The 57,671-nt window shown below is 41.8% G+C and carries 51 protein-coding genes, 1 pseudogene and 1 riboswitch (2 of these 53 only partly in view); of the genes and pseudogenes, 17 read left to right on the top strand and 35 right to left on the bottom strand.

The window, feature by feature from the left end; all coding sequences use genetic code 11:
* The 11 genes from PXH68_RS02995 to yaaA all read right to left on the bottom strand — a co-directional run.
* A protein-coding gene (locus PXH68_RS02995) for a glycosyltransferase WbsX family protein (RefSeq protein ID WP_248027495.1) crosses the window boundary here: on the bottom strand, positions 1-801 show its 5' portion. 339 nt of this gene lie to the left of the window's left edge; the window shows 801 of its 1,140 coding nt (coding positions 1-801); the start codon lies at positions 799-801; its stop codon lies off the left edge, out of view.
* Positions 801-1,766: a capsular polysaccharide synthesis protein gene (locus PXH68_RS02990; protein ID WP_248027497.1), complete on the bottom strand. Its 966-nt coding sequence runs from the start codon at positions 1,764-1,766 to the stop codon at positions 801-803. The genes PXH68_RS02995 and PXH68_RS02990 overlap by 1 nt, the downstream gene beginning before the upstream one ends.
* Positions 1,756-2,586 carry a LicD family protein gene (locus PXH68_RS02985; RefSeq protein WP_248027499.1) on the bottom strand — a complete coding sequence of 277 codons (831 nt, stop codon included), beginning with the start codon at positions 2,584-2,586 and terminating at the stop codon, positions 1,756-1,758. Before PXH68_RS02985 ends, PXH68_RS02990 begins: the two co-directional genes overlap by 11 nt.
* Positions 2,587-2,697: 111 nt before the next feature.
* Positions 2,698-3,090, bottom strand: coding sequence for a glycerol-3-phosphate cytidylyltransferase (gene tagD / locus PXH68_RS02980; protein WP_248027500.1), 393 nt, complete (start codon positions 3,088-3,090; stop codon positions 2,698-2,700).
* Between the two features lie 771 nt (positions 3,091-3,861).
* Entirely contained in the window at positions 3,862-5,055 is a 1,194-nt protein-coding gene (cps2T, locus tag PXH68_RS02975; protein ID WP_248027503.1) for a beta 1-4 rhamnosyltransferase Cps2T, read from the bottom strand.
* A gap of 388 nt (positions 5,056-5,443) precedes the next feature.
* Positions 5,444-6,805, bottom strand: a complete 1,362-nt coding sequence (locus PXH68_RS02970) for a sugar transferase (protein WP_248027505.1) — start codon at positions 6,803-6,805, stop codon at positions 5,444-5,446.
* A 21-nt stretch (positions 6,806-6,826) separates the two neighbouring features.
* Positions 6,827-7,519 (bottom strand): tyrosine-protein kinase, encoded by a 693-nt coding sequence (locus PXH68_RS02965; protein ID WP_248027507.1) that lies wholly within the window; start codon positions 7,517-7,519, stop codon positions 6,827-6,829.
* A gap of 9 nt (positions 7,520-7,528) precedes the next feature.
* Positions 7,529-8,218, bottom strand: a complete 690-nt coding sequence (locus PXH68_RS02960; protein ID WP_248027510.1) for a Wzz/FepE/Etk N-terminal domain-containing protein — start codon at positions 8,216-8,218, stop codon at positions 7,529-7,531.
* A gap of 15 nt (positions 8,219-8,233) precedes the next feature.
* The gene (locus PXH68_RS02955) at positions 8,234-8,962 is read right to left on the bottom strand and encodes a CpsB/CapC family capsule biosynthesis tyrosine phosphatase (RefSeq protein WP_248027511.1); all 729 of its coding nucleotides are present in this window, start codon (positions 8,960-8,962) and stop codon (positions 8,234-8,236) included.
* Between the two features lies 1 nt (position 8,963).
* Positions 8,964-10,409 (bottom strand): LCP family glycopolymer transferase CpsA, encoded by a 1,446-nt coding sequence (gene cpsA, locus PXH68_RS02950; RefSeq protein WP_248027513.1) that lies wholly within the window; start codon positions 10,407-10,409, stop codon positions 8,964-8,966.
* A gap of 101 nt (positions 10,410-10,510) precedes the next feature.
* The gene (yaaA, locus tag PXH68_RS02945; RefSeq protein ID WP_248027515.1) at positions 10,511-11,245 is read right to left on the bottom strand and encodes a peroxide stress protein YaaA; all 735 of its coding nucleotides are present in this window, start codon (positions 11,243-11,245) and stop codon (positions 10,511-10,513) included.
* 92 nt (positions 11,246-11,337) lie between these two features.
* Here yaaA and PXH68_RS02940 point away from each other — a divergent pair, with 92 nt between their 5' ends.
* The 3 genes from PXH68_RS02940 to PXH68_RS02930 are packed head-to-tail and all read left to right on the top strand — an operon-like array spanning position 11,338 to position 13,736.
* On the top strand, positions 11,338-11,784 hold the full coding sequence (locus PXH68_RS02940) for a DUF1836 domain-containing protein (protein ID WP_248027516.1): 447 nt from the start codon (positions 11,338-11,340) through the stop codon (positions 11,782-11,784).
* On the top strand, positions 11,768-12,415 hold the full coding sequence (gene trhA / locus PXH68_RS02935; RefSeq protein WP_248027518.1) for a PAQR family membrane homeostasis protein TrhA: 648 nt from the start codon (positions 11,768-11,770) through the stop codon (positions 12,413-12,415). The genes PXH68_RS02940 and trhA overlap by 17 nt, the downstream gene beginning before the upstream one ends.
* 58 nt (positions 12,416-12,473) lie before the next feature.
* Positions 12,474-13,736, top strand: coding sequence for an aminotransferase-like domain-containing protein (locus tag PXH68_RS02930; RefSeq protein ID WP_248027600.1), 1,263 nt, complete (start codon positions 12,474-12,476; stop codon positions 13,734-13,736).
* A 65-nt stretch (positions 13,737-13,801) separates the two neighbouring features.
* Here the strand turns inward: PXH68_RS02930 and PXH68_RS02925 are convergent, their stop codons facing one another.
* Positions 13,802-18,898, bottom strand: a complete 5,097-nt coding sequence (locus PXH68_RS02925; protein ID WP_316715850.1) for a discoidin domain-containing protein — start codon at positions 18,896-18,898, stop codon at positions 13,802-13,804.
* A 202-nt stretch (positions 18,899-19,100) separates the two neighbouring features.
* On the bottom strand, positions 19,101-19,946 hold the full coding sequence (locus PXH68_RS02920; protein WP_248027522.1) for a DegV family protein: 846 nt from the start codon (positions 19,944-19,946) through the stop codon (positions 19,101-19,103).
* A gap of 130 nt (positions 19,947-20,076) precedes the next feature.
* On the opposite strand from PXH68_RS02920, the pseudogene PXH68_RS02915 reads away from it, so the two are divergent.
* Positions 20,077-20,334, top strand: a pseudogene (locus tag PXH68_RS02915) (TetR/AcrR family transcriptional regulator); the annotation flags it as partial.
* Positions 20,335-20,503: 169 nt separating this feature from the next.
* Here the strand turns inward: PXH68_RS02915 and proC are convergent.
* The 4 genes from proC to PXH68_RS02895 form a co-directional block, all read right to left on the bottom strand.
* A complete protein-coding gene (gene proC / locus PXH68_RS02910; RefSeq protein ID WP_248027524.1) occupies positions 20,504-21,289 on the bottom strand; it encodes a pyrroline-5-carboxylate reductase in 786 nt (261 codons plus the stop codon).
* Between the two features lie 9 nt (positions 21,290-21,298).
* The gene (locus PXH68_RS02905) at positions 21,299-22,537 is read right to left on the bottom strand and encodes a glutamate-5-semialdehyde dehydrogenase (protein WP_248027526.1); all 1,239 of its coding nucleotides are present in this window, start codon (positions 22,535-22,537) and stop codon (positions 21,299-21,301) included.
* Positions 22,538-22,603: 66 nt separating this feature from the next.
* Positions 22,604-23,680, bottom strand: coding sequence for a glutamate 5-kinase (gene proB, locus PXH68_RS02900; protein WP_248027528.1), 1,077 nt, complete (start codon positions 23,678-23,680; stop codon positions 22,604-22,606).
* A gap of 215 nt (positions 23,681-23,895) precedes the next feature.
* Positions 23,896-26,358, bottom strand: coding sequence for a bifunctional DnaQ family exonuclease/ATP-dependent helicase (locus PXH68_RS02895; protein WP_248027530.1), 2,463 nt, complete (start codon positions 26,356-26,358; stop codon positions 23,896-23,898).
* A gap of 131 nt (positions 26,359-26,489) precedes the next feature.
* Here PXH68_RS02895 and PXH68_RS02890 point away from each other — a divergent pair, with 131 nt between their 5' ends.
* The gene (locus PXH68_RS02890; RefSeq protein WP_205030500.1) at positions 26,490-27,125 is read left to right on the top strand and encodes an MBL fold metallo-hydrolase; all 636 of its coding nucleotides are present in this window, start codon (positions 26,490-26,492) and stop codon (positions 27,123-27,125) included.
* A 34-nt stretch (positions 27,126-27,159) separates the two neighbouring features.
* Here PXH68_RS02890 and ftsX read toward each other — a convergent pair whose 3' ends face one another.
* The 6 genes from ftsX to PXH68_RS02860 all read right to left on the bottom strand — a co-directional run bounded on the left by ftsX (position 27,160) and on the right by PXH68_RS02860 (position 32,047).
* A complete protein-coding gene (gene ftsX, locus PXH68_RS02885) occupies positions 27,160-28,089 on the bottom strand; it encodes a permease-like cell division protein FtsX (protein WP_248027532.1) in 930 nt (309 codons plus the stop codon).
* Positions 28,082-28,774: a cell division ATP-binding protein FtsE gene (ftsE, locus tag PXH68_RS02880; RefSeq protein ID WP_248027534.1), complete on the bottom strand. Its 693-nt coding sequence runs from the start codon at positions 28,772-28,774 to the stop codon at positions 28,082-28,084. Before ftsE ends, ftsX begins: the two co-directional genes overlap by 8 nt.
* Before the next feature lie 37 nt (positions 28,775-28,811).
* Positions 28,812-29,907, bottom strand: a protein-coding gene (gene prfB / locus PXH68_RS02875) for a peptide chain release factor 2 (protein ID WP_248027536.1) whose coding sequence is annotated in 2 segments (ribosomal slippage) — positions 28,812-29,834 and positions 29,836-29,907 — 1,095 coding nt in all. Because the reading frame shifts where the segments join, the coding sequence is not laid out codon by codon here.
* A 31-nt stretch (positions 29,908-29,938) separates the two neighbouring features.
* Entirely contained in the window at positions 29,939-31,066 is a 1,128-nt protein-coding gene (gene queG, locus PXH68_RS02870) for a tRNA epoxyqueuosine(34) reductase QueG (protein ID WP_208562098.1), read from the bottom strand.
* 5 nt (positions 31,067-31,071) lie between these two features.
* A complete protein-coding gene (locus tag PXH68_RS02865) occupies positions 31,072-31,563 on the bottom strand; it encodes a hypothetical protein (protein ID WP_248027538.1) in 492 nt (163 codons plus the stop codon).
* 127 nt (positions 31,564-31,690) lie between these two features.
* Positions 31,691-32,047 carry a TM2 domain-containing protein gene (locus PXH68_RS02860; protein WP_248027540.1) on the bottom strand — a complete coding sequence of 119 codons (357 nt, stop codon included), beginning with the start codon at positions 32,045-32,047 and terminating at the stop codon, positions 31,691-31,693.
* A gap of 135 nt (positions 32,048-32,182) precedes the next feature.
* On the opposite strand from PXH68_RS02860, the gene PXH68_RS02855 reads away from it, so the two are divergent.
* Entirely contained in the window at positions 32,183-32,569 is a 387-nt protein-coding gene (locus PXH68_RS02855) for a hypothetical protein (protein WP_248027542.1), read from the top strand.
* A gap of 21 nt (positions 32,570-32,590) precedes the next feature.
* Here PXH68_RS02855 and PXH68_RS02850 read toward each other — a convergent pair whose 3' ends face one another.
* The 3 genes from PXH68_RS02850 to PXH68_RS02840 all read right to left on the bottom strand — a co-directional run bounded on the left by PXH68_RS02850 (position 32,591) and on the right by PXH68_RS02840 (position 36,843).
* Positions 32,591-35,275, bottom strand: coding sequence for a cation-translocating P-type ATPase (locus tag PXH68_RS02850; RefSeq protein ID WP_248027544.1), 2,685 nt, complete (start codon positions 35,273-35,275; stop codon positions 32,591-32,593).
* 283 nt (positions 35,276-35,558) lie between these two features.
* Complete coding sequence (locus PXH68_RS02845; RefSeq protein WP_248027546.1) at positions 35,559-35,948, bottom strand: YwiB family protein; 390 nt, start codon at positions 35,946-35,948, stop codon at positions 35,559-35,561.
* A gap of 1 nt (position 35,949) precedes the next feature.
* Positions 35,950-36,843, bottom strand: a complete 894-nt coding sequence (locus PXH68_RS02840; protein WP_248027548.1) for a sulfite exporter TauE/SafE family protein — start codon at positions 36,841-36,843, stop codon at positions 35,950-35,952.
* 96 nt (positions 36,844-36,939) lie between these two features.
* On the opposite strand from PXH68_RS02840, the gene PXH68_RS02835 reads away from it, so the two are divergent.
* The 5 genes from PXH68_RS02835 to PXH68_RS02815 are packed head-to-tail and all read left to right on the top strand — an operon-like array spanning position 36,940 to position 42,756.
* On the top strand, positions 36,940-38,253 hold the full coding sequence (locus PXH68_RS02835) for an HD domain-containing protein (RefSeq protein ID WP_248027550.1): 1,314 nt from the start codon (positions 36,940-36,942) through the stop codon (positions 38,251-38,253).
* The gene (gene yidA, locus PXH68_RS02830) at positions 38,243-39,052 is read left to right on the top strand and encodes a sugar-phosphatase (RefSeq protein ID WP_158454312.1); all 810 of its coding nucleotides are present in this window, start codon (positions 38,243-38,245) and stop codon (positions 39,050-39,052) included. The genes PXH68_RS02835 and yidA overlap by 11 nt, the downstream gene beginning before the upstream one ends.
* A complete protein-coding gene (locus PXH68_RS02825; RefSeq protein WP_248027552.1) occupies positions 39,052-40,269 on the top strand; it encodes an aminoacyltransferase in 1,218 nt (405 codons plus the stop codon). Before yidA ends, PXH68_RS02825 begins: the two co-directional genes overlap by 1 nt.
* Positions 40,269-41,507 carry an aminoacyltransferase gene (locus PXH68_RS02820; RefSeq protein WP_248027554.1) on the top strand — a complete coding sequence of 413 codons (1,239 nt, stop codon included), beginning with the start codon at positions 40,269-40,271 and terminating at the stop codon, positions 41,505-41,507. The genes PXH68_RS02825 and PXH68_RS02820 overlap by 1 nt, the downstream gene beginning before the upstream one ends.
* Before the next feature lie 10 nt (positions 41,508-41,517).
* On the top strand, positions 41,518-42,756 hold the full coding sequence (locus PXH68_RS02815) for an aminoacyltransferase (protein ID WP_248027556.1): 1,239 nt from the start codon (positions 41,518-41,520) through the stop codon (positions 42,754-42,756).
* A gap of 150 nt (positions 42,757-42,906) precedes the next feature.
* On the opposite strand, the gene PXH68_RS02810 is transcribed toward PXH68_RS02815, so the two are convergent.
* The 9 genes from PXH68_RS02810 to PXH68_RS02770 all read right to left on the bottom strand — a co-directional run bounded on the left by PXH68_RS02810 (position 42,907) and on the right by PXH68_RS02770 (position 53,819).
* Entirely contained in the window at positions 42,907-44,532 is a 1,626-nt protein-coding gene (locus tag PXH68_RS02810) for a putative polysaccharide biosynthesis protein (RefSeq protein ID WP_205030487.1), read from the bottom strand.
* A gap of 399 nt (positions 44,533-44,931) precedes the next feature.
* On the bottom strand, positions 44,932-45,684 hold the full coding sequence (tpiA, locus tag PXH68_RS02805; RefSeq protein ID WP_105144738.1) for a triose-phosphate isomerase: 753 nt from the start codon (positions 45,682-45,684) through the stop codon (positions 44,932-44,934).
* 173 nt (positions 45,685-45,857) lie between these two features.
* The gene (tuf, locus tag PXH68_RS02800) at positions 45,858-47,054 is read right to left on the bottom strand and encodes an elongation factor Tu (protein WP_024531546.1); all 1,197 of its coding nucleotides are present in this window, start codon (positions 47,052-47,054) and stop codon (positions 45,858-45,860) included.
* A gap of 276 nt (positions 47,055-47,330) precedes the next feature.
* Positions 47,331-48,305 carry an anti-sigma factor gene (locus tag PXH68_RS02795; RefSeq protein WP_316715828.1) on the bottom strand — a complete coding sequence of 325 codons (975 nt, stop codon included), beginning with the start codon at positions 48,303-48,305 and terminating at the stop codon, positions 47,331-47,333.
* The gene (locus PXH68_RS02790; protein ID WP_248027560.1) at positions 48,286-48,789 is read right to left on the bottom strand and encodes an RNA polymerase sigma factor; all 504 of its coding nucleotides are present in this window, start codon (positions 48,787-48,789) and stop codon (positions 48,286-48,288) included. The genes PXH68_RS02795 and PXH68_RS02790 overlap by 20 nt, the downstream gene beginning before the upstream one ends.
* A gap of 114 nt (positions 48,790-48,903) precedes the next feature.
* The gene (gene ppc / locus PXH68_RS02785; protein ID WP_248027562.1) at positions 48,904-51,600 is read right to left on the bottom strand and encodes a phosphoenolpyruvate carboxylase; all 2,697 of its coding nucleotides are present in this window, start codon (positions 51,598-51,600) and stop codon (positions 48,904-48,906) included.
* A 20-nt stretch (positions 51,601-51,620) separates the two neighbouring features.
* Positions 51,621-52,841, bottom strand: a complete 1,221-nt coding sequence (ftsW, locus tag PXH68_RS02780; protein ID WP_248027564.1) for a cell division peptidoglycan polymerase FtsW — start codon at positions 52,839-52,841, stop codon at positions 51,621-51,623.
* A gap of 109 nt (positions 52,842-52,950) precedes the next feature.
* Positions 52,951-53,325, bottom strand: coding sequence for a DUF4430 domain-containing protein (locus PXH68_RS02775; protein WP_248027567.1), 375 nt, complete (start codon positions 53,323-53,325; stop codon positions 52,951-52,953).
* Entirely contained in the window at positions 53,322-53,819 is a 498-nt protein-coding gene (locus PXH68_RS02770; protein ID WP_248027568.1) for an ECF transporter S component, read from the bottom strand. The genes PXH68_RS02775 and PXH68_RS02770 overlap by 4 nt, the downstream gene beginning before the upstream one ends.
* A 120-nt stretch (positions 53,820-53,939) precedes the next feature.
* Here PXH68_RS02770 and PXH68_RS02765 point away from each other — a divergent pair, with 120 nt between their 5' ends.
* From PXH68_RS02765 to lysS, 6 genes are all read left to right on the top strand, one after another.
* Positions 53,940-54,791 (top strand): glycoside hydrolase family 25 protein, encoded by an 852-nt coding sequence (locus tag PXH68_RS02765; protein ID WP_248027570.1) that lies wholly within the window; start codon positions 53,940-53,942, stop codon positions 54,789-54,791.
* 21 nt (positions 54,792-54,812) lie between these two features.
* Positions 54,813-54,908, top strand: a riboswitch (TPP riboswitch).
* A gap of 42 nt (positions 54,909-54,950) precedes the next feature.
* On the top strand, positions 54,951-55,499 hold the full coding sequence (thiT, locus tag PXH68_RS02760; RefSeq protein WP_248027572.1) for an energy-coupled thiamine transporter ThiT: 549 nt from the start codon (positions 54,951-54,953) through the stop codon (positions 55,497-55,499).
* A gap of 70 nt (positions 55,500-55,569) precedes the next feature.
* A complete protein-coding gene (locus tag PXH68_RS02755) occupies positions 55,570-56,412 on the top strand; it encodes a DUF368 domain-containing protein (RefSeq protein WP_248027574.1) in 843 nt (280 codons plus the stop codon).
* Entirely contained in the window at positions 56,412-56,894 is a 483-nt protein-coding gene (locus PXH68_RS02750; RefSeq protein WP_105107372.1) for an aminoacyl-tRNA deacylase, read from the top strand. The genes PXH68_RS02755 and PXH68_RS02750 overlap by 1 nt, the downstream gene beginning before the upstream one ends.
* 2 nt (positions 56,895-56,896) lie before the next feature.
* Positions 56,897-57,520: a histidine phosphatase family protein gene (locus PXH68_RS02745; protein ID WP_248027576.1), complete on the top strand. Its 624-nt coding sequence runs from the start codon at positions 56,897-56,899 to the stop codon at positions 57,518-57,520.
* An 89-nt stretch (positions 57,521-57,609) separates the two neighbouring features.
* Positions 57,610-57,671, top strand: the start of a protein-coding gene (gene lysS, locus PXH68_RS02740) for a lysine--tRNA ligase (RefSeq protein ID WP_248027577.1). 1,429 nt of this gene lie beyond the right edge of the window; the window shows 62 of its 1,491 coding nt (coding positions 1-62); it begins with the start codon at positions 57,610-57,612; its stop codon lies beyond the right edge, outside the window.

Here is a 57,671-nt window from a genome sequence, read left to right as displayed (position 1 = left end):
ATATTTTCGTCCTACAGCATGAAAAACTTTCTTAAGTGTGCCATTTGCTTTCAACTCTGCATATTTTAATGTATGAGAATTTATACCGTCGTATCCTAAACTTAAAACTTTTTGATATGCGGGCATAAATTGTTCCTCAACATTTTTAATATTTTTGACTCCAAGAGTCCCGAGTGGGTCTACTTTTGCAACAAAATAAATCCCTGGTAGTCCATTTTCTTTTGCTAATCGTTGCCATAAAGAAATAAATTCTCGAGAATCTGGAATTTCTTTAGGATTCCAAATATAAAATAATGGTTTATCATCTACAGTTATATAACGTTCGTCCTTTAAAGCTGGTAAAACATGATAAAAATGTTGTTCGTAATCAAATAATCCTGGATATTTTTGTTCAAATATCATTGAATCCTGAGATTTACTCTTATTTTTATCCCATGTTTTAGTTGTCCAGCTATGATTTGCCCATCCTAAACAAAATGGAAAATCTGGTTTTCCAGATGCCAATACCTCGTTAAAGGGTCTTTCCAAGGTTTGGACACCATTTCCAAACCAATAATGCCAGTAACAAAAACCTTCAATTCCTGCTTCTCTCGCAAGCTCAGCTTGTTGTTCTCTAACTTCAGGCATCCTCAAATCATAAAATCCTAAATCAGCAGGTATACGAGGTTGATTATGCTTTCTAAACAATGGTTTTGCTTTTGCAACATTTGTCCATTCTGTAAATCCTTTCCCCCAAAATTTATCATTTTCGGGGGTTGGATGGAACTGTGGTAAGTAAAACGCAATAACTCTTGCTTTCATTAATATTCCCTAATAATCTTTCTATAAAAAGTGTCAAGTTGTTGTATGTTGTCTTTAGTAAACTTATAAGTTAATTTATGAACTGAAGTTTGAGTTGTTATTCCATTCCAAATATGTTCATTATAATCATCAAATAGCCTTAGCAACAAAGAATGTGGAGCTGAACTTGATGAAGGTATCACTTCATTCCAATCAGCTGGATAATGTTCAGTTGCAATTTGAAAAAACATGTGGAAAATAAAATAATGAATAATTCTATTATTTTTTGACCAATATGAGTACAATAATTCTTTTGTCATCAGAAGTAACGGATGATTTGCTCTTGAAGTAATAAACCAATTAGAAATTACTAGCGGATTCCCATCTAGAGCCGGTTTTAATTTTTGATAGAGAAAAAAATCTGAGTCAAAAATGAAATTTGGGTAGTTATCATCCGAAAAATAAACTGTTGCATCAACCCAGCTTCCACCATAATTTGTCAATAGCTCTAATCTTAACAAGTCGGAAAGGTGAGCACCGGAAATTATACCTTTATCCACTTTTTCTTGAATCTTCTCAGGAAATGTAATATATTTTCTATAATTTTCACAAGAAATAACAATTATTTCTTTGTTATAAACGTGATTTCTGAGACTATCAATACATGATTTTACAATATCCGGAGCATTTTCAATTCCTTGAAACCAACAAACCCATACAACATTGTCCTTACGATAAGAAAATTCTTTAGAATCAAGCATTGATTTTATCTTCAGGGCATCTTTTGAATATTGTCTTCTTAATCGATTTATAATTCTATTGTCAACAGAATTTCTAACAATTTCTAAAGATTTTTTTGAAGTACCTTGAGTTATTATTTGCAATAATGCAAAAAATAGGACACCTGAATTTGCATATTGCTTGATGATAGTAAATCCATTAACTTTTTTAAAAATTTTAGAAAATTTTTTTATTTTACTTACCATTCTTTTCCTCAATATTAATAACTTTAAAATGTGTCTTTCGACAATCCTCAGATGGCAGTTGCATATAGTCACCATAGGTATAAGTTAAGTATTCATCATACATATCTAGTCCAACTATTTTGATATCCTCAAATTGATACTTTGTTCCTTCTCCATACCACTCTTTAGGAACAATTTCTCTTGTTCGATAGGCTCCCATAATATTACCTATTAACTTAGAAGATTCAATATCTTGTTTTGAAAGCAATTTATCGATTTTTTCTTTCTCTTTATAAGGACTTGTGATCTTTTCAATTGGGATTTTTTCTAAAATACCAAGTAAAATTTTTTCTGCAAAACCACGTTTTCTTTTTCGATCAATAGAATCTTTATAGCATAAAGACATCATTGCTCTATGGTAGAGTACTCTTAAATAATAAATTTTTCTTAAAATTATGTTATTAGGTGTACCATCAATAGGAAAAATATCAATTGATGCATGTGTGTACTTACTACTGTTTCCTATCCTTTCTTCAACAACTTGAGTGGTTGTATCCAAAACCCTTGTAATATAGTATTGGTACTCAGGTGTATTCTTATAATTAACAATTTTTAACTCTTCGGATAATCTGATAGGAGCAACTTTCAGAAATTTTTCATAATCCTTGCGTGGCATTCCTAAATCAATATCATCATCCCAAGGAATAAAACCTCTATGTCGAATCGCACCAAGCATAGTCCCACCCAAAGCATAGTAGGATAAATTATATTCTTCACAAATCTTAATAACTTCTTTTACAATTTTTAAATCTACTTGATGTAGAGGATTTGATACAACCATTATTTTTCCTTAATTATAAATTATAAACCAACAAATCCACTTTTTATTTAAAAATGGATAATATCTGCACGACTCTTATATCATTTAATAAAATAGTAACAATCCTAAATATTATTTATTCAGATCTCTTTTTATTTGTGTTGTACTTATTTCAGGGGTCCGCGGAAGATAAACTACTTCAACACCTTCTTCTTTTAAAAAGTCAAATTTTCCATTCCAATCATCCCCCATTACAAAAGTATCAATATGATACTCATGAACATCTGTTATTTTTTGTTCCCAGCTTGTTTCGGGAATTACAAGATCTACATAACGAACTGCCTCAACTAATGCTTTTCTTTGCTCATAGGTAAAATAGCATTTCTTTTGTTTTTCAATCCAGTTGAATTCATCCGAAGAGATTACTACTACAAGATAATCTCCTAATGCTTTAGCACGTTTCAAAAGATTAATATGACCATAATGCAACAAATCAAATGTTCCATAAGTGATTACTCGTTTCATTTCTTAATTCCTCTCATAATTATCGACTTTTAAAAACAAATTTAATTTCTAAAATAATATTATTTTCAGATTCTCATCTCTATCTATCAATTCATAATCAGCTCATGGTGTGCCTTTCTCATTTTTAAAATAGCGTCAACTTTTGAAGTGAGTAGTGTTGACGTTTAAATTTGATATATACTGATAAGTAATTTAAAGTTAATAAAACATTTATACTTTAGACTAACTTCTGAATTTCTTCATTCTAATAAGAACATCCGTAGATTTAACCAAATTTTCTACTCATATAATGTCACAACAATTAAAATTTGTAATCGAGGCAATTAAATCACTCAAACCTAAACATTAAAAAGGTGATTCTAGACAACCATATGCTATTCCAAATTCTTTTGTCAAACTCCTCTAGTTATCTGTGAAGAAATTCTATCATCATCTTATCTGAAACCTTGAGAAATCCCCGTAACTTTTACTATATTTTTAACGAACTACATATCTCTAGAAGATAAAATTACTGTTAGTTCTATCCGAAGAGTATCATTTTTGAAAACAATTAGATCAACTTTTTAGAATATAGATAATCAATAAAATACGAATCTATTAGTAATATCTAAATGACCTCTTTTTATAACTATAAAGTTTAAGATTATGCTACAACTCTGATTTTATCTATTTCTTGTACTTTTTTAGTCGATAAAATGTTATCAATATGATTTAATGCAAATACGGAATACTATGGAAAAGGAACTTTCCTTCATAGCTGAACCAATAACTCTAGATAATTTTGATTTTTTTACTCCTATACTTAAATAACTTCTCATACTCATCAACGATAAATTCCCAAGAAAATCTTTCTTGTACTTGTTTTGTTGATAACAGGTCCATCTGTTCAATGTCTTCTTGAGATAAAATCTCACTTTCTTCAATAATTTTATGAAGGTTGTCTTTAGCCCAATACAGTGCTCCATCTTCACCAACTTCTCTATTAAATCCAACATCAAGAAGTAGATTTAATTTTGTAGAGGAAAGCGCCTCCAATAATGATGGATTTGTGCCGCCAACTTCATGACCGTGAAAGTACGCAAATGCATTTTCACGAATATATTTCAACAGCTCTTGATTATAAACTGTACCTACAAATTTGATACGGTCATCTTTATCAAATCCTGTTTCTTTTTTGAGCCTGTCATAAAAAGCATTTTGCTCTACATTCGTTATCAAAACAAAATCTTTCTTAGAGTTGGATTTCATAAACTCACGAATCATTGACTCATAATTATTTTCTGGTACAAAGCGTCCAACAACTAAATAATAATTGTTTTCAGAAACGTTCTTGTCGTTATACCACTCTCGTACTACATTATCTTCCGAAGATAATTCTGATTTACTTAAATCAGTCCCATAGGCAATGTAAGTAGTTTTCGGTGAATATTTTTGATAATCGTTTTGAATATATTTTTCTATATTTTTACTATCACAAATTAACAAGTCGGCATATTTTACCATTAATGACTCTGATATTTTCCAATACTTACGTACTGGAGCACTCCATTTTTCACGCAACCACTCATGACCATCAGGATTAACAAATAATTGCCCTCCCATTTGGTGAATTTCTTTTTTGTACTTAGAAATAAAAGGTCCAATGCGACACGCTAGAATATAAAAGATAGGTTGCTTGTCTTTGTTCTTTTTAGATAATTCAATAGCCTTTCGTAAGGCTGCGATGTCATAAGCAATCGCCTTAGCAGGACCAATATTAGGAACATCGATATTAAAACACGTTGCCCCATTGTATTCAAAAGTATCGGCGGTGATACTTGATTTAGCCGAATTATCTCTCATACATGCAACAAAATATTTAATGTCTTTATTCTTTTGGTTTTCCGTTAACTTGTCTACAAAAGTTTCAAAACCTCCATATTTTGCAGGAATCCCTTTACTTCCTATGATATAAACTGTTTTCATATCTTATTTCACTTCATTTCTAATATATCACAAACGTTCTCTTATAAAAGAAGCTTGGTGTTTATTGCTGCCTAAATTATCATTATTCTCTGATCTGCAAAACTTATAGCACCAATATATCATTTGTATACAAACCAAAGAATAGGCTGCAACTCTAACAACTCCTATAGATAATAATATTATTAATTTTATTCCAAATTCAAATTGCATGTAATTTCACTTACAATTAGTATTTATTTCACTTTCTGACGAATCTCTATTTTCGTTGCTTAAGCTACAACAAAAGGAACATTCGAAAGGCTATTCATTAAGACCAAGAGTTTGTCATTACTTTAGAAAATAAATAATCAATTGATTTCCTTCAATCAACTTCGATTGCTAGTATATCTTACTTAGCCCCTTCTCTGAATAGGATGACCTTGATGGTCAATAAGATAATTTTAACATCAGACCAGATTGTCCAATTATCGATATAAGCCAAGTCTAACTTCACTACCTCATCAAAATTGGTGATATCGCTTCTTCCACTAACCTGCCAAAGTCCTGTAATCCCAGGTTTAAAGCTGAGGCGGCGTTTTTGACTAGGTGTATAGGCTTCAAACTCATCAACCGTTGGCGGTCTGGTTCCGACCAAGCTCATGTCTCCCTTTAGTACATTGTAAAATTGTGGGAGTTCATCTAAGCTGGTTTTTCGAATAAAATGGCCAATTTTTGTAATGCGGGGATCGTTATCCATCTTAAACATCCCCCCCTGCATTTGATTTTGCTCTAACAATTCTGATTTGCGCGCTTCAGCATCCTGACTCATGGAACGGAACTTATAAAACTTAAAGACACGACCATTTCGACCAACGCGGTCCTGAGCAAAGATAACAGGTCCGCCATCCTTTTTGATGATCGGAGCTAATATAAGATATGCAATTCCAAATAAGACCAGACCAACGAGGGAACCGATGATATCCACAATGCGCTTCAAAATCACATGACTAATCGAATAAAAATTGGAAGAAAAGCTAATGATGTGGAAATTCCCGAAGTGGCGAATTTTTTTGCTGCCAAATGTATCGAGGTCATATAGGTTAACATGCACATTGACTTCGATTCCCATGACTTCAAATTCTGAAATCCAATAAGCCAAATCCAAGTCTGTCTGACTGCTTGGAACATTGATGAAAACCTTGTCGATGGCCTCTGTTTTGGCAAAATGAATCGCATCTTCCACTTGAACCCAATGCAAGTCGCCAACTTGTTTGGGCTCCTTGTCCATTAAGACAATACCTGCGATATTCTCAGGCTTCAATCCGAGTGTTTGTAAGTTGGTCAAGACCTGATCCAAACGTTCTGAAACAGTAAGCACCAATAAGCGATTGGCTGCCGTAGACTGATGCAGACCTTTCAATACGAGGTTAATCAGATAGATCCCCATCGTATTCAAGACAAGGAAATAGATGACTTCCCAACGTGAAATGATAAAATTCTCTTCTAGCATAAACGCTATGAAGGATAAAGAGAGTGAGAAGATAACATTGTAGATGACAACTTTTTCCAGTTCCCGAATAGCGTCCCTGTTCCAAAAATTTTCTTCCATTCTAGAACTGTAATAGGCAAAAAAGTGTATCAATCCTAGAATAATCAAATCAGAACGCGTCATATCTGTGTAGGGAAGTTCTACAATTACCATCCCAACTAAAATCACAACAGCTAATTGAACAAAGAGAAGGTTTGACTGCCTCCTACTACTATTTTCCATCCAAAATCTCCCTATGGAACGCTATTTTTTCCCGTAATTTCCGTAGCTACCGTAGTTTCCGTATGAACCATATTTCTCCAAAGAGGTATCAAATTTATTCAAGATAACACCAAGGAATGGTGTTCCTGTTTGTTCTAACTGTTCTTTGACTTTCAAAACTGCCTTGCGTTTGACTGTGCCTGCTTCTGCTACGATCGCTGTCGCATCACATTTTTGAGCAATGATTGCCGCATCAATGACCAAACCAAGTGGTGGAGCATCGACAATCACGTAATCATAGTAACGTTTCAGGGTAGCAATCAAACTGTCAAAGTTCTTGCTTTGTAAAAGAGCAGTTGGGTTGGGCGAAATATTCCCAGATTCAATGACTGTTAGATTTGGAACATCCGTTTCACACAAGCCTTGTGACAAATCTGTCCGTCCTGAAAGGTAATCCGTCAAGCCAGTAATTTTTGTTTTCGGCTTAAAGAAACCAGACATAACGGAGTTTCGAATGTCTGCATCTACCAAAATAGTTTTGTAGCCTGCACGCGCGAAAGCAATAGCAATACTAGCTGCAGTGGTACTTTTTCCTTCATTTGGTTGAACAGAGGTGATCCCCACTACCTTGATTCCATCACCACTCAATTGGATGTTGGTCCGAATGGCGTTGAAATATTCTTCCGTTTTCTTAACCAATTGTTTCTTATTTCTTGCTAATTCAAGATGTGACATGTTTTACTCCTACTTCAATTTGTTAATATTTGGTACAACACCCAAGAGTGGGAGACCCATTTTTTCTTCAACGTCTTCTGGACGCTTGATTCGGTCATCTAAAACTTCCATAATTAGAATAAAGCTAGCAGCCAAAAATGCACCAACCAAAAATCCCAAAGCTAAATTTCGTTTTGTATTTGGTGAAGATGGTGATTTGGCTGGTGTAGCCTCTTCCAAGGTTGTCACATCACTCACTTTGGTTACTTCGATAATTTTTTCCGCTGCAACGGTGCGGAGACTGTTGGCAATGCGAGCTGCTTCATTTGGATCACTGTCACGAACAGTAATCGACACAATACGGGTATCGACTGGAATTTGAACAGAAACTTTCCCTTTAAGATCATCTGTCAACCCCAAGTCCGCTTCAACTTGAGACAAAACATCTTGAGACATGATGATTTCTTTGTAGTCCTTAACCAAATAGGTACCGGCTTGCAATTCCTGGTTGGTCAAGCCCTGCGCACCTTCAACCGATTGATTGACCACATAGATGCGGGTTGTTGCATCAAACTGTGGTGTCATCAAGAATGCTGAAATGACAAAAGCAATAACAGTTGTCACCAAAGAGGCAACGATGATAAAAAACTTCTTTCTCCACAAAGTTTTTAATAGGTAGAGAACATCAATCTCTAATAGATTTTCTTCCTGATTTTTCATAATATCTCCTTATTCTTACAACTTATTTTTCAATAAATCCAAGGGATTGTTCATAAACAAATCCTTGGCATAGTCTTGGCCATAACGCTGGCTGATTAATTCATAGGCCTCTTGCATATAAGGTGGCCGTGAAGATAGGTTGTGCATATCAGAGGCAACAAAATGGACCAAATCCTGATCTAAAAATTGCTTGGCACGTTTTTTAAAGGCCTTATGACGGTCTCCAAACATTTTGGCTTTCAAGACACTGGAACTATTAATTTGCATATAGGCTCCTTGGTCAATGAGGGATTGAATTTTTTCAAATTCTCCCTCTAAAGCCTCGTATCGTTCGATGTGAGCAAGAACAGGTGTCTTACCCATTGCCAGTAATTCTCGAACTGCTTCTTGAATGACCTTTAAAGGTGTGTTGGTTGAAAATTCAACTAAAACTGCATCTGAGCTGGCATAGCCTGGTATTTCTTTTTTTTCGAGTTTATTTAAGTATTCTCGACTATAATAAATCTCTGCTCCATAGTAGATAAATAGGTCATCTGCTACTTGTTTGGCTAACTCTTGCACCTGGCGGAAGTTTTGCCAGATGGTTTCTTCTGGCGTTTCAAACATTCCTTTTCGCCGGTGCGAAGTCGCAACGATTCCTCTGACACCCTGGCGATAGGCTTCTTGTAATAAAGCCAAACTTTCCTCTGGCGTCTTTGGTCCATCATCCACCCCAAAGATGATGTGAGAATGTATATCTAGCATGTTAATTCCCCGAAATGATTGATTGAATCTTATTAGTTACTTGTGTCAAGCTATCTTGATTGATTTCAAGCATGTAGAGTTGTGAAGTTGGCATAGCATAAGATGGCAAGTCCATGCGACCAGTACCTGTCAAATCTTGCGATTCAACAGAATAAGAAGAACCTGATTCCATCTGTGTATTGACCAGTTGCATCATGGTTTCCAATGGCATATCTGTCTGAACAGAGGATTCAATACCTGAGATAATCTCTTGGTAGTTGGTCAAATTCTCAGGTTTACTTAATTTTTCGATCAAGGCTGCAATCACTTTTTGTTGATTGCGTCCGCGGTCTGCATCCCCATCTGCTAATGAATAACGCTCCCGAACAAAACCTAGAGCTTGCTCTGCATTGAGATGGATAGTCCCTACTGGAAAATCAAAGTTCCCATGAGTGCTAGTGAATGCCTGATCATTATAAACATCTATTCCTCCTACTACATCAATCAAATTCAAGAAGGACGTGAAATTGAGTCGGACATAATAGTGGATATCTATTCCATACAGGTTTTCCAAGGTATGTTCCGAAGCTGTCACACCATAGATACCCGCATGGGTTAATTTATCATATTGATTTTGACCACCGTCAGCAATAGTTACATAGGCATCCCGAGGCGTAGTTGTTAACAAAACCTTATGGGTCTTCATATTGACCGTCATGATGATATTGACATCTGAACGTGACACAGATGAAATCGGTCCATAGGTATCGATACCGCTAATGTAAATGTTGAGCACGTCTCCTGAAACTTCTTCGTTGCTCGCATCGACTTCTTTTGTAATGGTATAGGTAAAGATTTTCTTCACTTTGGAAGCAAAGTCCGGCACTTCAGTTTCAATAATATCTGAGAAAACACCATTCAATACCATGGCTTCTGCTCCACCATTCATCATGGTATTGTAGGCATCTAAATAGGAAGACGATTGGGTCAATGGGAGGTCAAAATTCTCCATCGATTTGACATTAGCTACCAATTCATCAATGTTGCTGGCATCATTGGCAGTCGGCGCTAGGACGCTGGTCAGTTGGCTGACATCGGTAATGGAACTATCAGCAGGAACAATGACACTCATCTCATACTCTGTAAAACTAGACGAAGAGTTTAGATTGGATGACAGATTGACAACGCTTCGCAAACCATAGAGTCCCAACGAGCTAGCAAGTAAGGCTAGCACCAGCAGGATGCATGTGAAAATACGAGCAGCTTTTTTGAAGACTAAAAAAACGCCTAATAAAAAGACTCCAACCATCAATCCTGTCACCACATGGTTGATAGCCCGAAAATCAAGCACTTGGTAGCGGTACATTGTGATAAGAAACAAGCCCGCTAACAAGCCATACACGATGAGTAAGGCACTGTTAACGAGGCCAAGTTTAGAGGAGTTCTTCCGATTTCGCTTGTTATTCATATAGACCTTCCTTTTACTATAACACTCCAATTATATCACATTGGAAATGGCATATCTACAAATATTGTGTAAATGAAAACGTTAAATTGAAATTTTTGCATTTATTTACTGATAATTTTCGTAAATAATATATTAAATTTGTTAGATTGATCAGCTTGATAGCTAAAACCGTCAACTTCCAATCGTAAGACCTCCTTCAAATCCTGGATCTGTTTTTCTGCTAAGAGAGAAACCATTCGCCCTCTTGCTTTTTTGGAAATGGTTGAATGGACTCGTTTTTTTCCATTTAGGATTTCTGCAAACTGGATGCGAACCATCTTTTTCTGAAGGGCTGGACTGAATACTTGTTCAAATTCCGATGATAAGAGGGAAATCACTAAATCTTCTCCTTCTAGTTGGCGGTCATATGCTTGACGCCAAAATTGTTTTAAGGAGCGGGAGCCTATTTTCACACTCCCCTGAAAGTCTAATCGATGGGGAGAAATGAGGTCAAAAGGCGAGATTAACCCATAGAGACCTGTCGCAATCAAGACATGCTTGTCTAGATAGTGCTCTTCTGCAGCCGATAGGTCACGACGCTTCATATAGCGGTACATGAGGCCATCGTACAGTTGAAAAGCTGGATAAGACTTGGCCTGACCATGAAGGATTCGTTGCCACCGATCTGCTTCTAGCTGCGCCCTATCTTCATTGAGTTTGTAAAAATGTGCCAATTCTGCCAGGGACAACTGGGCAAGTTGGGTCGTAACTTGCTTGCTAGCTTCTGACAAAGGTTGAAATGGAAAATTATCAAGGTTTGTATTTAATTCTTTTGCATTAGGTAATAAAATTTTCATGCAACTATTATATCATAGAGACCTTTTTCTTGCATTTTCAATCCTTATAAGTTAAAATCTAGTTATCATAACTAGATGAAAAGGTGATTGAAATGATTAACTTACCTACTTGGGAGCAACTGCCCACGCTCGACCTTTACTTAGACCAAGTCTTGCTCTACGTCAATCAGCAAACCAGCTCTGCTATTTCCCTAAAAGAAAAACCGCTGACTGCTGCCATGATCAATAACTATGTCAAACATGGCTATCTTCCCAAACCTATAAAGAAAAAATACGGACAGCGACAGCTGGCACGGCTCTTGGTTGTGACCATCTGCAAGCCTATCTTCCCAATTGCCAGCATCCATGCGGTGATTGAGCAGCTGGGGAAGGAGATGGATTCACAGGCTCTCTATGATAGTTTTGTTGCCAGTCTGACAGGGAAATCAGCCCCAGTCCATCCCTTAATCGACAAGGTGTGCCAAACCATTCTCGCTTATCAGGAAGCTATCAACTTAGCAGAATCCTACCTTGGAGGCCCTCATGAACCAAAGCTTTAAACTCTCTCTTCCACTCTCTTTTGGTGAGGAAGTCGGCAATGCGGTTACCCACGCAGTTGCTGCCCTAGCCATGCTGATTTTGCTACCGATTTCTGCCATTCACTCTTTTGAAACAGGTGGGCTTTTGGCTGCGACTGGGACCTCCATCTTTATCATCAGTCTCTTTCTCATGTTTCTGTCCTCCGCCATTTACCACTCTATGTCCTACGGTTCGACCCACAAGTATGTCTTGCGTATTATCGATCATTCCATGATTTACATCGCTATTGCCGGCTCCTACACCCCAGTTGTTTTAGATTTGATGAACAACTGGCTGGGCTATACCATTTTAATCATCCAGTGGGGGACGACCATTTTCGGCATCCTCTACAAGATTTTCGCCAAAAAAGTCAATGAAAAATTCAGTCTGGCCCTCTATCTGATCATGGGTTGGCTGGTGATCTTGATTCTGCCACCGATTGTCCAACAGACTGGTCCCAGCTTCTGGATCTTGATGTTGGCTGGTGGACTGTCTTACACCATTGGGGCTGGTTTCTACGCTAAAAAACGCCCCTACTTCCACATGATTTGGCACCTCTTTATCATCTTGGCTAGCATTTTGCAGTACCTAGCTATTGTCTACTTTATGTAGGTCTTGAGGTTTGACCGCATTTTCGCTACAATATAGAAAAACTGTACGGGGACAGATGATGAGTATTTACCAAAAAATTGTCGCAGATATTATTGAAGGAATTGAGACCCACCGGTACAAACGAGGGCAGAAACTGCCCTCTATTCGCCAGTTAAGCAAAGAGTACGGTTGTAGTAAGGACACGGTCCAGAAAGCTATGTTGGAACTTAAGTACCAGCATCGGATTTATGCCGTGGAAAAATCTGGCTACTACATCCTAGAAGATCAGGATTTTCAAGATCGGACTGTGGAGCTGAATCCGGAAGACTTTCAACAATTGCCTTATGAAGACTTCCGCTCTTGTCTGACCGAGAGTTTACTTGGTCGGGAAAACTATCTCTTCAATCACTACCACCAACAGGAGGGATTGGAAGAGTTGCGGATTTCCTTGCAAGGCTTGCTGGCTGATTATGCTGTCTATACAAAAAAAGACCAGCTTGTCATCACAGCTGGTAGCCAACAGGCCCTTTATATCCTCAGCCAGATGAATTTTGGTGAGGGGCGGACGGATATTCTTCTCGAATCTCCTACCTACCATAGGATGCAAGACTTGGTGGAGCGACAGGGTCTACCTTTCCAAACAATTGAACGAACCTTTGAGGGCATTGACTTGCAGGAACTGGAAGCTATTTTTCAAACAGGTAAAATCAAATTTTTCTATACCATTCCTCGTCTCCACAACCCATTAGGGGCAAGCTATGATCTAGCCAGCCTGAAAAAGATTATTGAATTGGCTGAGCGTTATCAGGTCTATTTGGTGGAAGATGATTACTTGGCTGACTTTGATGCGCAAAAGCACTTGCCCCTCCATTACTTGGACACAGCTGGGCGGGTTATCTATATCAAATCTTTCACGCCTACTCTCTTTCCTGCTCTGCGATTGGGAGGCATCGCCCTCCCTCAAGAACTACTATCCCCCTTCTTGCAGTACAAGAGTTTGATTGATTACGACACTAACCTCATCATGCAAAAAGCCTTGTCCCTCTATATCGATAACGGGATGTTTGCCCGTAACACTCGGCACCTTGTGACGATGGGACAAGAAGAGGAGAGTCAGATGAGAAAGCTGCTCACAGCCAGCCACCTAGACCTTGCCGTTCGCTTTACTCCCCATGGCATGATTCTTGAAATCCCTCATCAGCATCCTATCCCAGTCCCGCTTGTAGAGGGAGTCCGTTGCTACAAGGGAAAGCAGTTCAACTACCTTGTCCTGCAGCTCCCCAACAACCATTCGCAAGCTATCCAATCTTTCCTAACCAAGCTAAGCAAAAAAGAAAGTTGATGCAACTTTCTTTTTTTGTTGGTCTGATGAATAAAGGCAAGCACTTGCCAGTTCAAATGGTTTTCTCACCTTATGTGTCTTTTTCTCTTTTGACAAGATAGTCCGATTCCAACAAGGCCACATGCTAGACCCAGAGCAAAGATTGACTGGTCTTTGCTTGCAGTTTCTGGTAGTCTTGCTTGGCTAGCAGTCTCGCCTGAACCAACAGGTTTTCTGCTACTTTGTTTGTGAGCTTCTTGTTCAAAGACTGGTTTTTGTTCATCTCGCAACTGAGGAACACTCACTGCAGTCACTTGTATGTCTGGACTGACTTGCTCATCCTTCTGACTAAGTAGCACTCGACTACCCACAGCCACTATTTCTGGTAAAGGATCCTGCTGGCTAGTTTCCACTAATCTGCTCGCGACAAATTCCCCTTGGACATAGACGTCTTCATAATGCTGGTTCAAGAAACCTTCTTGACCTATTTGAATCACTTTCTTCTCTCCCAATGGAAGGTTTGGATCTTCCTCCATCAAACTAGGATAAGACAGCTTGTTCTCTATTTCTCTCTTTCTATACTCAATAGTAAGACTTGGGAGTATCAGACCTTCTGGCAATTGATTCCTTGCTCCTTTCTCCAGAAGAAGAATAAGCTTTTCAAGCTCTTTTTCAATCTGGTCCAGGTTGACTTCAGGATCTTCCAATTGAGTGCGCAGACTCGCCACCTTCTCTTGGAAAGTTGGCTCATCCCACGGCTTCCAACTAGTTCTGTCCGTTGCCAATAGTGCCTGTAATTGGTCGACTAGCTGACCTTTTCTTGCCAATAGCTGTGCACGACCAGTTCCAACTCGTATGCGCTTGGCTTGGGCAGCTGTTTGGACGGTATCAACCAGGCGACTGGAAACCAGTACATCATCCTCATATCTGTCTTCAAAAATCTTCTGAATGCTTCCAGCTCTGCCTTGGCTTTCAATCACTTCTTCACCCAGGGCCAATTGATCATCAGAAATTTTCTCAACTGGAATGGCGATTTCTTCCAAAACTTCCCGTCTTTCCAGACGAACTTGTGGTTCTTCCTTTTTCAGACTGAGGTTGGCAATCGCTGCTGTCAGCTCTGCTATTTTCTCCGAAACCAACTGACGACTTGCCTGATCTTCTAACAAGGCCTTGGCTGATCTGACTTTTTGTTCTAAGTCTTCGATACTGCTTGGAGAATAGGCTGCCGCTAGAAGAAGGTGGGCATCGGCTTCTAGGATTTTTTCCTTGAGGGCTTGTGAATAGTTGGTGCTAGCGGGTGTCAATTCAGCAGCAGAGCCAAAGCCTCCGTGTCCATCCGTAACAAGCATCTTCAGATACCGCACCGTCCTTGGACTAAAGCGAATCTGCTTTTCTTGGCCTGTGTCTGGCAGGTTACCTTGGCTCAGGAGTTGGTAATCATCTGATTCTTGCAATTTGCCGTACAGTTGATAGGCTGTGATGTGCCCATTGTTCCCTGTTTGCCGTGGCAGATAGTTCAAGTGGTCCAGGTCCTGCGCTTCTTTCATGTCTATCAAGATAGTAGCAGGCAAGTTCTTTTTGGCTGGCTGCCACTGGGTATGCCAGATTGTTGTACTATCACCGTCAAATGCCATCGAAATTGGTCCGTCAGCATTTTCATTGTCACTACTTACAAGCCAATTTTGCCGAGCGGGACGAAGACTAGATAACCCTTTGTCTTGCCATACAAGCAACTGATCAATCAAGCCTGTCATGGCATGCTCTTTACTGCCAATATAGGCAGTCGGCAAGGTCAAACTCACCTGCTTGCCACCGGTTTCTTGACGAGAAAGGGTATCTACTAGTTCCCCATTGACATACAGCTGGCTCATACCAATTGAACCTTTAAAGGTTAGATGAACCCATTGGTCCCTCGGCAAGGTATAGTTAAAGGAATGGTCATAGCCTTCAAGGGACAAACCGACTTTTCCAGTTTCTTTTTGAACCAGTTTTATGGCATCTCGACCTGACTCCATCAAAATCTGTTCGCCCTGAGCTGAAGCATCCAATTTTACCCAGACAGAAAGGCTGTTCTGAGGACCAACTTTCTCAAGCGGTGTCTTGAAATAAGAAGAACCGCCAGCTAAACGCAAGGCACGACCTGCTTGACCATCCGCAAATGAGATGGCATGTTCTTGGCTCCCATCAAAATTATTACCTGAAAAATCTTCTAAATTGTCCAAATCAAACTTGTAATGCAGCAAAGTCTCCCCAAGACTGTTGATCTGGTGATGGGGATTGTAATTGGCAGGCTTGCCAATGGCTTCCACTGCAGCCAAGTATTGTCGATAGCTACCTCCATCTCGGTTGCCCCACATCTTGGCCGTCAAGGCTGGTAGTACTGCCTCAAAACGCTTGTAGATATCTTGTTCTAAGATACCGTTGGCACGGCGGTCAATCATATCATTCCAAATGGCAAAGGCAGCACCTTTCATCTGCTCAGAACCAGCAGGGATGATGGTATTGCCCATCTTATTGACTTCCCATTGATTGTAGAGCCGCTCAGCATTGAGGTAGTCGGCATAGTAACCAGCTGCAGGCACGATATACAGATCCCCATCCAAGGTATTGATCAAGGAGTAGCCTAGCTGGTACATATCCGCTGGCCTTGCCCAACCTGTTGACCAGATATTCATCTCCGTACCTTCCACACGGACTGGTGTTATTCCTGGTTTTGCAGTCAAGCTCCCCCAAAAGCGCGGTGTTTTCCCTCGGTCAATAGCAAAGCGTAAGAGTTGATCTGTGAAGGCACGAAAGGCTTCGTTGTTGCCTTCGAATTCATCCACGCCGATGTGAATGGTGTCGGTTTCCTCAAATACAGGATCCTCACCTGTCAGGTATTCATCCCAAACACTCTTAATAAAGGCTAGACTTTCTGGATTGGAAACCTCCAGATGATCCGCCCATCGATTGACTGTTCGATCCGTCATGGTCAAATCTGGACGAACCTTGGTAAAGGCTAGAGCATGGGCTGGCGCATCAAATTCTGGCACAATTCGAATACCCCGATTCTTAGCAAAGGCAATCAGCTCCTTAAATTCTGCCTTAGAGTAAAAGACATCCTTTGCTGTCAGGTCTGCCTTGTTGAGACCGCCATTGCCTCCTTCTTTAATGTCTGATTCCAATCGAAAAGCTGAATAAGCACCGTAAGGATTGCCTTCGCGTTGGTATTCTTCAACCCAGATGTAATTATCATTGAGGTGGAGCTGGAAGTCATTGAACTTATACCAAGAGAGAGCTTTGATCATGTCCTTCAAAACGGAGAGCTGGATCGGTTTTCTCCCTACATCCAACATAAACCCACGGGTTTCATATTTAGGATAATCTCTGGCAATCCCTTTGGCAATCTGGTCTGGATTTTGGTTTAACAATTGCAAGAGGGTCTGGGTGGACCAAAATGCACCTGTAACTTGATTGGCCTCCACCTTAATATGGTCTCCGATGGTTAGGAGATAGCCTTCTTTTTTCAAGCCAGGATCACGATCATTGAGTTCAAAGTAGAAATCGCCAGCCTGTGGCGCCTCACCGTAAACAAGTGCAATGCTTCTTCCTGTGATAGCTTCATAGTCTTCCTTAAAACTTTGGACAGCGTAGGCTAAGGCCTCTCGGTCGTCCTCACTAACAACAATCCTGCTAGTTGCTAGCGCTTGAAAATGGCCAGTATGCCCCTTCCATTCGGCTAGACCTGGTGCGACTGTCAGCTTTGCATTATCCGACTCTTCTACTCGGTAGAGTCCCTCCACCAGGACTGTTCTGGCAGGTGTCTCATAAACCTGATCCCCTCGTCGAAGACGGTAATTGTAGCTAACTGTCGTATCCACAAGTGGCCGGTAAATAGTTAAATCTCTATCCAGGATTTGCTCCAAATCTGCCCCGATAAATTCAATTTCGACACCTTGAGGAACCTGTGGTAGACTCCAACGGGTCAAGTCCCTAGTCAGGATTGGAATTTCCAATCGTGCAGCAATGTCCCTCAGACTTTCTTCCTGACGTGCGACAACTGCTTCCTTAAAGACTTCTATCTCATAAACAGAAACGGTGTCCCAGGTAACCTGCCGACCATCTTTGGTTTCCCCGCTCGCATCAAACTGGTCAATCACTAGCTTGATATAGCGACCAGTTTGGCTAGTTGACAGTGAAAAAATCTCCTTGAAGTCACTTGGTTTTTGAGTACGTATCAGGACATCTCTCCATTGTTGCCCATCATCTGATACTTGGAAGCGATAGTTGGAAGCATTTTTACGTTCCCAATCTACCGTGATTGTGGAAAAGGTCTCTCTTTGTCCTAAATCAATCTGGATAAATTTTGGACTATGGCCACGGTCACTCGCCCATCGTGTTGTCCCATTGCCATCTGTTACCTTGTCAGCTGATAAATTGGCTACTTCCTGACCATTTGCTTGGACTGATTTACCTTTGGCTAAATTGGTCAAGACTGCCTGCCCCAGCAACTCGATTTCATAGAGTGAAACGGACGGCCAGTTGAGTTGACCTCCGTCATACTGGTCAATCAAGAGCTTAAAGTAGCGGGCTTCAACTGCTTCTTCTAGCTGAAAACGAGTATCGAGTGCCACATGTTCTGTGCCAGCTTTACGGTAAACCGTTCGATAGGTCTGATTATCATCCGAAGCCTGCAGTTGGAATCCTGTGACATTATCCCTTTCCCAGTAGATGGCTACTTCTTCCACCCTCTTGGGACTTCCTAGGTCCAGTTTAAGTTGATGGTCATCTGTGCCCATCTCTGTTCCCCAACGCGACTGGTCCAGATTGGCTGCTGAACGATTGATAATCCCATCGACAGCTCGACTAGCTGGAAATTCATTCTCCTGGTTATCCGCAACTACCTGGGCACCTTGGGCATGATTAACCCAATGACGCTCACCAGCGCTTGCTTGGGAAAAGTTGGGCTCGGTTGGATCTGCTAGCTTCTCTTCCTGGTCTGGAGAAGAAGATCCTGACTCATCCTGTAAAACCACCGAATCTACTGCTACAGCTTCCTCTTGCTCTCCTTGGACAGGATGAGCTAGCTCATGGTCTGTTTCAAGTGCCAGAGCAGGCGTTAAGGCTTCGCCAGCACTTTCTAGTTGCTCTGCATGCACCAACTGCCCACCTTGGAGACTGGCTAATAGGCTACTACAAATCAATACCGAACCGACTCCTAGACAAGTTTTCCGAATAGAAAATGTCTCTACTAACCTTTTCGAAAAATGCTTCACCATATGTTTCCTTTCTGCTTTTTGTTCACGACTCTTTTATTTATATATTAACATATTTAAAATTGTCGTTCAAGAAAAAGGACAAAACATGGCATAGAAAAAAGCAGGTCCTCTGCCTGCTTACCTTTTTTTAGATTTCATAGCCCATCAAGAGACCACCTTCTTCTGCATAGAAAGAGCATAATCCCGAAGTTGCCACTTCTTCAACGATGGCATTTGGATAGTTTTCTTTGACCAAATCAGAAAATTGTTGAAAGAACTTGTCATTATTGCGGTGAGCCATGATGATGCGTCCACCCTTATAGCCTGCTTTTTTCATTTCTTCAAAGGCTGCTGTCACAGATTTCTTATGACCACGCGCCTTTTGGAGCAATTCCAACTTGCCTTCGCTGCTGGCTTCACCGACCATACGGATGTTCAGTAAACCAACTACAGTTCCCACTAGCTTGCTCAGGCGACCGTTTTTGACTAGATTATCAACCTTGGCAAGGACAAAGAGTAGTTTGCTATTTTCTTGGTAGGTGGTGATGGCTGAAACGACCTCCTCAAACTCCAATCCTGAGGCAATTAAACGATTAATCTCCGTAACCAGCAAATCCATCTCCCCTCCGGCTGAAAGGCTATCAATCAAATGAATCTTGGCATCTGGATGCTCTTCCAAATACATGTCGCGTGCTACTCTGGCACTATTAAAACTGCCAGACAAGGTCCCTGTCAAGGTCACCACGATAATCTGATCTGCCCCTTCAAAGGCTGCTTGGTAGGCTTGAGGACTCGGACAAGCTGAACTAGCTGCCTCAGACGAAGCGTACATAACCTCCATCATCTTGTCGATATCCAAGTCTGCCTGGTCAACGAAGGTCTCTGCCCCAATTTGGACGGTCAAGGGAACACTAATAAATTCTGCGTTTGGCGCCAACTGATCCAGTTGACGGTAATCACAACCAGAGTCTGCAACAATTTTCCATTTTTTCATGATTTTTCCTTACATTCTTACTTTCTTCAACGATTTTTATTTGACAAGCAAAGTATCTTTCCTTACAATTATATCATGAATGGAGACCATCTGAAAGCATTTACTTTCAGATGTCACAAGGAGGATCCCTATGTCAGAGCGCAAGATTTCGCCCCAGTCATTAAAAAACTTGACCAAGGCCAACCAGGAGATGAACCAACTGACCCGAGAGTCGATTGAGACTGCCCTGCTCTTTTTGATGGAAAAAAAGGACTTAAAGCAGATTTCCATATCTGAATTAGTAAAAAAAGCTGGCGTGTCACGCAATGCTTTCTACCGTAATTACAAGTCCAAGGAAGAAATCCTTGAGGACTACTACGAGCGGACTTCCAGCAACCTTAAAAAGAAATGGCATGATTTGCAGGACAAGGTCCAAAAGGATGGCGTCAAGCAAAGCTTTGCAGATTTTGTCCAAGAACAAAAACGCAAGGCAGAGCAAAGCAAAACCCTGTCCAACGTCAGTCAATGGATCAAAGAAAAAACAAAACGGGATTAAAAGTCCCGTTTTTTGCTGTCTTCTATTTTTGACCTAATTTTCTAGTCTTTTTGAGGGCAGCAGCGACTGCCTTGATGATGGCGTAACGGAAGCCTTCTTTTTCAAGGGCTACCACGCCTGCGATAGTCGATCCACCTGGCGAGGTCACTTCCTGTCTCAGCTGGGCCGGATGCTTGTCGCTGTCCAAGACCATCTGAGCGGTGCCTGCCAGAGTTTGAGCCGCCAAAACCTTGGCATCTTGAGCCGTCAGCCCGTTCTGCACACCGGCATCAGTCAGGGCCTCAATCATCTGATAGACGAAGGCAGGGCCGCAGCCTGCGATAGCTGTTGCTGCGTCGATCAGGCTCTCTGGCACCTGTTGGACCTTGCCTGATTTTTCTAATATTTGTTCCAATAGCGGAGCGAGCTCTGGATTGACCAAGCTATAGGTTGTCATGCCTTGGCCGATAGCAACAGGTGTATTGGGCATGATACGGATGAGTTTGTCTGCCGACACATATTCTGACAGGCTTTCAAGGGTCACGCCCGCTGCCATGGAAATCCAAATGGCTGACGGATTCTGGCTAATCTGGTCCTGTAAGCCTGACAAGACTGACTGAATCAGGTGAGGCTTGACCCCAAGGAAAATGACCTCGGCCTGCTCTGCTATTTCCCCATTAGAAAAAAGCTGACCGCCTACCTTCTCTTGAAGAGCCTGGGCTTTTGCTGGGTTATGGTTGCTGAGGAGGAGCTGGGTTTCTGGCAGCTGGCTGACTGCATGAGCCAATGCCGCCCCCATATTGCCCAGTCCGATAAATCCAATCTTCATCTTGTCCTCCTAACGAATGTGGCCGTCGCCTGTGATGATATACTTGTAGGTGGTCATCTCACGCAGACCCATAGGACCTCGGGCGTGCATCTTCTGGGTGGAAATGCCCAACTCGCAGCCCAGACCGAACTCGCCACCGTCTGTGAAGCGGGTCGAGGCATTGACATAGACTGCTGCCGAGTCCACATGGAGTGTGAAGAGGTCAGCCGTCTGGCTGTTTTCCGTCACGATGGCCTCGCTGTGCCCTGTCGAGTGTAGAGCAATGTGGCTGATAGCCTCTTCTACGTTTGAAACGACCTTGACAGCCATGATATAGTCTAAAAATTCCGTGTCAAAATCTTGGTTGCCTGCCGGTGTGGATTGGTTGAGAATAGCTTGAGCCTGACTGTCTGCACGTAATTCCACCTGACCAGCCAGAGCTTCTTCCAAGCGAGGTAGGAATTGGTTGGCAATTTCTTCATGGACCAACAAGACTTCCGCCGCATTGCAGACTGAGGGACGACTGGTTTTAGCGTTGACCACAATCTGAAGGGCCTTATCCAAATCCGCATCCTTGTCCACATAGACATGGCAGATGCCTGTGCCTGTTTCGATAACTGGCACAGTTGCATTTTCAACGACGGCTTGAATCAAACCTGCACCGCCACGTGGCACCAAGAGGTCAATCTTGCCTTTGGCAGTCATCAACTCTGTCGCAGAGGCACGGCTGGTGTCTTGGACCAGCTCGATGACCTTTGGAGAAAGACCAGCCTGTTCCAAACCAGCCTTGAGGGCTGTGACAATGGCCTGAGCCGAATGAAAGGCTTCCTTGCCTCCACGCAAAATGACTGCGTTTCCGCTCTTGATTGCAAGGGCAGCAGCATCCGAGGTCACATTTGGACGGCTTTCGTAAATCATTCCCACCAAACCAAAAGGAATGGACTTCTTGCGAATCTGCAAACCGTCTACCCGAGTGGATTCTTCCAAGACTAGTCCAACAGGATCTGGTAAGTCAATCAAGGCCCGAATGCCATCTGCCATGGCTTCAATCCGCTCCGCTGTCAAAAGCAATCTATCCTGCATGACCTGGCTAATCTTGCCTTGGGCATTTTCCATGTCGATGGCATTTCCTGCTAAAATTGCCTCCGTCTGAGCAACCAACTGGTCTGCCATAGCTGACAGGGCCTGGTTTTTCTGGTCTGTTGTCGCAAGGTTGATAGAAGCCTTATGGGCCAATAAACTATCTAATAATGCTTGAGTTGTTGTCATAAATTTCTCCTATGTTAGTCTTTCAGTTTGCTCGTTCGTTACAATAATAAAAGAAAAACTGAATGACTATAAGCTCACCCAATCGTTGCGGTGAATAAGCACGCCCTCTGCTCTGCCATTTGCTAACTGGTCCTGCAAGTCTTTGGAGGACAGTTTGACCCGCCCTTTACCAATCAAACGGTGGTCTGCCTGACTGTAAACTTCCACGACCTGCCCCACTTCAAAATCGCCTTCAAGAGCTTTGATACCCGCAGCTAACAAACTGCGGCCTTGGTGCAACATGGCATCTACGGCTCCTGCATCCACTTCAACCGCTGCATCTGTTCGGGCGTAGAAGGCCATCCACTGCTTGCGTTGGTTCATAGCATGGTCATCTGCTAAAAAGAGGGTGCCACGATTGGCCTGCGTGACTGCCTGTAAGAGGGCAGTGTCCTCTTTTGAAGAGCAGATAAAGACTGGCACGCCTGACTTGGTCGCAATCTGTGCTGCCTGCAATTTGGTGGTCATGCCACCAGTTCCGTTGGACGATCCTGCTCCTGCTGCCATGGCAAACAAATCTTCCGTAATCTCCTTGATTTGAGGCAAGTGCTGGGCAGTCGGATCGCTGTTGGGATTGGCCGTGTAAAGTCCATCCACATCCGTCAAAAGCACCAAGAGGTCTGCTTTCAAGAGAGAAGCCACCTGGGCAGACAGGGTGTCGTTGTCCCCTACCTTGATCTCCTCAATGGCAATAGTATCATTTTCATTGATAATGGGAATGGCCCGTTGCTTGAGCAAGACCTGCAAGGCCTGAGAAGCATTCTGATAACGTCTAGCATCCGCAAAATCATCCTGGGTCAGCAAAATCTGAGCCGATACGATGCCGTCTTTCATTAGATTTTGCGTGTATTCCTCAATCAGCAAACCCTGACCAACAGCCGCAGAAGCTTGCTTTTCCGCAATCTTGGTCGGTCGCTTGTCAAATCCCAATCTCCGAAAACCAGCAGCAATCGAGCCTGACGTCACCAGCACAATCTGGTAGCCCTTCTGATGCAACTGAGCTAGCTGATTGGTAATCCGAGCAATCTTAATGCGGTCCAGACTGCCATTTTCTTGGGTCAGAGAACTCGTCCCCACTTTAAATACAATCGTTTCTTCTGTCATAGTGATCTCTTTCAAAACTAATATTTGGAAAATTATACCATATTTTCACCCTAAAGAAAATGAATGGCAACTGATGGCACTTCTTCTTGCGACAGGCTTAGCCATTCTTTCCCAAACTGATGGAAAAAACTGGGCAAGCCCAGTTCTTCTTAACATCTATCCATTAGCACGAGTCCTTACTCTAACCAGTCCTAAAAACCTTACCATTCATTTCACTACTCATCAAAGAACTGATGGATAACAGAGGGAATCTGATCCAGCGAAGCCTCGGTTACCAAATAATCATGAGCCAAGAATCGCGCCACCTGTTTGCCATATCGTTTGGTTTGCAGGCGGTTATCTAAAACAAAGACCTGGGACAGTTGACTCGGACGACGATTGGTCCGTCCAATAGCCTGCCTGAGCTTCATCATCATCATAGGTAAGCTAAAATCATAAAAGGGATGCTTGCCTTCCTGACGCAAATGCTGATTGATTTTCATGACAAAACGGTCGCGAGGATTTTCAAAGGGAAGCCGACTGATGACCAAGACAAGCTGGTCTAGGTTAGCAAAGTCAACTCCTTCCCAGAAAAGGCCGCTCCCTAAAAGCAGAGCAGACTCCCCTTTTTCAAATCGCCGCTTGAGATGGTCTGCCTGCCCATGTTTGTATTGGGCAAGGTGGGGAATCTCTTCTAACTCCAAAAGATCAGAAACAGCCAACAAGAGGGCTCGAGAGGTAAAGAGCACTAAAATTGGTTGCTGACCTGCCAATAATTTCTCCAATTGCTGCACCAAGAAACAGGCATGCTCCTCCAGACACAAACCAATCACATCCGGCAAATCCTTGATGAAGACCAGTTCTTGATTGTCTTGAAAAGCAGATTCCAAATAGTCGCTAGTCGCATGTTGAAAGCCCAGCAAATCCGCCAAACTCACCTGCTTGCTAATCTCTAAAGTCGCACTGATACAGAAAATCTTTGGACTCGGAATCAAACGTGCCAACTGCAACAATTCCTCTCGACTCGCCCGCAAATGAGCAATACGTTTCTCGTTCTGGAAATGATCTTCCAACCAAAAATAGGAATAAAATGCCAGCATTCTTTCCAAATCCAGCAGATCTACATCTGCCAGTTCCAAACAATTTTGATGCAATTGTTCTAACTTATCTCTGGTAACTTCCCGCTGTCCAGTCGAGCGAAAATCCGTCAAGAGACTATTCAGTTCAAATAAAGTACTTTCATACAAACGCCGTCTCAATAGAGAATCGGATCGGTCCTTCTTACTCTGCAAGGATTGAATCAAACTGGTCAAATCAATGGTTTGACTTGCCAACTCTTCTGCTGCTAGCAAGATTTTTTGCGCTTCATCGATGACTAGGATATCTGCCTGCATCAAGGGATCCTGGTCCTTCAAATGACTCAAATAGTAGGCATGGTTGGTTAACAAGAGACGACTGGCAGCCGCTTCTTCTTGAACTGCTTGCCAGAAATCCCAGCCCTGAAACAGGCTCTCTTTGTCCAACTTACCATCATGTTTGATTTCATCAAAGTAAGCCTGATAGCGGTATTTTTGCTTTAACTCATCCAGATCCCCTGTTTCTGTCTCACACAGCCACACCAAAATTTGCATCTTAAAGCGATTGAGTAGACGATTTTCATCTTCTCGCTGAAGGGTCTTCCAATAGGAGTCCAATTTCAAAAAATGACCTGGTGCTTTGAGCGAAGCAATAGACAGATGAAACACCTCTCGCAACAGGCGGCCTTCTTTGGCCAAGATCTGTTCTTGTAAGATTTTTGTTGGAACAGTCACTAAAATCTTTTGCTTGCCCTGACTGAGCAAAGGCAATAAGTAACCCAGGGTTTTACCAATACCTGCCTTTGCCTGGATAAAATGCACCCCTTGATTATCGGTCAAATGCTGCTCAATTTTTTCTGCAAAGCGAACTTGAGCCTGTCTTGGTTCCATATCCAAGAGACCAATATTAGTCGTAAAGTCCTGAGAAAAACATTTTTCAGCTTGATGCTGCTTTCTTTTTTTCAATACCAAGCCGTGTACCAACTCTAAGTTAGCTGCCAGCCCATCTTCCACCTGCTCAAAGAGGTCATCAAGGACCAAACGGGATTCGTAGAGCAGATGATCCGCCAAAGGCAGTAACTGAACCAAGACCGGACGAGGCAAACTGAGAATCTTCTCCTGGATTCGTATGAGAAGCTGCGCCGTTGCCTGGGCATCCGAAATGGCTGTATGGGCCTGGTCCAAGGGCAATTTCAAGGCTTCAGCCAGATAGGTCAAGTTGTATTTTTCAAATTGCGGGAAAAAAAGTTGGCTCAACTCGACCGTGTCCACTCGTGGAATATAGAGGTCATACCCTTCAAAGAACAAGGCTTCGGTCAGCAAGTTGGCATCAAATTGCACATTGTGGGCTACAAATACAGCATCTTCCAACATAGAATAAATCTGCCCAGCTACCTGACCAAATTCTGGTGCCAGAGCTAGCTGCTCATCGCTAATACCTGTTAAATCCTTGATATGATCATCCAAGGGCTCATGTGGGTTGATGTCACTAGCAAACTGGTCAACGATGAGACCATTCTCAACAATGACAATTCCAATTTGAATGATTTTTGCCAGGGAACTACTCGAGGTTGCTTCCAAGTCCACAATGGCATATTTTCTTGTACGAATCCTGTTTTTCATATTCCCCATTATAGCAAAATTTTGAAAAGCTTACAAAAGCATACTAAACAAATAGAGAAATCTAGAAGATAAGGACCTCACTTGTGCCAATTCATACATTTTTTGATACACTTACAGAGACAGGAGGTTTTATGAAACTACATACCATTACCAATTTTATTGCTAGAGAAAACACCTATATTTTAGAAGGAGAGCGAGATTTACTTGTGATCGATCCTGGGAGTGACTGGTCACGTATCCATCAACAACTGCTCCAGCTAACAAAACCTGTGGCAGCTGTACTCTTGACCCATACCCATTACGACCACATCATGAGCCTGGAAGCCTTACGAGCAGCATGTAAGCAACCACCAGTATACGTTGCAGAGAGCGAAGCTGCTTGGCTCTATCAACCAATCGATAACCTATCCGGTCTCGATCGTCATGCCGATTTGGAAGATGTCATCTGCCAACCTGCAGAAGAGACCTTTCAGTATGACCAACCTTACCAGATTGGGGAGTTTACTTTTTCCGTAGTACCAACACCTGGCCACTCGATTGGCGGTGTGTCCTTTGTCTTTCCTGAAGCTGCTTGGGTATTCTCAGGTGACGCCCTCTTTCGCGAAACCATTGGTAGAACAGATTTACCGACAGGTGATTTTGACCAATTGATCCAAGGGGTGCGCCAACAGATTTTCACCTTGCCCAACCATTACCAGGTCTATCCGGGCCACGGCTTTCCAACAACCGTTGCCCACGAGAAAAATTTCAACCCATTTTTTAGATAAAAAAGAAAAAGCCCTTAGGCTTTTTTTCTTTTTATTAAATCTTCAAGAAACGACGCATTGAAATCACCGAACCAAGTGAACCGATGACAATACCAACCAAGAAAAGGCTGCCGATCATACCCGGTATGAAGATGGATTTATCAATCAAGGATAGGTTTTGAGATGCCAAAGTTGAATTCACTTGAGCATAGACCATTTCATAGACAAAATAAACCAGAGTTGCTGGTGCAATGGCTCCTAACAAGCCAACCCATGCACCTTCCAAAAGGAACGGACCACGGATGTAACTGTTTTTAGCACCCACCAAACGCATGATTTGAATTTCACGACTACGTGAAATGATGGTGATACGAATGGTGTTGGAAATCAAGAAGATGGCTGTGAAGAGTAAGAGAGCAGTCGCTGCAAAGCCCCATGTCCGGACCATATCTGCCAGTTTGAAAATGCGCTCTGTTTCAACTTCTCCATCACGGACTTCTGTCACTCCATCAATTTGTGCTACCTTTTCTGCAACTGTTTTCACGTATTGAGGATCAGTGGTATCGATGATGTAGGCATCATATAGTGGATTGGCATCCCCTGCAAAGAGATTCCACGTATCTCCCAATTTCTCAGTCAATTGTTGCAGTTGCTCATCCTTACTAGAAAAAGTTACGCTTTCCACATTGTCCAAGGCCATAATCTGGTTGTAGATGGATTTGTAGTTTGGATTGGCTACTGTCTCCCCCTGATCGTTGACAATGGTCTCATCGTTGTCTGTCGAGTTGGCACGCAAATAAACATTAATTCGAACGTTGTGTTCCAAATCAGATGCCAATTTTGCTGTATTCAAAATCACTGAAGCAAAAATTCCGACCAAGGTTAGGGTAATAGTCACAGAAGAAATAGCAGCGATGGTCATCCAACCATTTCGCTTCAAGCTCTTTAGTGACTCAATAAAGTGTCTAAAAAATCGTCTAATCATCGTATCCGTATTCTCCTTCCGCTTCATCACGCACCACACGACCGTCTTCGATCGCAATTACGCGGTGGCGAAGTGTGTTTACGATTTGGCTATTGTGGGTTGCCATCAGGACAGTTGTACCCTGCAGATTGATGCGCTCCAACAGATGCATGATTTCCCAAGAGTTCTCTGGGTCCAAGTTTCCTGTTGGTTCGTCGGCAATCAAGACTTTCGGATTGTTTACAATCGCACGCGCAATAGCAATCCGCTGCTGCTCACCACCTGAAAGTTCATTTGGGAAAGAACGGATTTTATGCTTGAGACCAACAAGGTCCAAGACTTCCATGACACGCTTTTTGATATTGCGTGGCTTCTCTCCGATAACCTCCATGGCATAAGCAATATTTTCAAAGACCGTTTTCTTTGGCAAGAGCTTGTAGTCCTGGAAGACAACACCGACTGAACGGCGTAGTAAGGGAACATCTTTCTTTTTGATCTTTGATAGGTCAAACTTTCCAACTTTTAACTGCCCTTTATCGATTTTTTCCTCACGATAAAGCAATTTAATAAAGGTCGATTTACCGGCACCTGAAGGTCCTACGATATAGGCAAATTCACCCGGTTCTACATTTATGGACACACCGCGAAGGGCTGTTGTCCCGTTTCCATATTTCTTGGAAACATCTTTCATTTCAATAATTGGCATAGGTCTAACTTGTCCTCTGACAATCCTTTCTATAGTTTTAGCTGATTCGCCATTTTAGGTAAGCATCGATAAATCCTTCGATGTCTCCATCCATCACCTTGTCTACCTGAGCAACTTCATGTCCAGTCCTGTGGTCTTTGACCATGGTGTAAGGTGTGAAGACATAGGAACGAATCTGACTTCCCCAGGTAATCTCTTTTTTATCTCCTTTAAGAGAATCGACTTCCGCAGCCTTCTTCTCCTGTTCAAGCTGGTAAAGCTTGGCTTGGAGCAATTTCATGGCACGGTCACGGTTACCGTATTGGGTACGGTCAACCGTTGACTGGGTCACAATACCAGTTGGAAGGTGGGTCAAACGCACACCGGTTGAAACCTTGTTGACATTTTGTCCACCCGCTCCTCCACTGCGGAAGGTATCCATCTTGACTTCATCATCACGAATTTCAATCTCAATGGTATCATCCAACTCTGGCATGACTTCCACCGAAGTAAAGGATGTGTGGCGTCGCTTGGCAGAGTCGAATGGTGAGATACGTACCAAACGGTGCACACCCATTTCCGACTTTAGAAGTCCATAGGCATTTGGACCTGTGAAGCTAAGCGTCACAGACTTAATTCCTGCTTCATCCCCTGCTTGGTAATCAAGCGTTTCAACAGTGAAACCTTTGGCATTTCCAAAGCGTGTGTACATACGTAGGAGCATCTCACCCCAATCCTGTGCCTCTGTTCCACCAGATCCTGGATGAATTTCCAAAATCGCATTGTTATGGTCATAAGGCTCCGATAAGAGGAGGGTCATCTCGTAGCTTGCCATCAACTTATCAAGCTCAGCCAACTTGTCAACCAATTCTTCTCGAACGCTTTCGTCTTCTGACAAAAAATCCAATAAGATTTCTGTTTCATCAAACAGATCAATCATTTGGTGGAAATTACCATAGGTTGCTTTTAATTCGTTCAAGTCCTGTGATGTTTTTTGGGCTGCCAGGTTGTCATTCCAAAAATCTGGCTCGGTCATCTTATTTTCTAAGATGGCAATCTCTTCTTCAAGACCTTCTAAGTCAAAGAGACCCCCTAAATGATGTTAATTTACCACCAAGTTGTTCGATTTTCTGGCGAATTTCTGCTGTATCCATAGCTACCTCGTTTCTAATTCTTAACATTCTATCATACTTGAAGGTTTTTGGCGACCTTTAAGAAGGCCTCCTTTTCCGTCAAAACATCTGGATTGTCTGACGAAATCCCTTCAATAAAATCAATCATCTCCTGATTGGGACGTTTGACCAACTGTCCAAGAGCCCAGATAGCTGTTGCCATGTGGACTGGATTCTGTTTTTTATCAATAATTTCTAATAGTTTGGGAATGGCAGAGCGGTCATTACTATTGGCCAATGCGATGATGGCATTGCGTTGTAAAATATTCTTGCCACGCCAGGATCCTGCTATCAAGCCAAACTTTTCTTTAAACTGCCCATTTGATAGGTCTAAAAAGGGCAGCAATTCTGGATGTGCTAGGTCGGGATCAATGTCCACTAGTGGTGGACTGGAAATCCCCTTGTTGTAAGGACAACAAATCTGACAGATGTCACAACCATAAATGACGGTTTTAATTTTCTTGCGAAATTCCACATCCATCATGCCCTTATCCTGAGTCTGAAACGAAAGACAGCGCTGGGCATTCATAGTCGTATCTCCCAAGAGGCAAGAGGTCGGACAAGCATCCACACAGCGATTGCAGTCTCCGCAACCATAGTCGACAGGCTGATCAGGCTGGATATCCAAATTGGTAATCAACTCACCAAGAAACATGTAGGAGCCAAACTCTTTTGAAATTACTAGTCCACTTTTCCCGATAAAGCCAATTCCAGCACGCTGAGCAACTGCCGTGTCAACCAAGGCACCTGTATCTACCATGGCCTTGTACTCTAGCCCTTGAGTCAATTGCTCGATACCTCTCGCCAAGCGTTCCATCTTGTCCTGCAGGATATAATGGTAATCCAACCCCCATGAACTCGGAGAAATTTTTCCCCGCTTAAAAGCTGTTTTCTGAGGCTGCTGAGGCAAGTGTCGCGGATAAGCTACGGCAATTGAAATGATAGTCCTTGCTGACTTTAAGCTCAAGCGAGGCCTAATCCGCTCTTCAATATTTTTATGTTCAAATCCAGACGACCGACCTTCTTCAATTGAAGCCCGCAAGGATTTCTCCAAGTAAGCAAAGTCATCTGCTGTTGTGAAGCCAATCTTGGAAATCCCAATTTCCTTTGACAAGGCTATTATTTCTTCTTTGAGATTCATCTCTTTCATTCTAGCAAAAATCCTATTTCTTGCCAATATTCCTTTAGTAAAATTGTACCAAAAATCACTAAAAAACCAAGCAAAAAGACAAGATGTAGTCGAGAATAGGCTTTTTCTCTCCACACACTAGTAGCAACATAGGCTACATTTATCCCTATGGCAGCTCCAAAACCTTGGAATAAGAGAAAATCAAGCCCCACCAGTTGGCCTTTGCAAAGATAGGTCACACAAGCCAAGAAGCTAGCTACAAGTCCTGTCAGGACTAAATTGTGCAACCAACTAGCGGTCCGAAAAACTAGTTCCAGAAGAATGCCCATAGGAAGATAGAGTAGGAAACCCGTCAGCAATTGCGGCAGAGAATGTGACCAAACTTGTATGATGTCCAGGCTCAGTATTCGACCAGTTTCTACTTGAAAGAGGTCAAACAAACCTGCATTCCAAGCCAAAACAAGAAGATAGGTCAGTAAGAATCCCCATGAAAAAGAGCGACTGCCCATAGTTTCCTCCATTTTAGAACATTTTTCTATTATAGCAGATTTTTTTACGTTTTTGGTTACAATCAGGTAACGAATCACCTCTGCTATTACAATTAAATGACAAAACATACCCTGAAAACAGAGTATGTTACGGCATGTAATAAGCCTCCAACAACTGCTGGTGAAGACGTTCTAGATTTTTTTCCTTTGTCGATTTGACAATCAAAAACCAATCAACTACGATCCATAGCCCCAAGCTTGCCCACCACAAAAACAATTTTGCCAAGGCCAAGCCAAATTGTCCCAGATAAAAACGATCAACTGCCAAGTGACCAAAAAAGAAGGAAAAGACCCAAGCCAAAACGGGATCCTTGAGTTTCACGCTGAATACATGTTCTTGTTGTCTAGGTGTTAGTTCTTCCAATCGTGCTTGTAAAAATGCAAGCGACTCAGCTGGCAGATAGCGACTATTACGGGCTAAAAATAATTCTGTAAGTGCAGACATAGCAAACCTCCATTTCTAGTCTAGCCTATGCAGGCTATTTTGTAAAGAATAAAGCTATTTTAAGAGAGTAAATCTTGAAAATAATATGTATTCTTATACCAATATGTGCTATACTAATGAAAAAGGAGGTCTGCAATGTCTATTACCATTAAACGAGATACAGGAGCAGTCGGGGCGGCCGGAAAACTTCACTTTTTAGTCAACGGTCAAACGGCTGGAAGTATCGGAAACAAGGAAACGATTACCCTTAAGCTCACAGGTAAAACAGCCCAATTTGCTATCCGAGAAGATAAGAAATCAACCATCGAAGTGCAGAATGGCGATCATATCATCATACAACCAAATAAACTTTACTTCAGCATCTACATTATCAGCCTGCTAGCTATTATTGCCCTAGCCTTTCTAACCTTTGCCCCCATTGTCGAGACGGTTATTGCAGGAATAGCGCTGACAGTCTTCCTAGTCAGTAACTTCCTTCTCCCCCGCTACCACTTATCAAAAGATACAAAAAACTCAGGCTAAGCCTGAGTTTTTTATGTATTCTTAGATCGCTTTTTCATCCAAGCCCATTTTACGTTGTACAAATTTGACAATTTCAACAACGACAACCATGAGGCCTGAACCAATAATTGCTACCAACCATTGAGTTGGTGTCAAGATTGAAACCTTGAAGAAGGTATTAAATCCTGGAATTACCAAGGTTGCCATCAAGAGCAAGAAGGCAGCTACGATAGACCAGTTAAAGAGTTTATTCTTAAATGGACCAACGGTAAAGATTGATTGGTAAACAGACTTAACGTTGAAAGCATGCACCAACTGGATCAAACCAAGCGTCAAATAAGACATAGTAAGAGCATCTGCGTGGATTTCAGCATAGGTACTATGCTCTGGATAGAGAAGAGCATAGCCGTAAACCCCCAAGACAATAGCTGTTTGAAGAATACCTTGGTAGACGATAGAGCTCAAGACACCACCTGAGAAGAAGCTTGAGTTACGACCACGAGGTTTGTGCTGCATGACACCTGGCTCAGCAGGTTCAACACCAAGGGCGATAGCTGGAAGTGTATCTGTTACCAAGTTAATCCAAAGAAGATGAACTGGTTCCAATACATCCCAACCAAAGAGGGTTGCAAGGAAGATACACAATACCTCAGCTGTGTTAGCTGACAAGAGATACTGAATCGTTTTTTGGATGTTTGAGAAGACTTTACGCCCTTCTTCAACCGCCACGATGATAGTTGCAAAGTTGTCATCTGCAAGGACCATATCAGAGGCACCTTTCGAAACTTCCGTACCTGTGATACCCATACCGATACCGATGTCGGCTGTCTTCAGCGATGGTGCATCGTTTACACCGTCACCTGTCATGGCAACAACCTTACCGTCATTCTGCCAAGCCTTAACGATACGAACCTTGTGTTCCGGAGATACACGCGCATATACAGAATATTGTTTGAAGACTTTTTGGAATTCTTCATCTGTCAATTCATTAAGTTCTGCACCAGTGAATACATGGTCTTCTGTGTCATTTTCATCGATAATGCCAAGACGTTTCGCGATTGCTTCTGCTGTATCTTGGTGGTCACCTGTAATCATGATTGGACGAATACCTGCCTCTTTAGCAACACGAACTGCTTCTGCTGCTTCCGGACGCTCAGGGTCAATCATACCAACCAAACCTGAGAAGACAAGTTCATTTTCAACGATGTCAGATTCCAATTCAGGAATAGCATCCACATACTTGTAAGCCATCATCAATACGCGAAGAGCTTGCTTGGCCAAGGACTTGTTGGTTGTCAAGATTGCTTCTTTATCTGCATCTGTGATTGGGCGAACAGTACCATTTTCTTCGATTTGTGTCACACGTTTGAGCAACTGATCTGGTGCACCTTTTACAGCGACCAAGAATTGGCCATTTGCTTGCTGGTGAATGGTTGACATCAATTTACGTGTTGAGTCAAAAGGCAATTCTGCCAAACGTGGTTCAGAAACCAAGACTTCACGAACATCAAAGTTTTGATCCAAACCAAATTGAACAAGCGCTGTTTCAGTTGGGTCACCAATCAATTTACCTGTTGGGTCAACTTTTGTATCGTTGGCAAAGTTCATGATACGAAGGGTTGAGTTTGATGCATCAAACTTTTCTTTAGCATCAACCAATTGACCGTTTGTATAAACTTTCTCCACCGTCATTTGGTTCATGGTCAAAGTACCAGTCTTATCGGATGCGATAATTTCAGTTGAGCCAAGTGTTTCAACAGCTGGCAACTTACGAATGATTGAGTTACGCTTAGCCAATACTTGAGTACCAAGTGAAAGAACAACTGTTACGATTGCTGGCAAGCCTTCTGGAATAGCTGCAACCGCGAGGGCAACAGAGGTCATAAGAGCTGGCAAGATTCCTTCGCCACGTACAAAGACTGAAACAGCCATTGTAATCACAGCGATGACCAATACTGCATAGGTCAAAACTTTAGACAACTGGTGCAAGTTCTGTTTCAATGGAGTATCAGTTTCATCTGCATTGGCAAGCATGCCTGCGATGTGCCCAACTTCCGTGTACATACCTGTGTTTGTAACCACACCAAGACCTCGTCCGTAAGTAACGTTTGAGTTTTGGTAAGCCATGTTAACACGGTCACCGATTGGTGCATCCGCTTCAAGAACCTTGGAAAGATCCTTATCAACTGGAACTGACTCACCAGTAAGAGCAGCTTCCTCAATCTTCAGTGAGTTAGCTTCTAACAAACGCATATCCGCAGGTACAACATCTCCAGCTTCAAGCAAAACGATATCGCCAGGAACCAAATCTTTTGAATCCACTTCGACAACATGGCCATCACGGAGAGCACGCGCAACAGGACTAGACATGTTCTTAAGAGCTTCGATTGCCGCTTCTGCCTGACCTTCTTGATAAACACCGAAGGCCGCATTCAAGATAACAACCGCTAAGATGATAATAGCATCCGTCAAACCGTGTGAACCCTCTGTAATCACTGTTAGGATTGCAGCCGCAATCAAAATAATGATCATTAAGTCCTTAAATTGATCCAAGAATTTTGCCAAGAGCGTTCTTTTTTCGCCCTCGTCCAACTCATTGCGACCATACTCAGCCAACCGCTTGCTGGCTTCCTGGCTTGTCAAACCTTCTGCAGAAGATTCGAGACTAGACAATACTTGTTCTTCGTTTTGAGTGTAAAACAAATCACGTTTTTGTTCTTTTGACAATTTCCTTCTCCTTTTGGTCTCTTTCAATAAAAAAGAGACCTGTTTTTATTAAAACAAGTCTCGCTATTTAATATATTGCCGGAAACAAGTCGGATTGACGACAATATCACGGATGACCTCTTCTCTCACCTTTTTCACAATTCCTGACTTTTCATCACTGATAAACAGGTTGCTCTATAAAGATGATGGAAAAAGCGAAATCCGCTAGCTACTCCCTCGATTTGTCACCTATCATAACAAAATTAGAGCAAAATTTCAAGAATTTTTCCTTTTTGGAAACGTTTTAATCTCCCCAAGAAATCTCCATCTGATAGCGGGCAAAGACTTGATCCCTCTCTAAAGGTCGCAATTCATAGGACAAAGCCAATTTTCCAGCCTCTGGCTCAAATTGATAGCGGTCTGTTTTTGTGACAAAGTGCTGAATTCCCATCGGCGTCGGAATGGTTACGATAGCTTCTTGCTGAACCAAAAAACGCATGATTGATTTTGGATTTGAAAATCGCGTCATGGTCAGCTCATCCCTTGTCATTTTCAAAACAACCTTTTCTTCCTCTTCATTTCGATAATGAAGATAAAGAGAGCCATTTTTTTCTGTCAATTCGACTGGAAAAACTTGATGTACCACCTCTGTCTGGTCATCCAATTGAATCTGATTCAGTAACCGGATCTGCATCTTATACCTCTTTCTTTGCGTGTTGAATAAAAGATGAACGTAGCAAGGTCATACCCGTATAGATTGCAATAAAGACCACTAATATTTTCAAATTATTAATATCCAGGCTTGAAAGGAAAAAGGCCGCTGTCAGAACCCCCAAGACCCCTCCGACAATAATCCCCGGAACACCTGGCCAAGAAACCCGACCCGATTGAATGAATTGCTTGGTCCCAGCAGACAACATCATGGCAGCATTCAACATCATAACCGGAAGAGCAACTGCTGGACTAATCCCCATTAGGGAGAAGAAAATCAATTCTGGAGCATAATTTCCCAAGCCCATGCTGAGCAACATACCAATTAAGAAATCAAATCCAATTCCAACTAGCAACTTCCAACCTGTTAATCCACGAACATCTGTCCCCAAATCTGCACCAGGATTCGTTACCATTCGATAAACCATGATTCCCGCCGCAACAATGAGTAAGACCCCCAAGACCCGCTGAACCTTCTTGGTATCCCAGTTTCGGGTCACACGCGCACCAACAGAAGCTCCCAAAAAGGAAGAGATGGCAAGAGGGACAAGGGTGGTCATCTCCACCTCTACAATGGTAATGAACAACAGAGCTTCCAACAAGATTGGGATGATATGGGCCGTTGTCATTGTGGCTGGGATACGTCGATCTTCCTCTACCAGTTTGGTTGCCTTAAAGAGACTGGTTGTCGTCGCAAAGGTGCCAATCCCCAAGGTATCAAGCAAGTCTGTCAAAAAACCGATTCCAAAGCCTGTCCAAAATCGGTCCGTCATCGAAATCTTATGCTGGCGCATATATGAAACAATCAAGTACAAAATCCAAACAATCATCGCTATCAAAATCATTTGGATGAGGGTTAAAATCATATTTTCAGTCATTCCTCTATTATAATCTAAACTAAGAAAAAGGTAAATACCCGCCCCAAAAAAGGTTTATAGAAGAAGAATGAAGCAGATTTTGATATAATGGAAGGTATGATTGAAAAAGTTTTTCGAGATCCAGTACATAACTACATTCATGTTGATCACGAATTGATCTACAATCTGATCAACACACGCGAATTTCAACGATTACGTCGTATCAAGCAACTTGGAACAACCTCCTATACCTTCCATGGAGGAGAACATAGTCGTTTTTCTCATTGCTTGGGTGTCTATGAAATTGCTAGGAGAATAACGCAAAAATTCGAGGATAACTATGCCCATATTTGGGATGCAGGAGAGTCCCTCTTAACCATGACAGCTGCCCTCTTACATGATTTGGGGCACGGGGCTTATTCGCATACATTTGAACGATTATTTGACACCGACCATGAGGAAATGACCTGTCAAATCATCCTGTCACCTGATACGGAAATCAATGCACTCCTATTGCAGATTTCGCCAGATTTTCCAGAAAAAGTAGCAAGCGTCATCCGACATACCTACCCTAACAAACAGGTAGTCCAGCTGATTTCCAGCCAGATTGATGTCGATCGTATGGACTATCTCTTACGTGATTCCTACTTTACAGGCACCAACTATGGGGAGTTTGATTTGACTCGCATTCTCCGCGTCATCTGCCCAACTCCGCAAGGAATCGCCTTCAAGGAATCTGGTATGCACGCTGTGGAAGACTATGTCCTTAGTCGCTACCAGATGTACATGCAGGTCTATTTCCACCCAGCCAGTCGCTCGATGGAAGTGCTGCTGCAAAACCTTTTAAAACGAGCAAAAATTCTCTACCCCGTTGAAAAACAGTTTTTCCAATTAACATCTCCGCGACTTATTCCCTTTTTCGAACATCAGTTTGATTTAGAGGACTACTTGGGCTTGGATGATGGGGTTATGAACAGCTATTTCCAATCCTGGATCAATGGACCTGACCGAACACTTTCAGACCTAGCTCAACGCTATATTAATCGTAAAGTCTTTAAGTCCATTACCTTTAAGGCAGAGCAGGAAGAGGAACTCGATACTCTCCGACACCTGGTCGCAGATGTAGGATTTGATCCCGAATACTACTCGGCTATCCACCATAATTTTGACCTGCCTTACGATATTTATCGGCCAAATGACCAGAAAAAACGGACCCAGATTGAAATCATGCGAAAAGACGGTAGCCTTGTCGAGCTTTCGCAATTGTCTCCAATCGTCGCCTCACTGTCTGGCACGGTTCACGGTGACAGCCGCTTTTATTTCCCTAAGGAAATGTTGAATGAAGCAGGGATTTTTTCCCACTACAACCAAGACTTCCTCAGTCATATTCACAACGACCAATTTATCAAAGGAAACGATTATGAGCATTAAACTCGTTGCTGTCGATATCGATGGCACTTTACTCAATAGCCAACACCAAATCACACCTGATGTCAAGCAAGCCATTCAAGAAGCAAAGGAAGCCGGCGTCAAGATTGTCATTGCAACAGGACGCCCTATTTCTGGCGTACACCATATTTTAGAAGAATTGCAGCTCAACCAAGCTGGCGACTTCGTCATTACCTTTAACGGTAGCTTAGTACAAGATGCCCATACTGGTGAGGACTTTGTTAAAAACACCCTGTCCTACCAAGACTACCTAGACCTGGTTCACCTCTCCAACACCCTCTCCCTTCCAATGCATGCCAGCACCAAAGAAGGCCTGTTCACAGCCAACCGTAATATCGGGAAGTACACGGTCTATGAGTCAACCTTGGTCAATGCACCGATTTTCTATCGGACTCCTGAAGAAATGACGGACAAGGAAATTATTAAGGTCATGATGGTGGACGAACCTGAGCGTCTCGACAAAGCTCTTGAAACCATTCCAGCAGCCTTCTTTGATCGCTTTACGATTGCCAAATCCGCGCCATTTTATCTAGAATTCACACCAAAACAAGCCAATAAAGGACTTGCTATTATAGCTCTGGCTCAAAAATTAGGCTTAACCATGGACCAAACAATGGCCATTGGTGATCAGGAAAATGACCGACCAATGTTAGAAGTTGTTGGCCATCCAGTTGTCATGGAAAACGGAAGCGATTCTGTCAAAGCAATCGCCAAAACTATCACCAAATCAAACGATGAACATGGTGTTGCACACGCCATTAGAGAGTGGGTATTAAACTAATGTACACCTATAAAATTGGCATTTCTGCCCAAGAACACGATGAATTTGCAAAACAATCGTCCCAAGTCAACCTCTTGCAAAGCAGCAACTGGGCTGCGATTAAAGACAGTTGGGGCAATGAGCGCTTGGGATTCTACCAAGATGGCAGTTTAGTGGCCGTTGCTTCTGTCCTCATCCGCCCACTACCTGCTGGCTTTAGCATGCTCTATATTCCACGTGGTCCGATTATGGACTACTCAAACCAAGACTTGGTTCAATTTGTCCTTGCTTCTCTAAAAAAATTCGGCAAAACAAAGCGAGCCCTCTTCATTAAATTTGACCCAGCCCTCCTACTCAAACAGTACAAAATTGGGCAAGAAGTTGAAGAAAACCCTACAACCCTTGCACAACTGGCCATTCTCCAAAAGGCAGGTGCTGAATGGACAGGACGAACTCAGGATATGGCAGAGAACATTCAACCCCGTTTCCAAGCCAATATCCATAGGGAATACTTTTCTGACGAAACTCTATCAAAAAGCACACGCCAAACCATTCGCACATCCTTGAATAAAGGGCTTATAGTTCAAGTTGGGAGCTTCGAATGGTTGGATGATTTTGCTTCACTCATGAAAAAAACTGAGAAACGCAAATCAATCTCTCTGAGAGATAAAGCTTATTATGAAAAAATACTGACAACCTATCCAGAACATTCCTATATAACCATTACGCAACTGGATTTAGACAAACGCCACAACACCCTCCTTACTCAAAAGGAAAAATTAGCACAGGAAGCACTCAAATTTACAGAAAAAACAAAGCCAGGTAAACGAGCCCAACATCGGGAAGATACAGAGAAGACACTAGAAGAACTTGCTTTCCTAGAAAAGAAATTAGCTGAGGGTCATCATATTGTCTCTCTTGCTGCAACACTTTCAGTTGATTTTGGTCCAACTTCTGACAATCTCTATGCTGGAATGGATGAAGAATTCCGCCGTTACCAACCTGCTATTCTGACTTGGTATGAAACAGCAAGACAGGCTTTTAATCGCGGTGCCTCATGGCAAAATATGGGAGGTATTGAAAACCAACTAGATGGTGGGCTCTTTAGTTATAAATCAAAATTCAACCCTCTCATCGAAGAATATCTGGGGGAATTTACCGTCCCAGTAAATCGCTTCCTCTACAAATTAACAACCACCGCCTATACAATCCGAAAAAAATTAAGGAGTAAACACTAATGACATTTAGGACTATTAGCAAAGAGGAATTTCTGGAACATTGTCAGCTGGCAACCAGTAAATCATTTTTGCAGTCACCTGAAATGGCTACTCTATTGGAGAAAAGAGGCTTTACAGTCTCCTTTCTTGGCCTTTGGAATCCTCAACAAGAGTTAGTTATCTCCGCCCTCATCTATACAAAAAAAATGTTTGGGGGCATTTACATGGAGCTAAATGCTGGTCCTGTATCAACCGACGATAACTATTTGCCTGATTTTTATAAGCATTTAAAAGAGTATGCAACCACAAACGGTGTCTTAGAGCTAGTTGTAAAACCAGCTCAAGATTATCAGCAATTTGATAGCGATGGACAGCCAACTAGTCCAGAAAATCAGGAAGAAATTACTTATTTAACCAATCTAGGCTATCAACATGACGGTCTTAAAACAGGCTATCCTGGTGGCGAACCTGACTGGCATTATGTAAAAGATTTGACTGGTATCCAGTCCGAGAACTTGATTGCTTCCTTCAGTAAAAAGGGCCGTCCAATCATGAAAAAAGTCCACAGCTTTAACATGAAAATACGCCCCCTAAAACGTGATGAACTACATATTTTCAAGGAAATTACTAGCTCCACATCTGAACGTCGTGAGTATGCTGATAAAGGGCTTTCTTATTATCAAGACTTTTATGATAGTTTTGCTTCATCTGCTGAATTTATGGTTGCTACCCTTAACTTTCAGGAATACCTACAACTTCTGCTGCAGGAACAAGCAACAATCCAGGCTGAAATGGAGGAAATCTTCGCTGTACACGGTCCTCAGCCTGATAGCGTCAAACCAAAAACTAAGCTGAAAAATCTCAATAAACAACTAGATGCTCTTCAACAACGGATTGAAGAAACCAATGGTTTCCTTCAAAAGTATGGTCCTAAGGATGTTGTTCTTGCTGGAAGTCTATTCATCTATACACCACAAGAAGCGGTTTATCTCTTCAGTGGCTCCTATACAGAATTCAATAAATTCTATGCCCCTTTTCTCCTACAAGAACATGTAATGCTTGAAGCTATCAAACGCCAGATTACCTTCTATAATTTCTTGGGTATTACGGGAGAATTTGACGGTAGCGATGGCGTGCTACGATTTAAACAGAATTTCAATGGGTACGTTGTTCGGAAAATGGGAACTTTCCGTTATTATCCACAGCCACTAAAATACAAGACGATTCAAATCCTAAAAAAATTATTGAGACGTTCATAAAGGGAAACTTATGACTTTTACATTATTAACCGAAAATGAATTTGAAACCTTTGTCCATTCTCAGCCAAAGACAAGTTTCGAACAGTCACTTGAAATGGCAAAATTACGACAAAGTCGCGGATACAAGATCCAGTTTCTTGGATTCAAAAATGGGACTGGAGAAGTGACCGTTGCCGCACTTGCCTATTCACAAAAACTCTTTGGCGGAACCAAGATGGAAATTTATTGGGGACCAGTCTACACTGCCACATCCTTTCTGACCAGCTTCCTAAGAGAGTTAAAACATTATGCAAAACAGCAAAATGTTTTGGAACTAGCCATTATTCCGAATGAAGTTTACCAACTATTTGATAACAACGGTGAGGCTACTAGCCAAAAAAACGATGAGCTCATGTCACTCTATCAAACATGCGGATATACTCATCAGGGTTTCCAGACAGGATATGATGGTAGCCAATTATTTTGGCAATATGCCAAAGACCTTTCTCATTTAACTCCTGAAAACTTACGAAAATCTTACACAAAAAAAGGAATCCCCTTAGCCAATAAAACAGCCAGCTTTGGTATAAAGCTAAAAAAATTAGAAAAAAGCGAACTGCACCTTTTTAAGGACATTACCTCTGCTACCTCTCAGCGTCGTAACTATGCTGATAAGAGTTTAGAATATTACCAACTCTTCTTTGATGCATTTGGAGATTGTGCCGAGTTTATGTTGGCAACAATCAATTTTGTAGATTATTACTCCAATTTGGACAAAGAGCAGCAAAAATTAGCACAGAAAATTGAACGATTAAAAGCAGATTTAGATGTTAATCCCGCCTCTGTCAAAAAACAAAACCAACTCCGAGAATTTACCGATCAATTCAATACATTTACCACACGTAAAGAGGAAGCACAAGAATTGATCAACCAATATGGGGAACAGGACACCCCTCTTGCTGCCAGTCTCTTTATATATACTCCACAAGAAGCTGTCTATCTCTACAGCGGATCTTATACTGAATTTAACCGCTTCTATGCGCCAGTCGCCTTGCAGGAACATGTGATGCAAACAGCAATTTCAAAAGAAATTCCTTTCTATAATCTCCTTGGTATCACTGGTCAGTTTGATGGTAGTGATGGTGTTTTACGCTTCAAACAAAACTTTAACGGCTATATCATCCGCAAGATGGGGACCTTCCTTTACCACCCATTCCCCATTAAATACCGTCTGATACAAGTAATGAAAAAGATACTTGGTCGTAGATAAAAAGTAATCAACAATAAAAATTACATCAATAGTCGTACTTTTGCTCCTAATTATTCATTGATGTTTTCATACTTTCAGACAAAAAATAAGCTTGAACTAACCGTTCAAGCTTATTTTTATAAGTTAGTGTCTCCATATCATGAAACAATCTTAAAGATGAAGTTTCTGTCTAAGAGTCTGGGCACGTTCTCCAATCAATAAATCAAGCTGGCGAGTTTTCAATCCCAAAACAATGAAAATCAATCCCCCAACACTACCTGAAATCATAATATGTACAAAGCTAGAAAAATAGCCTGTTACTGGAAGAATTCCTTTAAGGAAAAATTCCACTACCCACACGCACACGCCCATCAAGAGACTAATCCATATAATACTACTGTTGTTTTCTTTCAGAGATTCTATATCAAACGGAACCGCCTGATGAATACATCTATAAAATAATACCAGGGTGACTGCTAGACCAATCGCTGTTGAAATCAAGGAACCATATACTTGGAACAAGTAGATACTAGGAATTTGTAGAAGTAATTTGACACCGAATCCAATTCCAAAATAGATTAGTCCTTTTTTCTTTTGGAAAACTGCTTGAATGGCAATCCCAAATACTGCGTAGAGTCCTTGCAGGAAAATCAACAAAAGATTGGCAACAAAGAGATGGATAGCTACATCTTCTGATTGACCATAAAAAATGGTATAGAGAGGTTCTGCCAAGAGAACCGAGCCAAGAATTACTGGAGTCACAAAGATAAACATCATCTGTAAATTGCTAGAGATGAGACGAGCAGTTTCTTTAAAATCCTTCTGAATGTAACTCTCTGTAATCAATAAAAATGCAACACCACTAATCGAATTAGCAATTCCAATAATCAACATCGTAATCTTGCTTGGATTTGCCACTAGATAAGAGTAAAGAGTCAGCAACCTTTCTCCCGTAAGATCGGTAAACTGCTTCATGGTATTGATAAAAGTCAGTTGGTCAACAAATTGATACAACTGAATAATCATCCCAAGTATGATAATCGGAACAGCTTCCTTCAAGGTTTCAATAATCAAGACTTTGATATTTACTTCAACAGAAGATGGCTTTTTTTGTAAGATTTTCTGCAAATGCCCCGATTTTTGAAGCTCAATCACTAAAACAATAACACTCGCAATCATACCAACGAATGCTGCAAAGGTTGATTGAGTGACAGCATCTAGATAGTTTCCTGAACCCATCTTCATAATCGCATAAGTTGTAGAAAGAATCCATACAACACGCACAATTTGTTCTACAATCATACTGATTGCAAATGGACGCATATCATGATAGCCTTGGAAAAAACCTCGAATGATACTCATGGCTGGAAAGATAAATAAGGGAGGAACCAAGCTATACATAATAGGGATAAGATTCGTAGGTTCACCTGAAGCAGCCGCTAAAAATGGAGATGAAACAAACATGAGGACCGCCGAAAGAGCGCCCATCACCAGCATAAATTTTAAAAATTCTCTTACTAGATAGTAAGAAATATCCTGTCTCCCCTTTGCATTATACTGTGTAATCTGCTTTGCTACCGCTGTTGGGATACCAATTGTTGAAAAAGATAGGAAATTCGCATAGACTTGATACCCCATACTGAACAGGGCGTTAGCTTCTGATTTGTATTCTCCCATCCAAATGAGCCAAGGGATAATATAGATAATTCCTAATAACCGACTGATGATATTTCCTGCCGTAATCCAAATGGCACCATGTACCATCTTCTCTTGACGTTGATTATTTATTTCTGACATTATTCAATTTCCTCACATTTATAACTCCTACATTATAAACTTTTTCAACTAACTTGTAAATTAGCAACATAATAATCCAGATAAGTGAGCTTTACTAATAACTGTTCGTATTTTATATATCAATTGCGAAATCCATATCTATCTATTTATTTCCATCTGCACTCTTATTTTGTTGCCGACTCGATTTTGCAAACACTACTTTACTTTTTCAATAACTTTAGACAAATATATGCTAGGTAACAAAAAACTATCAAATAAAATGAAATGAAATGGATTTTTTGGAACGAATCAAAAAATAACTATGAAAAAGGGTTTAGTTCTGAACAATTCAGAACTAAACCCAGACAATAATTAATCAGCTAGCTATAGTAGAAACAGCTCACTCATGATTATTATTAATTAGAAGTTCAAAAGTGCCAAGAAGCTTTCTGCTTCAAGTGAAGCACCACCAACAAGCGCACCGTCAACGTCTGGACAAGCCATGTATTCAGCAACGTTTGACGGGTTTACAGAACCGCCATATTGAACGCGAACTTTGTCTGCAACTTCTTGACCGAAGTCAGCTGCAACAACGTCACGGACTGCTTTACACATGTTTTGTGCGTCGTCTTTAGTAGCTGATTTACCAGTACCAATTGCCCAGATTGGCTCATAAGCGATAACAAGTGATGCTACTTGTTCAGCAGTCAAGTCTTTCAAAGCTGCAGAAACTTGCGCACCTACGAATTCAACTGCTTTACCAGCTTCATAGGTTTCAAGTGACTCACCACAGCAGATGATTGGAGTCAAACCGTTGCGGAAGATTGCGTGTGCTTTTTTGTTGATGTCTTCGTCAGTTTCGTGGAAGTAATCACGACGCTCTGAATGACCGATAACAACGTAGTTCACACCCATTTCAGCCAATACTTTTGGAGAAGTTTCACCTGTATAGGCACCAGCATCTTCAAAGTAGCAGTTTTGAGCAGCAACCTTCAATTCTGAATCTTTAGCGAACCACAAGAGAGCGTTCAAATCTACAGCTGGAGCTGCGATAGCTGCTTCAATTTTGTCGCCAGCAGGCAATTTTCCTGCAATTGCCTCAACGAAAGCTTGCGCTTCTTGAGGGTTTTTATTCATTTTCCAGTTACCGGCAATGATTGGTTTACGTGACATTTCACATACCTCTTCTTTTTTATTTTACAAGGTCCATTATAGCATAAAATCAGGTAAGGTTAAAGCATTTCTGTGCATTTTATGAATGCTTACAGAAAAACTCCCTGTCCAAGGACAGAGAGTTCCAATTAAGTTGTCTGACTATAATTGTTATATCTGGGAACGTAATCGAATTAAGCTTCGATTTCTGTAACCATACCTGAACCAACAGTACGTCCACCTTCACGGATAGAGAAAGTAGTACCTTGTTCAACGGCGATTGGGTGGATCAATTCAACGTCGATAGTTACGTTATCACCAGGCATTACCATTTCAGTACCTTCTGGCAATTTGATTGAACCAGTTACGTCAGTTGTACGGAAGTAGAACTGTGGACGGTAGTTATCGAAGAATGGAGTGTGACGTCCACCTTCTTCTTTAGTAAGGATGTAAACTTCACCTTTGAATTTAGTGTGTGGGTTGATAGAACCTGGTTTAGAGATAACTTGACCACGTTCGATTTCGTCACGTTGTACACCACGAAGAAGCACACCAACGTTATCGCCGGCAAGACCTTCGTCAAGTTGTTTACGGAACATTTCAACACCAGTAACAACTGCTTTAGATTTTTCTTCTTGAAGACCAACGATTTCGATTTCGTCGTTGACACGAACAGTACCACGGTCGATACGTCCTGAAGCTACAGTACCACGACCAGTGATTGAGAATACGTCCTCGACTGGAAGCAACAATGGTTTGTCAGTGTCGCGTTCTGGTTCTGGAATGTACTCATCAACAGTGTTCATCAATTCCATAACGATGTCTTCGTACTTAGCGTCACCTTCAAGGGCTTTAAGAGCTGAACCTTGGATAACTGGAAGATCATCACCTGGGAAATCGTATTCTGAAAGAAGGTCACGGATTTCCATTTCAACCAACTCAAGCAATTCTTCATCGTCAACCAAGTCAACTTTGTTCATGAAGACGATAAGGTGTTTAACACCAACCTGACGTGAAAGAAGGATGTGCTCACGAGTTTGTGGCATTGGACCGTCAGTTGAAGCTACTACAAGGATCGCACCGTCCATTTGGGCAGCACCAGTGATCATGTTTTTAACGTAGTCCGCGTGTCCTGGAGCGTCGATGTGAGCGTAGTGGCGTTTTTCAGTTTCGTACTCAACGTGTGCAGTGTTGATAGTGATACCGCGCTCGCGCTCTTCTGGAGCAGCATCGATAGACGCATAATCTTTAGGTTGGTTAACTGATGAAGGCAAGCGACGTGCCAATACAGTTGTGATAGCTGCAGTCAAAGTAGTTTTACCGTGGTCAACGTGTCCAATTGTACCAATGTTAACGTGGGGTTTACTACGATCGTATTTTTCTTTTGCCATTTTGGTAAAAGCCTCCAATAAAATATATTTTATAGATAGACAGTAGGCAATACGGTCTAACTTTACCTTACTATTCTATCAAATTGTAGCAGAAATGCAAGCATTTTCTATCGTTTTTTAATTTATTGCCGTTTCCTGCTGGCTTTCCTCCCTCTTTCAAGCTGAACAGTCTGCTTTTCTTTTCTAGCCTTCAGGTGAGAAATGTCACAGAAGATAGAAAAAAATGACCTGCTTTGCTTTTTCCAAAAGCACCTCCTGATCAATCAGGCATCCTTGCTACTTCTCCCACAGCCGATAATATGGTTGGTTTTGGACAGAGGCTCCGATACTAGAAGCATAGATCCAGTCCTTTCCTTCCAATTGAGCAAAGTCTTCTGCTTTGCCTGTTAGGATGATGCCTGCGAACTCCAACTGGTCAATCTCTTCTTGTTTGGTGAAGTCGGTATCACCAAATTTGTCGACAAAGGCCTGCAAGTCATCCACTGGTATGTCCAAATACTGCGCTCGTTTCTGATCTCCCGATTCTAAGAAGTCTTTCATAAAGTCCATACCTGTCATATAGTCTTCAGGCATGGCCGAAAAGACCAGTTGAATATCCTCTGGTTCTAATCCCAACAACTGCTCTGGACGATAGTGATAGGTATTTTGTTTCCCTTCTGTCCCTATCCAATACCAATTTTGCTTGAGATTGCTAGGAATCATCTCCTTGATTTTTGCCAAGCTGTACTTCTTATCAAAGGAAATTGCCACTTCTACTAGTTGACCGCTCATTTCTCTTAGATAGGGCAATTCATTAGCAATCTCTGACTCACTCCACACAATCTGATTCTTATTGTAAAAAACAGGTACCTTGGTATTGGTTGTATGGTCATATAGGTATTTGAAGGTGTTCCCAGGTATATGCTGGGCAAAGTCATAATGACTATCAAACAGGGCATAGTAAATTTCGTGCTGACCAAAAGCCATAGGAACACCGTCTAAATCCTTGTACAAATTGAAGTAGAGTTTTCCAGATACATAACTTGTGCTTTGGATTTTAATGCCATCATGATTTATATTTGGATAGGCGATTTCCATTAGCATCGTTTGTTCCCACACCTCACGACCTTCTCGTGCACCGACGATGATTTTTACGGTTTGAACGCCAATAAGCATTAAGATGAAACCGATGAGCGATGATAGCCCTATTGTCTTCCATAAATTCTTCCGCTTACTCTTTTTTGTCACTTCTTCAAAAGTCTTCATAGTCATATCCTCTCTCTTCTAGTGTTTTCCTCAACTGCTTGCGTCCGCGGTAAAGGGTAATCTTGACCCAACTTTGACTCCTCCCCAAGACAGTAGCCACTTCCTTGACCGTCATACCCTGAAAATAATAGAGGTCAATCACTTGCTGGTATTTTTCTGGCAAGTCTGCAACAGCTTGATAGAGTTCCTCATAATATTCTTGGTCATAGACCAAAAAATTTTCAGGTATAAAAAACTCCTTTTGTAAAATTTCATAGTAGCGCTTGTCTCTCCTGTATTTATCAATGTAAGCCCGAACTGCTGAACGGTAAAGCCAGGCTCTTAGTTTTTCGAAAGGAAGGACAAGCTCTGCTTCTAAAATTTTCACCAGTATATCCTGTGCGATGTCCTGACTATCTGCATAGCTGGCGCCAGATTTTTGTAGATAATAGGAAATCTCCTCAGCAATACCAATGACTTCTTTCTCATATTGATCCAGTTTGATACTCATCTCCTCCTTTCACTAATAAAACGAATAAGGGATAATTTGGTTACGCTTTTTTATGATTATTATATATTTTTATCAGCAAAAAAAACAACCTCCGAAGAAGCTGTTTTATGCCTATTAACCTGAGTTACGCAAACCTGTTGCTACACCGTTGATGGTGATGTGGATCAAGCTTTCTTGCTCCTTGCTTAATTCGCCTCGACGGAGACGGTTGATGAGTTCAATCTGAATATAGTTGAGCACATTGAAGTATGGCATGCGGTAGTCCAGACTGGCTTTGAGGAAAGGTAATTCTGCCAAAAGTTCATCATTTTGTTCAATGGCCAAAATCATATCCTTGGTCAGTTGCCATTCATCCAAGATTGTGTGGAAGATTGCCTGTACTTCTTCTGTCTCACACATTTTGGCATACTCAAATGCAATGTTCATGTTGGATTTAGACAAAACCATATCTACATTTGACAAGAGGGAACGGAAGAATGGCCAGTTTTGGTACATCTTCTGTAATTTACCTAGGTTTGCAGGGTCTTTGTCAATGAAACGCTTGAAGCTAGAACCAACCCCATACCATCCTGGCAACATCACGCGGTTTTGAGACCAAGAGAAGACCCAAGGAATGGCACGGAGACCACCGATTTCTGTGATGGTCTTGCGAGCTGCAGGACGTGAACCGATATTGAGGCTCGAAACTTCACGAATAGGACTTGCAGCAAAGAAATAATCATAGAAATGCGGATTGTTAAAGACTAGATCACGGTAAATTTGGTAGCTATCTTCAACGATTTCATCCATTGATTCACGGTAGCCGTCAATCTCGTTCGGATTGGTAATCATCTGGGTCACCATACGGTCCAGAGTTGCGGAAACCAGCATTTCTAAGTTAAAGTAGGCTGCATCTTTGTTTCCGTACTTGTTACCGATGACCTCGCCTTGTTCGGTCAAACGAATACGGTCTTTGATGGAGCCAAATGGTTGCGAAGTGATAGCATCATAAGATGGGCCACCTCCACGACCAACTGTTCCTCCACGACCGTGGAAGAAGGTAATCTTAATGCCTTCTTCTTCACCGATTTGGGTCAATTCATTTTGCGCCTTATAAAGTGTCCAACCAGAAGACAGATAACCTCCATCCTTGTTGGAGTCGGAATAGCCAAGCATGATCTCTTGGTAGCCATTGTTCCCAGCAATCCAGCCTTTGGCCAAGTCAAGCTGCAGGTACTGACGCATTGTCTCAGAAGCATTATCCAAGTCTTCAATGGTTTCAAAAAGAGGAACAATCTGCACACGGGCTTGTTGAGCATCTACTAGTCCAACTTCTTTTAGGAGAACAGCCAATTCTAAGAGGTCTGAAACACTTTCAGAGTGGGAAATAATGTGTTGCTTGATGACTTCTTCTCCTAGCTTGTCTTTGAGCTCACGGGCTGCTGCAAAGATGGCCAACTCTTTCTGCAATTGTTCTGACTTAGGTGCATTTGTCGCAGACAGAATCCGAGGATCTTCTTCCAACTCTTTGAGAAGGACCTGACACTTATCACTTTCTGACAGGCTTGAATAATCCTCCACAATTCTTGCTGAGGCTAAGAGCTCTGCCACACTTGCTTCATGGATAGACGAATCTTGGCGCATGTCAATGCTAGCTAGATAGAATCCAAAGGCTTCTACGGCTTCCAATAATTCTGTCAAATCCCCCTTAATCAGCGCTGCTGTGCGATTTTCCTCTAAGGAAGCCTTGATAGCTTGAAGGTCTGCCTTAAATTCTGTGACGTTGGCATAGCGAACTCCTTGCTCCTTATCAGCTACTAGATAAGCTCGGGTGTTTGCTAGCTTCATCTGGATGTAGTGGAAGGCACGACGATAGGGCTCGTGTTCGCGGTAAACAGACTGGTCCTGTGACAAGTCTGCCAAGGCCTGAACAGCTGGACTGACTTTCACAATAGTGGTCGATAGGGAGAAGGTGCGGTAGAGTTTGTACAACTGCTCATCATAGTAATTCATGATGACATCGCACTGGGTTAGGGCGGACAATTTGAGGGTTTCCGCTGTAACGAATGGGTTGCCATCGCGGTCTCCACCAATCCACATGCCCATGGTAATAGGACGAGGATTGGTCAGTTGAATGCCTTTTTCAGCTGCTAAGCGCTTGTACTCCCGTTGGAGCTTAGTCACAGCCTTGATAAAGGAGCTGTTATAATACTCCATCACGTTCGTGATTTCGTTTGTAACCTTTAGCTTCTTCTCACGAATCATCTCCGTCTGCATGATGATTTCGATGTAGAGGCGGAGTTCATCTTCCCACTTGGTACGGTTCATCAAACCGAGTTTTACATCCCGATAACGACGAAGTAACTCATGAATATGCTTGGTTAAATCAAGCATAGACTGGCGTTGAACCTGAGTAGGATGGGCTGTTAAAACTGGAACAACATTTAATTTTTCAAGGATTTCTGCTGCATTTTCATGCTGGGCTACCATGTCGATCGTGGTTGAAATTTTCCCCAGATAATCCTGACCAATATTGTTTTGGTGGTTGATTTCATAAGCCAAATCAACGTCTTCTGAGATATTGATCAAAAGGGGAAGAACCGCGAAATAGCGGGAAATCACTTCCAATTCTTGGTTGGACAGTTGTCCGATAATCGCAATCAAATCATGGTAATTGTCCTCTGTAGACAGCTGCCCCAATTCGATAATCTTATTGAAGGTTTCTTCTGAAATCATCTGACGGGCAACGTCTTGAAGGATGGAGGTAAGAATGATAACCTCCTCCCGAATAGCTTCTTTGTTATTGTAGTTTTCTAATTTTTGTATTGTCATCTTTCTTCCCTCACTTACTCCTAGGCAAGAGTTCGTTCGATTTCTTCCTGGAGAAGCACTCTCTTTTCATTGGCATCAATGTTTAGCACAAAGGCAATTCCGATGGAAATGGTCAACAAGCTATTTCCCCCCTGAGAGATGAATGGGAAGGTCACACCTGTCGCTGGAATCACACCAGAAATACCGCCGACATTGATAAAAATCTGAATCAATAGCATGGCTGCCACACCAAAGGCCATCATCGAATTAAAAGGATTACGGGCTCGAATTCCTACAACGATGATTCGAAGAATAAGGAAGACCAGAAGTCCCAAAATCAAACTTCCTCCTAAAAAACCTAGCTCTTCAATCACGATAGAAAAGGCGAAATCCGTATGGGCTTCTGGTAGGTAGCCATTTTTTTCGATTGAATTCCCCAAACCAAGACCAAACCAGCCACCATTACTCATGGCATAGTAGGAATTAGCCAACTGTAAACCTGATTCCGTCGCATCCACAAAGGGATTAAAATAAGCTGCAAAGCGACGAGCAATATAGCCAAAAACTGGAATTTTAGCTACTAATTCTACCCCCAATATCCGAATGGTCGATAGAAGAACAAAGGCTCCTAATACGATTCCTGCAATAATAGTGGAAAACCAACGGTAACCAATCCCGCTTGCAGAAATCATCACCACCATAATCAAGCCAATGATGGTCGCATTTCCCAAGTCTGGCAAAGAACCAACTAGAGCCAGGAAAGCGAGACTCACCACGCGCCAATCATTGAAAGCTTTCGGAATCCAGCTCCCCTTTATCAAGGCCTGGTAATCATAGACGCGAATATCGTCCTGCATCTGTGAAAATTTGTCTGCCAAATACCAGATGATAATCAACTTTAAGTATTCCGCAGGTTGCAGACCGATGATTCCTCCTGGTCCCAGACGAATCCATCCATGGGCACCGTTAACAGGATCAAAGAAACGAGATGCCACCAACATGGCAACTTCTGCCAACAAGACAACTACAATGAGTTTCTTTTGACGCAGAAAACTTAATTTCATCCGGTAAATCATATAAATAAATCCGAGACTTAGTACCCAGAAAGCAGCTTGGGTAATCACCATCGAAAAGGGATTGCCACCTTTTTGGATCTGCAAGGCACTCGTCGTCGAATACACCATCACCAGACCAATAATCGATAAAATCATATAGGGGATGAGGATGGAGTAATTGAGTAGGTGTTTTTTATCAATCTTCATGTAAACTCCTTAAAGTCTGAGACTATCATTTCTATTATATCACAGAAATGATGCTTTCCTGTTTTTTTCCATGAAAGTAACAAAAAAAGAGCCGGATTTGGCTCTCTTCTTATTCAAAAGTTTCCAAGTAAAAACGAATTTCATCATTTTCTTGGACTAACTGTTCCTGGGCCCCTTTTGGCGCCAATTCCCCATTGAAATCATACATCCAGTAGGTGTTGGTTGATGGATCTTGACTAACACCATCAATCACCGTAATCAAGCCGGCATCTTCTTCGATTTCATAAGCATCTTCCAAGACGTCCATAACGGAATCTCCAGGCTCCACTGTCACCTGTTTTTGATTGGTCCGATCTCCAAATTCAACCGTCAATTGCGCTGTATAAGTTTGTGTGACAAGATCTTCTGGATCTTCTGTCTGGCATGCCAGCAATACTGGCGCAAATACAAAAGCAACAAAGGCTAAAAGCCATTTATTTTTCATAAAATCCTCCTAAAAATGGTAACAATAATGGGATAAAATAGGGCAGTAGATAGAGCATGAGCCAGATCAAACGATAGTCCAGCTAGCCAGTAAACAAAAAAAGGCATGCTGTATTGCCAAGCAATTAAAAAACTGATGACAAAACCATAAAGAAAGACAAGGGCACCCGCAAAAACCGCTTCTAGCTTGCCAAAGTTAGTATGGAATTTGAATATTGGTACTAGCAACTTAGACCATACAGCGAGCACCAGCCCATAGGCGATGATTTGCCAAAACACAACCATCCCAAAACCTAGATAGATTCCCGACACCAACATGGACAAGGCCATGACCAACAAGGCATCTACCAACCCCCAGGAATAGGCGACCCACAAAAAGATAGCGGTCACTGGTTTGATATTGGGAAAGGCAACAAAGACAAAACGTAAGGCAACGGTTAAGGCACTTAGCATGACGATACGACTGATAAACTGACTCTTGCTAACCTCTCTCACATCTCTCTCCTCCCTACTTCGATACTAGACTAGCCTAAATCCGCTTACATGTCAAGAAAATCCAGTTATTTCAAACCTATTTTTTTGATTTTTTTCTATAAATAGTGTAAACTATTCTGGATGAGAAAGAAAATAAAACCAATATTTGTTGCCATTTTTTTCCTCTTATTTACTGGTCTTCTCCTTTTAACTAGGGGAATCTCCCAACAAGAGCAAGCAAGCAGTTCAACTGAAGCTCAGGCATCAACAAGTAGCAGTTCTACAAGTTCCTCTTCTTCTGTTGAATTTATCGAGGTAAACATCACAAACGCCTTAGAAATGAAGCCCATCATCGATGTCTCAGGTTGGCAACGGCCTTCTGAGATTGACTACGATGTCCTATCGGCCAATATTTCTGGCGCAATTGTCCGGGTGCAGAGCGGTTCACATACCACCAAGGACAACAATGCCTCTGATGAAAATGGCTTAGACAAATCCTATCAAACCCACATTACAGAATTTCAATCACGAGGCATTCCTGTTGCAGTCTATGCCTACGTAACAGGAAACAGCATCGATTCCATGAAAAAAGAAGCCCAGACCTTTTACGAAGCTTCTTACAAATACAACCCTACCTTCTACTGGTTAGACGTAGAAGAAAAAACTATGGAAGATATGGATGCTGGTGTCGAAGCCTTTCGTCAAGAACTGATTAATCTCGGTGCTAAAAATATCGGTATCTACATCGGAACCTATTTCATGGAAGAACATAGTATCTCTGTTGACAAGTTTGATGCCATCTGGATTCCAACCTATGGAACCGATTCGGGCTACTACAATGCTGCCCCTAATACTGATTTGGACTACGACTTGCACCAATATACCTCCCGAGGTTATGTGAACGGCTTTGCTAACCATCTAGACCTCAACCTCATTACAACCCTCAAGGATCCAAACGAAGTATATCAAAAACTCTTTACAGTCCCTGAGTAATTTAGTATAATCATTTTAAATACATACACAAAGGAGTGCTTCGGCTGAGATCGCTTTTGCGAAATCCTCGAACCTGATCTAGTTAAGACTAGCGTAGGGATTGTGGTGTTGATCTACGATTGACTTGCCAGGACTCCTTTGTAATACAAAGGAGTTTTTATGTTGTCACATCGGCTTTCCCTCTTGGCAGAAATCGCTATTTTCTCAGCCCTTGGCTTGATTTTAGACAAGCTTGTTCTCTTTACCATGCCGCAAGGTGGCTCAGTCTCACTTGTTATGCTTCCAATTCTCTTAGTCGCCCTTCGACATGGCCTATCGGCTGGTTTGCTGACAGGAGGAATTGTGGGCACCATTCAACTCTTCTATGGCGGTTATTTTCTGAATGTCTTTCAAGTCTTCCTTGACTATGCCCTCTCCTATGCAGGCATTGGATTAGCAGGGTTATTATCCCCTCTTCTAACCAAACAAAAAGACTTGAAGCAAGCGGCCTTCACCATCAGCTTGGCTGGATTTCTTGGTGGAAGTGTTCGACTGCTTGCCACCTTCCTATCTGGCATTATCTTCTATGCTGACTATGCCCCTGCTGATAAACCGGTCTGGATCTATTCCTTTACCTATAATATCAGCTATATCCTCCCTTCCACACTACTTGCTTGCTTGCTGTTGACCTTGCTGTATAAGGCTCAACCAAATTTCTTCAATAAATAAGCCCTATTTTCAAGAGGCTTTTTTTACTTTTGTGTTATAATGAAGCGTTAAAAAAATTTTTGGAGGTCTTATGTCATCTTGGATTTCTCGTATCATCAAAGGGATGATTATTGCACTCGGTTTTATCTTACCTGGTGTCTCTGGGGGAGTACTCGCTGCTATCCTCGGAATTTATGAGCGACTAATTGGATTTTTAGCAAATATTCGAAAAGATTTCAAGGAAAACTTTCTTTTCTTCGTACCAGTTGGAATCGGTGGTATTTTAGGAATAGCACTCTTTTCATTTCCAGTTGAATATCTCTTGCAACATTTCCAAGTCCCAGTTTTGTGGGCCTTTGCGGGGGCAATCGTGGGAACTATTCCTAGCCTGCTTAAAGAATCAACTCAAAAAAGCAAACGCGATAGCATTGACTGGGCTTGGTTAATTGGGACATTCATCATTTCAGGATTCTTGCTCTACAATTTGAGTGATCTTGTCGGAACACTTCCAGCAAACTTTGCAAGTTTTGTCTTGGCGGGTGCCTTGATAGCTTTAGGTATACTTGTTCCTGGACTCAGCCCTTCAAATCTCTTGCTGATTTTGGGTATCTACACGCCAATGCTCAATGGATTCAAATCACTTGATTTATTCGGTACCTTCCTACCAATCGCAATCGGTGGCGTTCTTGCAATGGTGGCCTTTTCAAAAGCAATGGACCATGCCCTGAAAGTATACCATTCACGCGTTTATCACTTTATTATTGGTATCGTCTCATCCTCTACTCTCCTAATTTTGATTCCACAAGCAAGCAACAAAGAGGCAATTTCCTATGCTGGAACAAACTTTGTTACATGGATTGCTGCTCTTATTCTTTTTGTCTTAGGAGCATGGCTAGGCCTTTGGATGAGTAAACTTGAGGAAAAATATAAATAATGGCAAAAAAGGTTAAGATTAAGAAAACCTTGGTGGACCAAATTTTAGACAAGGCTAAGATCGATCATGATAGCCTTGTTTTAAATGCCCTTGAAGGCCAACTACCACCAGGAATTGAAGAACACGAAATTTACAAAACACTGGCACTAACAGGAGATAAAACAGGCCCTGTCATCGGAATCGTCCCAATCACAGAACACCTGTCTGAGAAAAAATTAGCCAAAATCTCAGGCAATAAAAAGGTCAGCATGATTCCGCAAAAGGACTTGGAAAAGACAACTGGCTATGTTCACGGTGCCAACAATCCCGTGGGTATTCGTCAGAAGCATAATTTCCCAATCTACATTGATCAGTCTGCCCTTGAACTCGGCCACTTGATTGTCTCTGCTGGTGAAATTGGTCGGTCGATAAAAATTGATAGCCAGGTTTTAGCTGATTTTGTAAAAGCTGACTTTGCCGATTTGATCGAGGGGAGGGACTAGACTTGAAAATCTACTTTGTCCGTCACGGTAAGACCGAATGGAATTTGGAGGGACGCTTTCAAGGCGCTTCTGGAGATTCGGCTCTCTTGCCCGAATCTTATCAGGATTTAGAAAAACTGGGCAAATACCTTGCTGAAATCCCCTTTGATGCTATTTATTCTAGTGATTTGCAGCGCGCACATAGCACTGCCGTAGAAATTGCCAAAGCCAATCACCATTGCCAAACCGTTCTAACCACGCCACAACTACGTGAATGGAATTTTGGGACGCTAGAAGGAAGCAAGATGGCAATTTTTCGTGCCATCTACCCCAAACAAGCCTGGGCACTCAAACATAATCTAGCACGATTTAAACACGATGTCTTTGATGCCGAATCTGTCCATCAGGTCACACAGAGAATGGTCGATTTTATCCAGTCTCTTCAAGAAGAAAACCTGGAAACAGTCCTCATCGTCAGCCATGGTGCCTTTCTAACCGCTTCTATCCATCGCCTGCTTGGTTTTCCACCAGCCCAACTGCGTCACCGAGGTGGTTTGGATAATGCCTCTATTTCCATTTTGGAAACGAGAGACTTTGAACACTTTACCGAACTGGCTTGGAATGATACCAGCTACAAATCTCACTAAGAAAGCAGTTTCTTGCTTTCTTTTTTGCTGATTTTTTACCTATTCTATGATAGAATAGAAGGAACAGACTTTGGAGGAATGAAATTTTTATGTCAACTGAACATTTTGAAGAATTAAATGACCAACAGATTGTCCGTCGTGAAAAAATGAC

It is taken from the genome of Streptococcus sp. 29896 (assembly GCF_032594915.1).
Classification (GTDB): domain Bacteria; phylum Bacillota; class Bacilli; order Lactobacillales; family Streptococcaceae; genus Streptococcus; species Streptococcus suivaginalis.
Note: the sequence above shows the minus strand (reverse complement) of the source record. Positions and strands in the feature narration are given on the sequence as shown.

What these genes read in the sequence shown, in the direction of transcription:
- PXH68_RS02990 (WP_248027497.1), bottom strand. Translation starts at nt 1,766, where the DNA reads ATGGTAAGTAAAATAAAAAAATTTTCTAAAATTTTTAAAAAAGTTAAT.
- PXH68_RS02985 (WP_248027499.1), bottom strand. Translation starts at nt 2,586, where the DNA reads ATGGTTGTATCAAATCCTCTACATCAAGTAGATTTAAAAATTGTAAAA.
- tagD (WP_248027500.1), bottom strand. Translation starts at nt 3,090, where the DNA reads ATGAAACGAGTAATCACTTATGGAACATTTGATTTGTTGCATTATGGT.
- cps2T (WP_248027503.1), bottom strand. Translation starts at nt 5,055, where the DNA reads ATGAAAACAGTTTATATCATAGGAAGTAAAGGGATTCCTGCAAAATAT.
- PXH68_RS02970 (WP_248027505.1), bottom strand. Translation starts at nt 6,805, where the DNA reads ATGGAAAATAGTAGTAGGAGGCAGTCAAACCTTCTCTTTGTTCAATTA.
- PXH68_RS02965 (WP_248027507.1), bottom strand. Translation starts at nt 7,519, where the DNA reads ATGTCACATCTTGAATTAGCAAGAAATAAGAAACAATTGGTTAAGAAA.
- PXH68_RS02960 (WP_248027510.1), bottom strand. Translation starts at nt 8,218, where the DNA reads ATGAAAAATCAGGAAGAAAATCTATTAGAGATTGATGTTCTCTACCTA.
- PXH68_RS02955 (WP_248027511.1), bottom strand. Translation starts at nt 8,962, where the DNA reads ATGCTAGATATACATTCTCACATCATCTTTGGGGTGGATGATGGACCA.
- cpsA (WP_248027513.1), bottom strand. Translation starts at nt 10,409, where the DNA reads ATGAATAACAAGCGAAATCGGAAGAACTCCTCTAAACTTGGCCTCGTT.
- yaaA (WP_248027515.1), bottom strand. Translation starts at nt 11,245, where the DNA reads ATGAAAATTTTATTACCTAATGCAAAAGAATTAAATACAAACCTTGAT.
- PXH68_RS02940 (WP_248027516.1), top strand. Translation starts at nt 11,338, where the DNA reads ATGATTAACTTACCTACTTGGGAGCAACTGCCCACGCTCGACCTTTAC.
- trhA (WP_248027518.1), top strand. Translation starts at nt 11,768, where the DNA reads ATGAACCAAAGCTTTAAACTCTCTCTTCCACTCTCTTTTGGTGAGGAA.
- PXH68_RS02930 (WP_248027600.1), top strand. Translation starts at nt 12,474, where the DNA reads ATGAGTATTTACCAAAAAATTGTCGCAGATATTATTGAAGGAATTGAG.
- PXH68_RS02920 (WP_248027522.1), bottom strand. Translation starts at nt 19,946, where the DNA reads ATGAAAAAATGGAAAATTGTTGCAGACTCTGGTTGTGATTACCGTCAA.
- proC (WP_248027524.1), bottom strand. Translation starts at nt 21,289, where the DNA reads ATGAAGATTGGATTTATCGGACTGGGCAATATGGGGGCGGCATTGGCT.
- PXH68_RS02905 (WP_248027526.1), bottom strand. Translation starts at nt 22,537, where the DNA reads ATGACAACAACTCAAGCATTATTAGATAGTTTATTGGCCCATAAGGCT.
- proB (WP_248027528.1), bottom strand. Translation starts at nt 23,680, where the DNA reads ATGACAGAAGAAACGATTGTATTTAAAGTGGGGACGAGTTCTCTGACC.
- PXH68_RS02895 (WP_248027530.1), bottom strand. Translation starts at nt 26,358, where the DNA reads ATGAAAAACAGGATTCGTACAAGAAAATATGCCATTGTGGACTTGGAA.
- PXH68_RS02890 (WP_205030500.1), top strand. Translation starts at nt 26,490, where the DNA reads ATGAAACTACATACCATTACCAATTTTATTGCTAGAGAAAACACCTAT.
- ftsX (WP_248027532.1), bottom strand. Translation starts at nt 28,089, where the DNA reads ATGATTAGACGATTTTTTAGACACTTTATTGAGTCACTAAAGAGCTTG.
- ftsE (WP_248027534.1), bottom strand. Translation starts at nt 28,774, where the DNA reads ATGCCAATTATTGAAATGAAAGATGTTTCCAAGAAATATGGAAACGGG.
- queG (WP_208562098.1), bottom strand. Translation starts at nt 31,066, where the DNA reads ATGAATCTCAAAGAAGAAATAATAGCCTTGTCAAAGGAAATTGGGATT.
- PXH68_RS02865 (WP_248027538.1), bottom strand. Translation starts at nt 31,563, where the DNA reads ATGGGCAGTCGCTCTTTTTCATGGGGATTCTTACTGACCTATCTTCTT.
- PXH68_RS02860 (WP_248027540.1), bottom strand. Translation starts at nt 32,047, where the DNA reads ATGTCTGCACTTACAGAATTATTTTTAGCCCGTAATAGTCGCTATCTG.
- PXH68_RS02855 (WP_248027542.1), top strand. Translation starts at nt 32,183, where the DNA reads ATGTCTATTACCATTAAACGAGATACAGGAGCAGTCGGGGCGGCCGGA.
- PXH68_RS02845 (WP_248027546.1), bottom strand. Translation starts at nt 35,948, where the DNA reads ATGCAGATCCGGTTACTGAATCAGATTCAATTGGATGACCAGACAGAG.
- PXH68_RS02840 (WP_248027548.1), bottom strand. Translation starts at nt 36,843, where the DNA reads ATGACTGAAAATATGATTTTAACCCTCATCCAAATGATTTTGATAGCG.
- PXH68_RS02835 (WP_248027550.1), top strand. Translation starts at nt 36,940, where the DNA reads ATGATTGAAAAAGTTTTTCGAGATCCAGTACATAACTACATTCATGTT.
- yidA (WP_158454312.1), top strand. Translation starts at nt 38,243, where the DNA reads ATGAGCATTAAACTCGTTGCTGTCGATATCGATGGCACTTTACTCAAT.
- PXH68_RS02825 (WP_248027552.1), top strand. Translation starts at nt 39,052, where the DNA reads ATGTACACCTATAAAATTGGCATTTCTGCCCAAGAACACGATGAATTT.
- PXH68_RS02820 (WP_248027554.1), top strand. Translation starts at nt 40,269, where the DNA reads ATGACATTTAGGACTATTAGCAAAGAGGAATTTCTGGAACATTGTCAG.
- PXH68_RS02815 (WP_248027556.1), top strand. Translation starts at nt 41,518, where the DNA reads ATGACTTTTACATTATTAACCGAAAATGAATTTGAAACCTTTGTCCAT.
- PXH68_RS02810 (WP_205030487.1), bottom strand. Translation starts at nt 44,532, where the DNA reads ATGTCAGAAATAAATAATCAACGTCAAGAGAAGATGGTACATGGTGCC.
- tpiA (WP_105144738.1), bottom strand. Translation starts at nt 45,684, where the DNA reads ATGTCACGTAAACCAATCATTGCCGGTAACTGGAAAATGAATAAAAAC.
- tuf (WP_024531546.1), bottom strand. Translation starts at nt 47,054, where the DNA reads ATGGCAAAAGAAAAATACGATCGTAGTAAACCCCACGTTAACATTGGT.
- PXH68_RS02795 (WP_316715828.1), bottom strand. Translation starts at nt 48,305, where the DNA reads ATGACTATGAAGACTTTTGAAGAAGTGACAAAAAAGAGTAAGCGGAAG.
- PXH68_RS02790 (WP_248027560.1), bottom strand. Translation starts at nt 48,789, where the DNA reads ATGAGTATCAAACTGGATCAATATGAGAAAGAAGTCATTGGTATTGCT.
- ppc (WP_248027562.1), bottom strand. Translation starts at nt 51,600, where the DNA reads ATGACAATACAAAAATTAGAAAACTACAATAACAAAGAAGCTATTCGG.
- ftsW (WP_248027564.1), bottom strand. Translation starts at nt 52,841, where the DNA reads ATGAAGATTGATAAAAAACACCTACTCAATTACTCCATCCTCATCCCC.
- PXH68_RS02775 (WP_248027567.1), bottom strand. Translation starts at nt 53,325, where the DNA reads ATGAAAAATAAATGGCTTTTAGCCTTTGTTGCTTTTGTATTTGCGCCA.
- PXH68_RS02765 (WP_248027570.1), top strand. Translation starts at nt 53,940, where the DNA reads ATGAGAAAGAAAATAAAACCAATATTTGTTGCCATTTTTTTCCTCTTA.
- thiT (WP_248027572.1), top strand. Translation starts at nt 54,951, where the DNA reads ATGTTGTCACATCGGCTTTCCCTCTTGGCAGAAATCGCTATTTTCTCA.
- PXH68_RS02755 (WP_248027574.1), top strand. Translation starts at nt 55,570, where the DNA reads ATGTCATCTTGGATTTCTCGTATCATCAAAGGGATGATTATTGCACTC.
- PXH68_RS02750 (WP_105107372.1), top strand. Translation starts at nt 56,412, where the DNA reads ATGGCAAAAAAGGTTAAGATTAAGAAAACCTTGGTGGACCAAATTTTA.